The sequence below is a fragment of the Herbaspirillum huttiense genome (assembly GCF_047300815.1).
Lineage (GTDB): Bacteria > Pseudomonadota > Gammaproteobacteria > Burkholderiales > Burkholderiaceae_D > Herbaspirillum > Herbaspirillum huttiense_A.
This window is the reverse complement of the sequence record NZ_CP178608.1, coordinates 2267230-2324900: the sequence shown is the minus strand read 5'-3', so window position 1 is coordinate 2324900 and position 57671 is coordinate 2267230. Positions and strand designations below refer to the sequence as shown.

Annotated in this window: 52 protein-coding genes and 1 tRNA gene (2 of these 53 only partly in view); 13 read left to right on the top strand and 40 right to left on the bottom strand. The window is 60.5% G+C overall.

The window, feature by feature from the left end; genetic code table 11:
• From flgF to flgB, 5 genes are all read right to left on the bottom strand, one after another.
• On the bottom strand, positions 1-666 hold the 5' portion of the coding sequence (gene flgF, locus ACLRDN_RS10780) for a flagellar basal-body rod protein FlgF (RefSeq protein ID WP_413460014.1). It extends 72 nt beyond the left edge of the window; the window shows 666 of its 738 coding nt (coding positions 1-666); its start codon is at positions 664-666; its stop codon lies off the left edge, out of view.
• Between the two features lie 111 nt (positions 667-777).
• Positions 778-2049, bottom strand: coding sequence for a flagellar hook protein FlgE (flgE, locus tag ACLRDN_RS10775; protein ID WP_413460013.1), 1272 nt, complete (start codon positions 2047-2049; stop codon positions 778-780).
• Positions 2050-2088: 39 nt separating this feature from the next.
• Positions 2089-2811: a flagellar hook assembly protein FlgD gene (locus ACLRDN_RS10770; protein ID WP_088753743.1), complete on the bottom strand. Its 723-nt coding sequence runs from the start codon at positions 2809-2811 to the stop codon at positions 2089-2091.
• A 25-nt stretch (positions 2812-2836) separates the two neighbouring features.
• Positions 2837-3241, bottom strand: a complete 405-nt coding sequence (flgC, locus tag ACLRDN_RS10765) for a flagellar basal body rod protein FlgC (RefSeq protein ID WP_088753742.1) — start codon at positions 3239-3241, stop codon at positions 2837-2839.
• A 6-nt stretch (positions 3242-3247) separates the two neighbouring features.
• On the bottom strand, positions 3248-3676 hold the full coding sequence (gene flgB / locus ACLRDN_RS10760; RefSeq protein WP_413460012.1) for a flagellar basal body rod protein FlgB: 429 nt from the start codon (positions 3674-3676) through the stop codon (positions 3248-3250).
• A 231-nt stretch (positions 3677-3907) separates the two neighbouring features.
• Here flgB and flgA point away from each other — a divergent pair, with 231 nt between their 5' ends.
• The 3 genes from flgA (at position 3908) to ACLRDN_RS10745 (ending at position 5679) form a co-directional block, all read left to right on the top strand.
• Entirely contained in the window at positions 3908-4645 is a 738-nt protein-coding gene (gene flgA, locus ACLRDN_RS10755) for a flagellar basal body P-ring formation chaperone FlgA (protein WP_413460011.1), read from the top strand.
• A gap of 223 nt (positions 4646-4868) precedes the next feature.
• Positions 4869-5189: a flagellar biosynthesis anti-sigma factor FlgM gene (gene flgM, locus ACLRDN_RS10750; RefSeq protein WP_413460010.1), complete on the top strand. Its 321-nt coding sequence runs from the start codon at positions 4869-4871 to the stop codon at positions 5187-5189.
• 31 nt (positions 5190-5220) lie between these two features.
• Complete coding sequence (locus ACLRDN_RS10745; RefSeq protein ID WP_413460009.1) at positions 5221-5679, top strand: flagella synthesis protein FlgN; 459 nt, start codon at positions 5221-5223, stop codon at positions 5677-5679.
• A 105-nt stretch (positions 5680-5784) separates the two neighbouring features.
• Here the strand turns inward: ACLRDN_RS10745 and ACLRDN_RS10740 are convergent, their stop codons facing one another.
• From ACLRDN_RS10740 to ACLRDN_RS10690, 11 genes are all read right to left on the bottom strand, one after another.
• On the bottom strand, positions 5785-6522 hold the full coding sequence (locus tag ACLRDN_RS10740) for an RNA polymerase sigma factor FliA (protein ID WP_413460008.1): 738 nt from the start codon (positions 6520-6522) through the stop codon (positions 5785-5787).
• 5 nt (positions 6523-6527) lie between these two features.
• Positions 6528-7331 (bottom strand): MinD/ParA family protein, encoded by an 804-nt coding sequence (locus ACLRDN_RS10735; RefSeq protein WP_413460381.1) that lies wholly within the window; start codon positions 7329-7331, stop codon positions 6528-6530.
• A 34-nt stretch (positions 7332-7365) separates the two neighbouring features.
• Positions 7366-8850 carry a flagellar biosynthesis protein FlhF gene (flhF, locus tag ACLRDN_RS10730; RefSeq protein WP_413460007.1) on the bottom strand — a complete coding sequence of 495 codons (1485 nt, stop codon included), beginning with the start codon at positions 8848-8850 and terminating at the stop codon, positions 7366-7368.
• The gene (gene flhA / locus ACLRDN_RS10725) at positions 8847-10955 is read right to left on the bottom strand and encodes a flagellar biosynthesis protein FlhA (RefSeq protein ID WP_413460006.1); all 2109 of its coding nucleotides are present in this window, start codon (positions 10953-10955) and stop codon (positions 8847-8849) included. The genes flhF and flhA overlap by 4 nt, the downstream gene beginning before the upstream one ends.
• Before the next feature lie 2 nt (positions 10956-10957).
• The gene (flhB, locus tag ACLRDN_RS10720) at positions 10958-12133 is read right to left on the bottom strand and encodes a flagellar biosynthesis protein FlhB (RefSeq protein WP_413460005.1); all 1176 of its coding nucleotides are present in this window, start codon (positions 12131-12133) and stop codon (positions 10958-10960) included.
• Between the two features lie 362 nt (positions 12134-12495).
• On the bottom strand, positions 12496-13155 hold the full coding sequence (gene cheZ / locus ACLRDN_RS10715; protein WP_413460004.1) for a protein phosphatase CheZ: 660 nt from the start codon (positions 13153-13155) through the stop codon (positions 12496-12498).
• Entirely contained in the window at positions 13148-13543 is a 396-nt protein-coding gene (gene cheY, locus ACLRDN_RS10710; RefSeq protein WP_006712751.1) for a chemotaxis response regulator CheY, read from the bottom strand. The genes cheZ and cheY overlap by 8 nt, the downstream gene beginning before the upstream one ends.
• Positions 13544-13718: 175 nt before the next feature.
• On the bottom strand, positions 13719-14795 hold the full coding sequence (locus tag ACLRDN_RS10705; protein WP_145602446.1) for a protein-glutamate methylesterase/protein-glutamine glutaminase: 1077 nt from the start codon (positions 14793-14795) through the stop codon (positions 13719-13721).
• A gap of 77 nt (positions 14796-14872) precedes the next feature.
• A complete protein-coding gene (gene cheD / locus ACLRDN_RS10700) occupies positions 14873-15478 on the bottom strand; it encodes a chemoreceptor glutamine deamidase CheD (protein ID WP_286864250.1) in 606 nt (201 codons plus the stop codon).
• The gene (locus tag ACLRDN_RS10695) at positions 15475-16347 is read right to left on the bottom strand and encodes a CheR family methyltransferase (RefSeq protein ID WP_413460003.1); all 873 of its coding nucleotides are present in this window, start codon (positions 16345-16347) and stop codon (positions 15475-15477) included. Before ACLRDN_RS10695 ends, cheD begins: the two co-directional genes overlap by 4 nt.
• A 208-nt stretch (positions 16348-16555) precedes the next feature.
• Entirely contained in the window at positions 16556-18226 is a 1671-nt protein-coding gene (locus ACLRDN_RS10690) for a methyl-accepting chemotaxis protein (RefSeq protein ID WP_413460002.1), read from the bottom strand.
• 247 nt (positions 18227-18473) lie between these two features.
• Between ACLRDN_RS10690 and ACLRDN_RS10685 the strand changes: the two genes are divergently transcribed.
• Positions 18474-18749: a metal/formaldehyde-sensitive transcriptional repressor gene (locus tag ACLRDN_RS10685; protein WP_413460001.1), complete on the top strand. Its 276-nt coding sequence runs from the start codon at positions 18474-18476 to the stop codon at positions 18747-18749.
• Between the two features lie 16 nt (positions 18750-18765).
• Positions 18766-19755, top strand: coding sequence for a CDF family Co(II)/Ni(II) efflux transporter DmeF (dmeF, locus tag ACLRDN_RS10680; RefSeq protein WP_413460000.1), 990 nt, complete (start codon positions 18766-18768; stop codon positions 19753-19755).
• Positions 19756-19834: 79 nt separating this feature from the next.
• Here the strand turns inward: dmeF and ACLRDN_RS10675 are convergent, their stop codons facing one another.
• The 11 genes from ACLRDN_RS10675 to ACLRDN_RS10625 all read right to left on the bottom strand — a co-directional run bounded on the left by ACLRDN_RS10675 (position 19835) and on the right by ACLRDN_RS10625 (position 31202).
• Positions 19835-20077 (bottom strand): hypothetical protein, encoded by a 243-nt coding sequence (locus ACLRDN_RS10675; protein ID WP_413459999.1) that lies wholly within the window; start codon positions 20075-20077, stop codon positions 19835-19837.
• Between the two features lie 122 nt (positions 20078-20199).
• The gene (locus ACLRDN_RS10670; RefSeq protein ID WP_413459998.1) at positions 20200-21300 is read right to left on the bottom strand and encodes an acyltransferase family protein; all 1101 of its coding nucleotides are present in this window, start codon (positions 21298-21300) and stop codon (positions 20200-20202) included.
• Positions 21301-21482: 182 nt separating this feature from the next.
• The gene (locus ACLRDN_RS10665; protein WP_413459997.1) at positions 21483-22088 is read right to left on the bottom strand and encodes an acyltransferase family protein; all 606 of its coding nucleotides are present in this window, start codon (positions 22086-22088) and stop codon (positions 21483-21485) included.
• Positions 22089-22261: 173 nt separating this feature from the next.
• Complete coding sequence (locus tag ACLRDN_RS10660) at positions 22262-23905, bottom strand: FAD-dependent oxidoreductase (RefSeq protein WP_413459996.1); 1644 nt, start codon at positions 23903-23905, stop codon at positions 22262-22264.
• 16 nt (positions 23906-23921) lie between these two features.
• Positions 23922-25139 carry a glycosyltransferase gene (locus ACLRDN_RS10655; RefSeq protein ID WP_413459995.1) on the bottom strand — a complete coding sequence of 406 codons (1218 nt, stop codon included), beginning with the start codon at positions 25137-25139 and terminating at the stop codon, positions 23922-23924.
• 126 nt (positions 25140-25265) lie between these two features.
• Positions 25266-26264 (bottom strand): NAD-dependent epimerase/dehydratase family protein, encoded by a 999-nt coding sequence (locus ACLRDN_RS10650; protein ID WP_413459994.1) that lies wholly within the window; start codon positions 26262-26264, stop codon positions 25266-25268.
• Between the two features lie 27 nt (positions 26265-26291).
• Positions 26292-27956 (bottom strand): FAD-dependent oxidoreductase, encoded by a 1665-nt coding sequence (locus ACLRDN_RS10645; RefSeq protein ID WP_413459993.1) that lies wholly within the window; start codon positions 27954-27956, stop codon positions 26292-26294.
• A gap of 40 nt (positions 27957-27996) precedes the next feature.
• A complete protein-coding gene (locus tag ACLRDN_RS10640) occupies positions 27997-29202 on the bottom strand; it encodes a glycosyltransferase family 2 protein (protein WP_413459992.1) in 1206 nt (401 codons plus the stop codon).
• Between the two features lie 492 nt (positions 29203-29694).
• Positions 29695-29771, bottom strand: a tRNA-Pro gene (locus ACLRDN_RS10635).
• A gap of 142 nt (positions 29772-29913) precedes the next feature.
• Positions 29914-30774, bottom strand: a complete 861-nt coding sequence (locus tag ACLRDN_RS10630) for a hypothetical protein (RefSeq protein WP_413459991.1) — start codon at positions 30772-30774, stop codon at positions 29914-29916.
• A gap of 176 nt (positions 30775-30950) precedes the next feature.
• Entirely contained in the window at positions 30951-31202 is a 252-nt protein-coding gene (locus ACLRDN_RS10625; protein ID WP_413459990.1) for a hypothetical protein, read from the bottom strand.
• Positions 31203-31495: 293 nt separating this feature from the next.
• Between ACLRDN_RS10625 and ACLRDN_RS10620 the strand changes: the two genes are divergently transcribed.
• Together ACLRDN_RS10620 and ACLRDN_RS10615 are read left to right on the top strand one after the other, a co-directional pair.
• Entirely contained in the window at positions 31496-32656 is a 1161-nt protein-coding gene (locus ACLRDN_RS10620) for a glycerate kinase (RefSeq protein ID WP_413459989.1), read from the top strand.
• 732 nt (positions 32657-33388) lie between these two features.
• Positions 33389-33931 carry an FxDxF family PEP-CTERM protein gene (locus tag ACLRDN_RS10615; RefSeq protein WP_413459988.1) on the top strand — a complete coding sequence of 181 codons (543 nt, stop codon included), beginning with the start codon at positions 33389-33391 and terminating at the stop codon, positions 33929-33931.
• A gap of 134 nt (positions 33932-34065) precedes the next feature.
• Here the strand turns inward: ACLRDN_RS10615 and ACLRDN_RS10610 are convergent, their stop codons facing one another.
• Entirely contained in the window at positions 34066-34593 is a 528-nt protein-coding gene (locus ACLRDN_RS10610; RefSeq protein WP_413459987.1) for a serine O-acetyltransferase, read from the bottom strand.
• A gap of 698 nt (positions 34594-35291) precedes the next feature.
• Between ACLRDN_RS10610 and kdsB the strand changes: the two genes are divergently transcribed.
• The 5 genes from kdsB to ACLRDN_RS10585 all read left to right on the top strand — a co-directional run bounded on the left by kdsB (position 35292) and on the right by ACLRDN_RS10585 (position 40895).
• Entirely contained in the window at positions 35292-36572 is a 1281-nt protein-coding gene (gene kdsB / locus ACLRDN_RS10605; protein WP_413459986.1) for a 3-deoxy-manno-octulosonate cytidylyltransferase, read from the top strand.
• 29 nt (positions 36573-36601) lie between these two features.
• A complete protein-coding gene (locus tag ACLRDN_RS10600; RefSeq protein WP_413459985.1) occupies positions 36602-37549 on the top strand; it encodes a KpsF/GutQ family sugar-phosphate isomerase in 948 nt (315 codons plus the stop codon).
• A 90-nt stretch (positions 37550-37639) separates the two neighbouring features.
• Positions 37640-38479 (top strand): 3-deoxy-8-phosphooctulonate synthase, encoded by an 840-nt coding sequence (gene kdsA, locus ACLRDN_RS10595; protein WP_154132515.1) that lies wholly within the window; start codon positions 37640-37642, stop codon positions 38477-38479.
• Between the two features lie 2 nt (positions 38480-38481).
• Positions 38482-39915, top strand: a complete 1434-nt coding sequence (locus ACLRDN_RS10590) for a lipopolysaccharide biosynthesis protein (protein ID WP_413459984.1) — start codon at positions 38482-38484, stop codon at positions 39913-39915.
• The gene (locus tag ACLRDN_RS10585) at positions 39915-40895 is read left to right on the top strand and encodes a glycosyltransferase family 52 (RefSeq protein ID WP_413459983.1); all 981 of its coding nucleotides are present in this window, start codon (positions 39915-39917) and stop codon (positions 40893-40895) included. Before ACLRDN_RS10590 ends, ACLRDN_RS10585 begins: the two co-directional genes overlap by 1 nt.
• 109 nt (positions 40896-41004) lie before the next feature.
• Here the strand turns inward: ACLRDN_RS10585 and ACLRDN_RS10580 are convergent, their stop codons facing one another.
• The 3 genes from ACLRDN_RS10580 to ACLRDN_RS10570 all read right to left on the bottom strand — a co-directional run bounded on the left by ACLRDN_RS10580 (position 41005) and on the right by ACLRDN_RS10570 (position 44823).
• On the bottom strand, positions 41005-42432 hold the full coding sequence (locus ACLRDN_RS10580) for a mannose-1-phosphate guanylyltransferase/mannose-6-phosphate isomerase (protein WP_413459982.1): 1428 nt from the start codon (positions 42430-42432) through the stop codon (positions 41005-41007).
• Positions 42432-43568 (bottom strand): sugar phosphate nucleotidyltransferase, encoded by a 1137-nt coding sequence (locus ACLRDN_RS10575; protein WP_154132622.1) that lies wholly within the window; start codon positions 43566-43568, stop codon positions 42432-42434. The genes ACLRDN_RS10580 and ACLRDN_RS10575 overlap by 1 nt, the downstream gene beginning before the upstream one ends.
• Before the next feature lie 85 nt (positions 43569-43653).
• Positions 43654-44823, bottom strand: a complete 1170-nt coding sequence (locus tag ACLRDN_RS10570; RefSeq protein ID WP_413459981.1) for a WecB/TagA/CpsF family glycosyltransferase — start codon at positions 44821-44823, stop codon at positions 43654-43656.
• Between ACLRDN_RS10570 and ACLRDN_RS10565 the strand changes: the two genes are divergently transcribed.
• Complete coding sequence (locus ACLRDN_RS10565) at positions 44813-46546, top strand: Atrophin-1 multi-domain protein (protein ID WP_413459980.1); 1734 nt, start codon at positions 44813-44815, stop codon at positions 46544-46546. The genes ACLRDN_RS10570 and ACLRDN_RS10565 overlap by 11 nt on opposite strands.
• 94 nt (positions 46547-46640) lie before the next feature.
• Here ACLRDN_RS10565 and ACLRDN_RS10560 read toward each other — a convergent pair whose 3' ends face one another.
• The 9 genes from ACLRDN_RS10560 to epsL form a co-directional block, all read right to left on the bottom strand.
• Complete coding sequence (locus ACLRDN_RS10560; protein WP_413459979.1) at positions 46641-47699, bottom strand: acyltransferase family protein; 1059 nt, start codon at positions 47697-47699, stop codon at positions 46641-46643.
• Between the two features lie 124 nt (positions 47700-47823).
• Positions 47824-49260 (bottom strand): O-antigen ligase family protein, encoded by a 1437-nt coding sequence (locus ACLRDN_RS10555; RefSeq protein ID WP_413459978.1) that lies wholly within the window; start codon positions 49258-49260, stop codon positions 47824-47826.
• Between the two features lie 116 nt (positions 49261-49376).
• Entirely contained in the window at positions 49377-51020 is a 1644-nt protein-coding gene (gene xrtB, locus ACLRDN_RS10550) for an exosortase B (protein ID WP_413459977.1), read from the bottom strand.
• Between the two features lie 29 nt (positions 51021-51049).
• Positions 51050-51928, bottom strand: a complete 879-nt coding sequence (gene epsG / locus ACLRDN_RS10545; RefSeq protein WP_413459976.1) for a chain length determinant protein tyrosine kinase EpsG — start codon at positions 51926-51928, stop codon at positions 51050-51052.
• A 51-nt stretch (positions 51929-51979) separates the two neighbouring features.
• On the bottom strand, positions 51980-53377 hold the full coding sequence (epsF, locus tag ACLRDN_RS10540) for a chain length determinant protein EpsF (protein WP_413459975.1): 1398 nt from the start codon (positions 53375-53377) through the stop codon (positions 51980-51982).
• A 74-nt stretch (positions 53378-53451) separates the two neighbouring features.
• Positions 53452-54243 carry a polysaccharide export protein EpsE gene (gene epsE / locus ACLRDN_RS10535; RefSeq protein WP_413459974.1) on the bottom strand — a complete coding sequence of 264 codons (792 nt, stop codon included), beginning with the start codon at positions 54241-54243 and terminating at the stop codon, positions 53452-53454.
• Between the two features lie 70 nt (positions 54244-54313).
• Complete coding sequence (locus tag ACLRDN_RS10530) at positions 54314-55264, bottom strand: EpsD family peptidyl-prolyl cis-trans isomerase (protein ID WP_413459973.1); 951 nt, start codon at positions 55262-55264, stop codon at positions 54314-54316.
• A 91-nt stretch (positions 55265-55355) separates the two neighbouring features.
• Complete coding sequence (locus ACLRDN_RS10525; protein WP_413459972.1) at positions 55356-56765, bottom strand: undecaprenyl-phosphate glucose phosphotransferase; 1410 nt, start codon at positions 56763-56765, stop codon at positions 55356-55358.
• A gap of 10 nt (positions 56766-56775) precedes the next feature.
• Positions 56776-57671 carry the 3' portion of an XrtB/PEP-CTERM-associated polysaccharide biosynthesis outer membrane protein EpsL gene (gene epsL, locus ACLRDN_RS10520; RefSeq protein WP_413459971.1) on the bottom strand. 343 nt of this gene lie beyond the right edge of the window, so only the last 896 of its 1239 coding nucleotides appear in the window; its start codon lies beyond the right edge, outside the window — the gene reads right to left on this strand; its stop codon occupies positions 56776-56778.

The following is a 57671-nucleotide window of genomic DNA, read 5'->3' as shown; positions in this document are numbered from 1 at the left end:
TTCGAACTGGCGCGACAGGTTGATCATGTTGACCATCGCCTCCACCACGTTCACATTGCTGCCTTCGAGCGCACCACTGGCCAGGCGCACGTTGGCGTCGGGCTGGGCGGCGCCGGTGATGGTGCGGAACAGGCCATCGTCGCCGCGTTTGAGGTTCTTCTCGTCCGGGTTCACCAGCTTGATGCGGCCCAGCACGTTGACCGCATTGGGAATGCCGTTGGTCGGGATCGAGGACACCGTGCCGTCGGCCGCGATGGCCACCGTGGTATCGGGCGGAATGGTGATCGGGCCGCCGTCACCCTGCACGGACTGGCCGTTCTGGGTCTGCAGGATGCCGTTCTCGTTGATCTTGAAGCTGCCGTTGCGGGTGTAGGCTTCGCCGCCGTCGGCGGTCTGCACCGCGATCCAGCCACGGCCCTGCACCGCCACGTCCAGCGCGCGGCCGGTATCCTGGATCGGACCCTGCGAAAAATCATTGCCTGCCGTGGAATCGACTACAAAGGCGCGCGTGGGTAAGCCCTCGCCCACCACCGGTGCCGAACGGAAGGTATTCAATTGGGCGCGAAAACCCGTGGTCGTGGCATTGGCCAGGTTGTTGCTGGCGCTGGCTTGTTGCTCAAGCGTGTGCTTGGCGCCCGACATCGCTGTATAGACCAGACGATCCATAAAACCCCTTAGTGGCGGCGCCCATCCCTGGCACCCCCGGTTGAAACCGGCCACCGGCGACGCCGGCGGCCTTGCAGCAGGCGCGCCACAGGGCGCGCCGGGCAGACCTTATTAACGCAGGCTGACCAAGGTCTGCAGCACGGTATCTTGCACCTTGATGGTCTGCGAGTTGGCCTGGTAGACACGCTGGGCCACGATCATGTTGACCAGCTCGGCCGTCAGGTCGACGTTGGAGTCTTCCACCGCACGCGCCTGCAGGGTGCCGAAGGTACCCGTGGTCGGCTTGCCTACCAGCGGGCTGCCGGCCGCGCCGGTAGCCTGGTAGAGGTTGTTGCCCAGCGGCTGCAGGCCATTCGGGTTGGCGAAGTTCACCAGCACCACGGTGCCCAGGTTCTTGGTCTGCTGGTTGCTGTAGGAACCGATGATGCTGCCGTCCTTGTCGATGGAGAAGCTCGACAGGGTACCCGGCGGCATGCCGTTCTGGTTCTGTGCCAGGTTGACGAAGGCCGAGCCGGTCTGGGTCGAGCCGGCATAGGAGATGTTGATCGGGTTGGCGAATACGCCGCCGGCCTTGACCACCGTTCCCAGAGTGGCAGTACTCAGGGTCAGGCCGGTGGTGGAGGTCAGCGCACCGGTGGCATCGAAGGTCATTGTGCCCACGGCCAGGGGGGCAGCAGGCGTACCGCTGGTCAGCGTGGTGCTGTCGACCTTGGCATAGACGGTCCAGGTGGTCGTGGGCGGCGTTCCGGTCGGTGCAGCCTTCGAGTAATAAGTCTGCACGCTGTACGGATTGCCCAAGCTGTCATAGATGGTGACGCCGGTCGAGTTGTTGTAAGTGGTCGGATCGTTGGCGTTGAACACGGTCGTTGCAGGAATGGCCGTCACGCGGGAATCCAGGTTGACCTTGGTGGTGATGGTCGTCGTGGGGGTCGCCGGGATGGCCGAGGTATCGATCTGCAATGCAGTCGGGTCCCCACCCGATGCGCCCGCCGCCCAACCCATCAGGTAGGCACCGTTCATGCTGGGGTTGACGATGTAGCCGTTCTTGTCCAGCTGGAACTGGCCATTGCGGCCGTACATTGGCGACTTGTTGTCCAGCGAAGCCGCCACCTGGAAGAAACCGTCCCCATTGATGGCGATATCCAGCGGATTGGCCGACGAGGTGATGTTGCCCTGGGTGAACTGTTGCGACACATTGGCCACGGTCACACCAATACCCACCGGCGAATTGCCGGAGCGGTTCATGGAGTTGGCGTACATGTCGGCAAACTGTGTCTGCGACTGCTTGAAACCCACCGTGCTGGCGTTGGACACGTTATTACCGATGACGTCCAGGCTCTTGGCTGCGCCGTTCAGTCCGCTCAGACCTTGCTGAAAACTCATGAGATATCCCCTTGTTCCGAATGTTGTCGGTAATGACGATTAAAGAATTTGCACGACGTCGGTCGGCTTGATGGTGCCGACATTGGTGACGTTGAGCTTGACGCCGTCCGACGCAGTCGAGACGCTGGAAACAGTGCCGAACGACAAGGTCGAAGCGGACACCGCGGTGCCATTGTTGGAGGCACTGACCGTGAAGGTATAGTTGCCGTCGGCCACCTTGCCGCCGGTATCATTGGAGCCGTCCCAGATCACCGGCACCACGCCGGCCGCCTGGGTGCCCAGGTCGGTGGTGTGGACCACGGCGCCGGTGGAGTCCTTGATGGTCACCACCACCGAGGAGGCGGTACCGGAAAGGTTCACGCCGAACACCGCCTTCTGGCTGGTGGTTTCCTTGCCGTCGGCGTCCTTGGTGGTATCGCTGGTCAGCTGGATGCTGTTGCCCGGAGCCAGCACGCTGTGTCCGATCATGTTGGCCGTGGACAGCGCTTGCGAAGAATTGAGATTGCTCATCAGCGTGGACAGCGAATTGTTCAGCTGGCTGATGCCCGAGACGGTCGAGAGCTGGGCCATCTGCGTGGTCAGCTGCGAGTTGTCCATCGGGTTGCTGGGATCCTGGTTCTTCATCTGCGCGATCAACAGCGTCAGGAAGCGGTTCTGGATCGCGTCCGGGCTGTTGTTGTCGAGGCTGGAAGAATTGCTGGTCGACGAGCTGCTGCTCGTACCGTTCATTGCGCTGAGCAGGTCATTGGAGACGATTGCCATGGTTCAGGTCCTGTTGACTGGCCGCTTATTGGCCGATGGTGAGGGTCTTGACGAGCATGGCCTTGGCCGTGTTCATCGTTTCCACGTTGGTCTGGTAAGAGCGGGAAGCCGAGATCATGTTGACCATTTCCTCGACCGGATTGACGTTGGGCATGGCCACGTAGCCATTGCCGTCGGCCATCGGGTGCTTGGGGTCATAGACCAGCTTGGGCGGGGCCTGGTCCTCGACCACGGCCGCCACTTTCACGCCGCTGTCCTTGACGCTGCCCACGGGAATGGCTTCGAACACCACCTGCTTGGCCCGGTAGGGCGTGCCATTGGGGCTGGTGGCGCTGTCGGCGTTGGCGATGTTGCTGGCCGTGGCATTGAGGCGCTGGGACTGCGCGCTCATGGCCGAGCCCGCCACGTTGAAGATGTTGGAAAGAGACATGGTTTATCAACCCGGTTGGATGGCGTTCAACATGGCCTTGATCTGGCCGTTCACGGCAGTGACGCCGGCTTCGTAGCGGATGCCGTTGTCGACGAATTCATTGCGTTCCACATCCAGATCGACGGTATTGCCGTCCACGCTGCCCTGGGCCGGTGTGCGGTACTGCAAGGCGGTGCCGCCGATGCTGCCCGGACCGGTCTCGGGCGCGGTGCCAGCCACGTGGCTGGCGGCCGTGCGGTCGAGCTGCAGCGGCGGGATGGTGTTGGATTTGTTGTCCAGCGCGTTCTTGAGCGCGTCGGCAAAGTTGACGTCACGCGCCTTGTAATTGGGCGTGTCCGCGTTGGCGATGTTGGACGCCAGCACCTGCTGGCGCTGGGCCCGCAGGTTCAGCGCCATCTCGTTGAAACGGAAATAATCGTCGAGCTTAGAGACCATCAGGTCCTCCGGAAGTACCGTCGCTGCGCCGCTCTCGCTTGCCGTTGCCCTGGCCGCTCGCGGACTGCGCCGATGATGGAATTACGTAGGCTTGATCATACGTTCGCACCACTAACTCTAAGGGGCGATAAAGAGAGAAAAGCCTCCCCTGTTTGCGCTTTTGACCTCGCGCGCGCGACGTAACATGGCTGCCAAGATTCGCCTATGCCCACTCCGGGCAAGTTGCACAAAATGAAACATGCTTTCCGCGCCCTGCGCCACACCTTCGCCGCCCTCGCCTTGCTGGCAGCCGGCCTGGGCGTGGCTGCGCCCGCCCTTTCCCAGAACGACCCCAACACCCCGCAAAAACAGGACTTGCAAGCCTTGCAACAAGTGGCAGAGCAATTCCTCAAAGGCCAGACCTCGGGCTTGCCGGGCAGCGTCACGGTCGCCGTCGATCCGGCCGATTCCCGCCTGACCCTGGCCGCCTGCCTGGAACCGCAAGCCTTCATGCCCAATGGCGGGCGCCTGTTCGGCCGCACCACGGTCGGCATCAAATGCGTGGCGCCCTCCCCCTGGACCATCTACCTGCGCGCCAACGTGCAGGTGATCTCGGATTACCTGGTCGCAGCCGTCCCGCTGGCCCAGGGCCAGACCATCAGTGCCAGCGACATCACCCGCATTCGCGGCGACATGTCTACCCTGCCCAGCGGGGTGATCACCGAGGAATCCCAGGTCATCGGGCGCGTGGCCAACATGTCCCTGCGTGCCGGTACGCCGCTGCGGCTCGATGCCATCCGCAACCAGCGCGTGGTGCAGCAAGGCCAGGCGGTGCGGGTAGTGTCGATCGGCCCGGGCTTCCAGATTTCGACCGAGGCGCGCGCCCTGACCAATGCCAATGAAGGCCAGATGGCCCAGGCCAGGACGGCAGCCGGCCAGGTCGTCAGCGGCATCGCCAAGGCCGGCGGCATCCTGGAAATCAATTATTGAACCGGATACCGGCCGGCTATCGCATTTTATCTATTGATATGAAGCAATTTCCGGAGAGGCGCTACAGAGGCGGAACGCAGCGGCTCGTCCGGAAGGAAATGTGAAGAAAACTCCCGAAATCGGCGCATTTGAGGTGCGGGAATGTTAAAGTTTGCCCAGAACTGGTCGATAATCCATACGACAGGCGGGTGCGAAGCGCCCCCACCCTACAAGGAATACTGCCGTGAACGTTAACGACGCCCTCAAATCCGCTGCCCTCAACACCGAGCAGGCACAAACGCAGACCCGCAACAATGCTGCCACCGGCACTGCTGCGGGCGACAGTGCGGCTGCCAAGGCTGCCACTTCCGACAGCGTGCGCTTGTCCAGCACCTATCAAGCGCTGGAAACCAAGGTCAACGGCGACAGCGGCGCCTTCAACACCAAGAAAGTGGCCGAGATCAAGGCCGCCATTGCCAATGGCACCTTCCAGATCGACCCGGACAAGATCGCCGATGGCCTGATCGATACCGTCAAGAATCTCATCAGCGCCCGCCCGGCCTGATTGCCGTTCGCCTGTACCGAGGATCTCCCGCATGAATCCGGCCAGCCATCTCTCCCTGGAACACGCCGCCCTTTCGCGCCTGGTCGACAAGCTGACCCAGGAGCAAGCCTTGCTGACCGAGGCCACGGCCGAAGGCCTGACCGACATCATTTCCGAAAAAGCCAATATCGTGGCCGAAATGTCGACCTTGGCCGGCAACCGTCACGCACTGTTGCGCAAACTGGGTTACAGCGAAGATGAAACTGGCATGCAGAAGTGGATGAATGAACACGCCAGCGATGCCGACCGTGATGTCTGGGCCGGCCTCTTCGAGCTGGCGCAGGATGCCAAGGAACTGAACCGCGTCAACGGCCTGTTGATCGGCAAGAAGCTCTCCATCAATCAGAGCGCCCTCACCATCCTGCAAGGCAAGACCGGCACCGGCAATTTCTACGGCCCGGATGGACAGAACAGCATCAAATCCTCGGGCCGTCGCCTGGGCGTTGTGTAAGCCTCCTGCTCACGCCTGCTGAGTTGCCTCTCCCCAACAAAAAGCCCGGCATTGCCGGGCTTTGTCGTTGCTGCTTAACGGAATGCGCCTTGCGCGCAAGAATCTTCAGGCTACCCCGCTCCAGGAATGCTCGCGCAGATAAGAGCGCATGCGCGAGATCGCCTGGCTGTGCAGCTGGCACACCCGCGATTCGGAAACGCCCATGACGGCGCCGATTTCCTTCAGGTTCATTTCCTGCTCGTAGTACAGGGCCATGAGCAGTTGCTCGCGCTCGGGCAAGGCCTTGATCGAATCCACCACCGCTTCACGGAAACCGCCGTCGATCAGGCTCTGCAGCGGATCATCGTCGCCTTCGCCGGTCTGGTAGCGGTCCAGGAAATGCTCATGGCCGCCGTCGTCGTCGTGGAAATCCTCGTAATAGATCAGTTGATGGCCACCGCAGTCGGCCAGCAGCGCCTGGTATTCAGCCAGGCTGAGCTTCATGTGCTGGGCCACTTCGGCCTCCTGCGGCTGGCGGCCCAGCTGCTGCAGCAGGCTTTGCAGGGCCTCTTCGACCTTGCGGGCATTCTGGCGGATGCTGCGCGGCAGCCAGTCGCTGCTGCGCAGCTCGTCCAGCATGGCGCCACGGATACGCTGCACGGCATAGGTCTCGAACTGGGCGCCATGGTTTTCCTCGTAGCGGTTGACGGCGTCGAGCAGGCCCATCATGCCAGCCTGGATCAGGTCGTCCACCTCTACACTGGGGGGCAGCTTGGCCTTGAGCTGATGCGCCAGTTTCTTGACCAGCGGCGCATGCTGCTCCAGCACGTCGTTCTTGCCCTTCTTTCCCTTGACGTTATACATGCACGTCACACTCCCAGACTGGCACCGTCGGTGGCCATGCCGTATGCGCTGCGTGCTGCATCCGGACCTTCCGTGAAGCGCTTGGACAAGCGCTGGAATGCCAGCGCGGCACCGGCGAACGGGAACACGTCCATCACCGCCCGGCCCTGCCCGGTGGCGCGGCGAATATGATCGTCGGCCGGAATGGCGCCGATGAAATTCAACTGGGCTGCCAGGTAACGGCTGGCCGCCTGGGCCATGTTGGCGTAGACGGTACGGGCTTCGGCTTCGGTGGCATCGTTGACGATGAGACTGAAGGGACGGCGGCCGATCCGGTCGCTCAGGCTCTTCAGGAGCACATAGGCCGATTTGATCGACGAGGCCGTGGTCGAGACCTGGATCACGATCTCGCCCATCTCCATGGTCGGCACCGGCAGCGACAGGTCGCGCGCCAGCACGCCATTGACCAGCGTGATCTCGGCCTGCTCGATGAGGCTGTCGAAGATCTCGGCCAGGCGCCCCGCATGGGGATCGGTGGCCGACGGCACGCTGCGGCGGGCGATGCGCGCCATCGAAAAACCTTCCGGCAAGCGTCGCGTGGCTTCCACCATGGGACGCTCCATGCGCGCCACTTCCTGCAGGGTCGCCACATCGTGTCGCAAGCCGATGCGGGTCAGGAGACCCGTCGTGGCGACGTCGCCATCCACCACCAGCACGCTGTGCTTGGCTTGAGACAAGGACGCTGCCAGATTGATGAGCATGGCACTCTTTTCTTCCTCACCCAGCACGGAGAAGAACGTGAAGAGCCTGGGCACCGGACGCTCCAGCATCCTGCGCAGGCCGGCTGCCTGGTCGATATCGTAACTAGCCAAAGCTCACCTCACGCAGTCCACGGTCATTCATGGACATGGCAGTAGGCCCGATCACGCCGGGCAGCTCACCCTCCTGGAACTCGAAAGGAGCGGTTTCGCGCTTCTGCTTGAAGGCGCGGTCAGCCAGGTAGAGCTTGTTGGCCACGTGCAGGTCTTCGGGGACGCGCTGGCCATTGGCCACGTAATGCAGGTTGAGCTTGTGGCGGATCACCACATCGAGCACATTGCCGATGGTGGCGGCTTCGTCGAGCTTGGTGATGATGCAGCCGGCCAGACCCGAGCTGGAATAAGCATGCACCACTTCGTTCAAGGTGCCGCCGGTGGCGGTGGCATTGAGGCACAGCAGGCGCTTGATGTCCACGCCGGCACCGGCCAGCATGGCGTCCTGCTCGGCCACCATCTGGTCGCGCTGGCCCACGCCGGCGGTATCGATCAGCACGGTGTGCTTGCCCTTCAACTCTTCCAGGGCGATGCGCAGGTCGGTCTCATCCTTGACCGAATGCACCATCACGCCCAGGATCTTGCCGTAGATGCGTAGTTGTTCGTAGCCGCCGATACGGTAGCCGTCGGTGGTGATGAGCGCCAGCTTGCCGGAGCCGTGGCGCATCACACAGCGCGCTGCCAGCTTGGCGGTCGTGGTGGTCTTGCCCACGCCGGTGGGGCCGACCAGGGCGAAGACGCCGCCGTTTTCCAGCAGTTCGTTCTCGTTGGCCAAGGTATTGAGATTGCGCGCCAGTACCGACTTGACCCAGAACATGATGTCCTGCGACTTGGAGTTGGCGGGCAGGTTTTCGGTGATCAGGCGCGACAGGCTGGCAGAGAAGCCTGCAGCCAGCATTTCTTTCAGGACGACGCCCTTGAGCGGATCACGCTTTTGCGTACCCCCCCAGGAAATTTCGGCCAGCTGGGTTTCCAGCACGCCACGCATGGAGCGGATCTCGCTCATGACTTCCGACAGGATTTCGTCGTAGTCCTTGCCGTCGAATTCCGGCAAGGCCGAACGCTGACGCATGTCCTGCTCGCCCGACTCCTGTGCCTGCTGCGCCGAGGCCGCACGGCTGGCATCCTGCTCCGCACGGCGGCTGCGCCAGACGCGGGCATCGCTGGCCGGAGCAGCTTCGGGTGCACGGACCGGTGCGCGCCCATGAGCGGGCTGATCCAGCAAGGGAGCGTTCTCCGGGCGCACCGTGCGGGCCGGCTGCTGGGCCAGCGGCGAGGACAGCAGCGCCGGACGCTTGGTTTGCGCTGCCGGCGCGCCGGACTGCTGCTGCAAGGAAGCTGCCTGGGCACGCCCGTTCGGGTCGCGCGCGCCAGTCGGCGCCACCAGGGTGGTCATGTCCTCATTGGCCATGGCCAGGATCTCCACCCCGTCAGGAATATTGCGGTTGGAGAGAATGACGGCATCGGGGCCAAGCGCCTCGCGAACCTGGCGCCAGGCCTCGCGAGAAGAATTGGCGATAAATTTCTTGACGTTCATGCTTGCCCTCCAACTAGGCTGGTAACTTTAATCGTTTTCGACTCGGGTACTTCAGCGTGCGACAGCACGCGCAACTGCGGCATGGCGCGACGCAGGAAGCGCGCCAGCAAGGTCCGCAGCGGTGCGCCGACCAGCAGCACGGGCGACAGGCCCATCTGCTCCTGGCGCTGCGCCGCCATTTCGGTCTGCTGCACCAGCGAATCGGCCAGGCCCGGCTCGATGCCGCCGGTGTCGCCGCTGGCTTGCAGTGCCTGCATGAGCAGGCGTTCGAGCTTGGAATCGAGCGCCATGACGGCCAGCTCGTTCTCGCCCGGGAAAATCTGTTGCACGATGGCACGGCCCAACGCAATACGGACAATCGCCGTCAAGTCGGTCGGATCCTGAATGCGGGCAGCGTGTTCGGCCAATGTTTCGATGATAGTGCGCATATCGCGGATATGCACGCCTTCCAGCAAAAGGTTCTGCAAGACCTTCTGGAGCGTGCCCAGCGGCAGCATCTTGGGCACCAGGTCTTCCACCAGCTTGGGGGCTTCCTTGGCCAGGTGATCCAGCAGGCTTTGCACTTCCTGGCGGCCCAGCAGCTCGGCTGCGTGCGTGGTGATGAGGTGGTTCAGGTGAGTCGCCACCACGGTACCGGCATCGACCACCGTGTAACCCATGGTGGAGGCCTGTTCGCGCAGACTGCTGTCGATCCACACGGCCGGCAGGCCGAAGGCAGGATCGGAGGTCATCATGCCCGGCAGCGGACCGGTCACCATGCCCGGATTGATGGCCAGGTACTGGCCTGCATGCGCCTCGCCATTACCCACTTCCACACCCTTCAAGGTGATGCGATAGGCCGAGGGCTTCAGTTCCAGGTTGTCGCGGATGTGAATCGGCGGCGACAGGAAACCGACTTCCTGGGCGAACTTCTTGCGGATGCCCTTGATGCGCTTGAGCAGTTCGCCGCCCTGTCCCTTGTCTACCAGCGGAATGAGACGATAGCCCACTTCCAGGCCCAGCGTATCGACCGGCATGACGTCGTTCCAGGTCGCCTCTTCCGCTTCGGACGGCGCAGCGGCCGAGGCGGCCGCTTGCGGCGCCGTGGCCGCGGCTTCGGACTTGGCCTTCTCAGCACGCTTGCTGATGGCGTAGGCACCACCGCCCATGGCCGCTGCCAGCAAGATGAAGGCGATGTGCGGCATGCCCGGGATCAGGCCCATGCCGCCGATGATGACCGCGGTAATGTAGAGCACTTCCGGCTTGGCGAAGAGCTGGTTGATGAGCTGTCCGCCCACGTCCTGGTCGTTGGCCACGCGCGAGACCACCACACCGGCAGCGGTCGAGATGATCAGCGAAGGAATCTGCGCTACCAGGCCGTCACCGATGGCCAGCAGCGTGTAGTTCTTCAACGCGGCATCGAAGGCCAGGTCGTGCTGCACCATGCCCACCACCAAACCGCCGACGATGTTGACCACTGTGACGATGATGCCGGCCACGGCGTCGCCGCGCACGTACTTGGAGGCACCGTCCATGGCGCCGTAGAACTCGGACTCCTGTGCCACTTCCTTGCGGCGGGCACGGGCTTCGGGCTCACCGATCATGCCGGCGTTGAGGTCGGCGTCAATGGCCATCTGCTTGCCGGGCATGGCGTCCAGGGTGAAGCGTGCGCCCACTTCAGCGATACGGCCGGCACCCTTGGTCACCACCATGAAGTTGATGATGGTCAGGATCACGAACACCACGATACCGACGGTATAGTTGCCGCCGATCAGGAAGTGGCCGAAGGCCTCGATCACCTTGCCGGCCGCATCCGGGCCGGTGTGGCCTTCGGTGAGCACCACGCGGGTGGAGGCCACGTTCAGTGACAGGCGCAGCATGGTCGACACCAGCAGCACCGCCGGAAAGGCGATGAAGTCCAGCGGCTTGACCGTATAGAGCGCGGTCATGAGCACGATTACCGACAGCGAGATGTTGAAGCTGAACAGCAGATCCAGCATGAAGGCCGGCAGCGGCAGCACCATCATCGCCAGCATCATGACGATGAGGATCGGGGCCGCCAGCGCCCGGCCGCTCTTGAGCGGGACCCAGGCCGGGATTTTCATGGTATTGAGTTTGGTTGCCATCGTTACTGCCTGTTTCTATTCTTGGGGCCACGGGGCTTCTTGGGCGAGGTGGCCGGATCGAGGTCCTTGGGCACGTTCAGTTCGGTGGGCTCTACCGGACGATCGCCGCCAAACTGACCGAAGGTGCGCAGCTGGAACACGTAGGCCAGCACTTCGGCCACTGCCGTGTAGAGCGCCTCGGGAATCTCGTCACCGATCTCGGTATGGGCGTGCAGCGCACGCGCCAGGGGCGGCGCCTCCAGCAGCGGCACCTTGTGCTCGCGCGCCAGTTCGCGGATTTTGGCGGCGACGTCGTCGGCACCCTTGGCCACGACCTTGGGCGCGCCCATCTTGCCTTCGGTGTACTTCAGGGCGACTGCAAAGTGGGTCGGGTTGGTCACCACCACGTCGGCGGTCGGCACTTCGGCCATCATGCGGCGGCGGGCCATGGCGCGCTGCATCGCACGGATCTTGCCCTTGATGTGGGGGTCGCCTTCGGATTCCTTATGTTCCTGCTTGACCTCTTCGCGCGTCATGCGCAGCTTGCGGCCGTAGTTCCAGATCTGGTAAGGCACGTCCAGCGCGGCAATCAAAATCAGCGCCGACACCATGGTGATGAAGCTGATCCACAGCAGTTGCGCCGAATGCGCACCGGCGGTCTTGAGCGACTCCACGCCCAGGCCCATGACCGCATCCATCTGGCCGCGAATGGCAAGCCAGGCGACGGTCCCGACCAGCAGCGTCTTGAGCACAGCCTTGCCCAGCTCAACTAAGGAATTGACCGAAAACATGTTGGCAAAACCGCTGATGGGATTGAGCTTGCTGAACTTGGGCGCCAGTGAGCTGGTGTTGAAGAGCCAGCCGCCCAGCATGAGCGGCGCGGCCATGGCGGCCAGGGTCATCAGGAAAGCCAGGGGAATCATCGAAATGGCCACCTCCAGCAGGTGGGCATTGAGCATGTCGAACAGCAGCGCCGGATCAAAAGCGGCTGCCCGTTCGAAGGTGAGAGTGGCCACCAGGATGCGGTCCAGGCTGGTGACCACCGGGCCGCTGAAGAGCCAGACGCAGCTGCCGCCGACCAACAGCATCAAGGTCGTGGCCAATTCGCGCGAACGCGGGACATCCCCCTGCTCACGGGCACGCTCAATGCGTTTGCCCGTGGCGGGTTCGGTCCGCTCCATATCGCTGTCTTCGGCCATCCGCCGTATCCCCCTGCTAAACCGCTTTTCCTCCAGCGCTGGCGCTGGACGGATTTGTAGAACAATAGGCTAGGATTATTGGCGAGCACGCGCCCTGAGCATCAGGGGAATAAGGGCGAAAAGGTCCCCCATTTCGGACTAGGCAAACACCCAAGGGTCTGCCTGCGGCAAAACGCTGCGCATCGAACCTGAAAGAGATGAAGAAAGTCAAGCTGGACGGGCCCTTGCGCCCGCCCGCGCGGCCTGGAGGCCGCCTCCGGCGTAGCGTACCGGCCACATCAACGCAAAACGCCCCGAACTTGCCTGATTGGCAAGTTCCGAGGCGTTTTTTATCCTGACCGGGAAATGCGGATCAACCGGACTCAGAAGCCCAGGCTCTCCAGCAGGTCGTCCACCTGCCCCTGGTTGGCGATGACATCCTTGCCAGCCGGGTCAATCTGCGGACCGTTGAGCAGGCCCGTGTCTTCGCGCTTGGTCTCAGAAGGCGCGTAATCCACCAGCAACTGCACCAGTTGCGACTCCAGGTCATGCGCCAGCTTGGTCACACGCTTGATCACCTGGCCGGTCAGATCCTGGAAGTCCTGGGCCATCATGATGTCCAGCAATTGCTGCTTGGTCACGCTGCTGTCTTCGCTGGCCTGGGCCAGGAAGGCGGAGGTCTTGGCCGCCAGCGCACGGACATCGGCTTCGGCAAAACTGCCGGTGGCAGCCGCGTCCCATTGCGCCTTGAGCTCGCTGGCACCTTCGTTGATGCGCTCCTGGAGCGGGCTGGCCAGCTCGGTGGCATTGAGCACGCGCTGGGCGGCCTGCTCCGTCATGCGCGCCACGTATTCGAGGCGGTCACGCGCGTCCGGCATGTCGCTGGCGGCTTTCTCCAGCAAACGGTCGAAGCCCAGGCCGCGCAAGCTGTCGTGCAGGTTGCGCGTCATGTGGCCGATGCGCACCAGCACCTCGTCGTTGACCCCGGCGCCCTCGGCGGTGGGCGTACGGGCAGGATTGGCGGCGTTATCCACCTCAGCCACCTGCGGCCATCTTTTCGAAGATCTTGCCCAGCTTCTCATCGAGCGTCGCTGCGGTGAAAGGCTTGACCACGTAGCCATTGGCGCCGGCCTGGGCGGCGGCGACGATGTTTTCCTTCTTGGCTTCGGCCGTCACCATCAACACGGGCAGCTTGGACAGTGCCGGATCCTTGCGGATTTCCTGCAGCATGGTCAGGCCATCCATGTTGGGCATGTTCCAGTCGGAGACGACGAAGTCGAACTGGTCGCTGCGCAGTTTCTGCAGCGCCTGCACACCGTCTTCGGCCTCATCCACATTGGTGTAGCCCAATTCCTTGAGCAGGTTGCGCACGATGCGGCGCATGGTCGAAAAGTCATCGACGACTAAGAACTTGGTATTGGGACCGGACATGCTGAGACTCCATCTGAACAATTGAATTCTTGGTTATCGGCAAGTGCCTGCGCTAACTTGAACCGAACCCTCTTATTACCTCGGCACGGGCCTATTGCCCATGCTGACCCTCATCTGCCTCGCATTGTAGTGCAGCAAAACAAAATTGGCGGAACAATAAGCGCTGAAAAACGCTTCATACGCGCAATGCGCGGCTTCCGTGTTCCGCCAGCCACGCCAGCACCCGGCCCGGCATGGCCTGCAACGACAACACTTCGTGGGCAGCCCCGATGGCGATGGCCTCGCGCGGCATGCCGAAGACCACGCAGGATGCTTCATCCTGGGCAAAGTTGTAGGCGCCGGCGTTGCGCATTTCCAGCATGCCCTGGGCGCCATCCTTGCCCATGCCGGTCAGGATCACGCCCACCGCATTCTTGCCGGCACAGGTGGCGGCCGACTGGAACAGCACGTCCACCGAGGGGCGATGGCGGTTCACCGGCGGGCCCTGGTCGAGCTGGGTCATGTAGTTGGCACCGCTGCGCACCAGTTTCAGGTGCGAGTGGCCCGGCGCGATGTAGGCATGGCCCGGCAGCACGCGTTCGTTGCCGGCCGATTCCACCACCGAGATCTTGCACAGGTTGTTGAGGCGCTGGGCGAAGGAGCGCGTAAAGCCTTCCGGCATGTGCTGGGTGATCAGGATGCCCGGGCAGTCCGAGGGCATGCGGATCAGGAATTCCTTGATGGCTTCAGTGCCGCCGGTGGAGGCACCGATGATGATCAGTTTTTCACTACTTGTGAGCGGATTGCGAATCTGCGGCAAGACCTCGCCGGGCGTGGCGGCCTGCTCGGCCGCGCGCGACGGACGGGCGCGCACGCGCGCCTTGGCGGCGGCGCGGATCTTGTCGGCGATCATGTCGGCATACTCCTGCATGCCGCTCTGGATCGAGATCTTGGGCTTGGTCACGAAATCGATCGCGCCCAGCTCCAGTGCCCGCAGGGTGATTTCGGAGCCGCGCTCGGTTAGCGACGACACCATCACCACCGGCATGGGGCGCAGGCGCATCAGCTTTTCCAGGAAATCCAGGCCATCCATGCGCGGCATTTCGACGTCCAGCGTCAGCACGTCCGGATTGGTCTGCTTGATCAGCTCGCGTGCAATGATCGGGTCCGGCGCCACGCCGACCACTTCCATGTCCGGCTGGCTGCCGATGATCTCGCGCATGACACTGCGAATCAGTGCCGAATCGTCGACGATAAGAACTTTAATTTTCATCACTCAATCACTCAATCACTCAAACTCAATGTTGCAGGTTGCCCTGAGATGCTTTGGGTATTGTCCACCCTGCCCCATCAGAACAGATCCACCTCGCCGCCGACCGGCTTGGTAACCAGCTTGCTGGCGTAGGCTTTTTCGCGATTCACCAGCGTGTCGTTGTGCATCTGCTTCAGCTTCTTGACCAGCACCTTGCCGGTACGCGGGAAGAAATACACCTTGCGCGGATAAATGTCGTTGAGGTCTTCGGCGACCACGCGGATGTTTTCCGCCTTGAGGTAGCGCCGCACGAATTCGGCATTGCGCTCGCCCACGTTGATGGCCGAGAAGCCGCGCAGCACGTTGCCGCCACCGAATACCTTGGCCTCCAGGTTCTCGCGCCGCGCGCCGCTTTTGAGCACCTCGTTGATCAGCACTTCCATGGCATAGGTGCCATAGCGCGCCGAGGCCGACACCGGGCTGCCGTCGTCGCCGCCGCCATCGGGCAGCATGAAGTGATTCATCCCGCCGATGCCGGAGACGCGATCACGAATGCAGGCCGACACACAGGAGCCCAGCACGGTGACGATCATCATGTCCTTGCTGGTGAAGTAATACTCACCCGGCAGGATCTTGGCCGCATCGCAATCGAAGGTGCGGTCGTAGTAGAGATTGGTGGCAATCTGCTCCGATGCGTGGCTCATGGCTTGGTCCTTGCGACACGCTGGTTGGCGTTGAGCTCATAGACCGTCTTGCCCTTGAGCTTGAGGGCGTCGGAGACGTACAGGAAATTCTCCGAGTGACCGGCGAACAGCAAGGCGTGAGGCTTCATCAAAGGTACGAATCGGGACAGGATCTTGCTCTGGGTCGGTTTGTCGAAATAGATCATCACGTTGCGGCAGAAGATCACGTCGAACTGGCCGCTGAGGGGCCAGCCATCGCCCAGCAGGTTCAATTGCTTGAAGGTGATCAGCTTGCGCAATTCGGGACGCACGCGCACGTAGCCTTCGTGGCTACCCTTGCCGCGCAGGAAGAATTTCTTGACCCGCTCGGGCGACATCTTCTCGATACGCTCCATGGGATAGACGCCGTTGGCACCAGTGGCCAGCACGTTGGTATCGATGTCGGTGGCCACGATCTGCACCGGTGGCGTCATCGAGCCATAGGCTTCACAGGCGGTCATGGCGATGGTGTAGGGCTCTTCTCCGGTGGAGGCGGCCGAACACCAGATGGTCGCGGGTTCCTTCAGGGTCTTGAGGAAGTCCGCCAGGATCGGGAAATGGTGCGCCTCGCGGAAGAAGGAGGTCAGGTTGGTGGTCAGCGCATTGGTGAAGGCTTCCCACTCTTCGGTGTCGTGGGTGCGTTCCAGCATGTCGAGATATTGCTGGAAGGAGGTGATGCCGGTGGCCCGCAGGCGCCGCGCCAGACGGCTGTAAACCATTTCCTGCTTGCTGTCGGCCAGCGCGATGCCGGCCCGCTGGTAGATCAGGCCACGCACTCGCTCGAAATCGCGGCTGTTGAAATCGAACTCCTTGCCGGATGATTCGCCCTTGCCTGGTACCGTCGGCTTCACTATCGTTCCTTCCCTGGCGCGGCGCATCGCGGCGCCGCTTGCTGTCTGTCGCCCGCCCCATCCGGGCGGACATCCCCTTGGCGCATAATCTATCAGGCGCCAAGCGGGGTCAAGCGAATCAGCCTTGGAAATGAAACGGTTTTACCCCCCTATTGCGGCAAGTCAATCAGAGCCTGGCGTGCATAGCCTTCTCAATCCTTGGAAATCCTCACCGGCCGCGTGGGACCGGCCGCCCCGGCAAGCGCGCTGCGCCCGGTGAAGTCGCCGCAATGGCCGTGGGCGTGGCGGGCGCCGCCTGTGCCGGCGCATGGCTGGACCGGTAACCTACGCGGAAACCGCCCCAGTGCTTGCCGTTGACGTAGATCGGCACCGACAGGTCATGCATCACTTCGCCGGTATCGCGCTTGTAAGTCTGCAGCAGGAAGGGCTTGGTATTGGCACCGCAGCGTTTGCCGGTGCGATCGCTGAAGATGCGTTTGGTGCGGTTGTTGACCAAGTCAGTGTCGTAGTCGCCGGTCAGGGGCTGCGAGAACTTCTTGTTGTGCGTCGGGAAATAGCCGTTGTTGTCTACCGCACCCGCATAGGCCAGTTGCGGCATGCTGGCCAGCAGTCCTTCCTGGATCGCCGGCAGCACCCGGTCGGTGAAGCCGTCGAACTGGCTGGAATGCTTCTGCGGCGAGGTATTCGGGATAGGCTTGTAGCTGCGGTCGAACAAGGCCGCCTCGCTGATCTGGCCAGACCGGATCGACGCCTCGAACAGCTTGCCCACGGCCTGGGCCGCCTCGGTGGCGGCCACCCGGATATCATCGTGCCCGCTGCGCGCGCCACCATCGATGATGGCTTCGAAAACAGCCTCGGCACGTTCGGAGAGCCCCATGGCAGAGGCCGCCACGCGCGGCAGTTCGCCATCGGTCTGCAGCATGCCGTTGCGGATGTCGGTGATCGCCTCGGCAATCTCCTGGGTGGTCTGCACGTGTTCGCGCGAGGCCACCGCGATTTCCTCGATCTGCTCCTGTGACTGACTGGCGGAGCGCTCGATGTTGTTGAGCAGGCCGTGCACCTTCTCCACGTTCTGCGCCGCCTCCAGCACCCGGCTGCTCAGTGAATTCATGCCGCTGGCAGCGCGCTCGGCTTCTTCGGTAATGGCGCGCACCATCACGCCGATGTCATCGGTTGCCTCCTTGGTGCGCTGGGCAAGCTGACGCACCTCACCGGCGACTACCGCAAACCCTCGTCCCTGCTCGCCCGCGCGCGCAGCCTCGATGGCCGCATTCAGGGCCAGCAGGTTGGTGCGGGCAGCGATCTCGCTGATGACTTCGGTGATGCCGTGGATGCGGCGCGATTTTTCCTGCAGTTGCGCCATCATCGAGGAGGCCGACAGCGCATCCGTGCGGGCCTGGCCGATCTGCTGCAGGCCGCGGTCCACTTCTGAGCGTCCGCTGACACTTTCGGTGCGTACTTCGGCGGCGATCGATGAGGCGCGCTCGGCGTTGGCCGCGATCTGTTCGGTCGTAGCCGCGTTCTGCTCGGCACTGGCGGCAATGCGGTCGGCGGCCACCACGTCCTTGCTGATCTTGGTTTTGATGGTATCGACAAAGAAAGAAGTCTCCGCCGCACCGATCATGATGTGATCGATCTCGCCACTGATCTTGTCGACCAGTTGACCATCCCTGGGTTGCCCGCGCCGCTGCGCCAAGGCAAACCCGGCCAGGCCCAGCAGGACTGCAAACCCACTGCTGCCGGGCGCAGTGAGCCACTGCTCTGCACCGGCGGCATGCAAGGCCAGCGCTGTGCCCCCACCGAGCACCAGACCCGCCACCCAAGGCAATGCAACCGTCCACGCCTGTGCGAATGCACCGGTCCCCGTGTTCTTCCCCATCCTTGTCTCCTCGCGGATTTTCCGCTTTTCTTCACCTGCTCCACCACAGGCGTGATTGCGGACGAAACACGCCGCATTGTCCTGAGGCTATAGCGGCCAGCTTACGCGTAACTGAATGAACAAAGCTTCATATAGCCATATTGCCACAGCACAAGAGCCCCGGTGCCCTCGCGGCATCGGCCGCTTGCCAATTTGCGACACAGGGCGGTTATAATTCCCACTTCTATAGGATAGGGGGGTATGGTATATGGCACACCTGACACAGGACACAGACGCCCTGCTCAAGCGCGTACGCCGCATCGGTGGCCAGGTGCAGGCGCTGGAGCGCGCGCTGGAGGGTGAAGCCGACTGCGCCAAGAGCTTGCACCTGGCGGCGGCCATCCGGGGCGCCGTGCATGGGCTGATGGACGAGCTGATCGAAGCGCACGCACGCGAACATGTAGCCCGCCCCGGACTGACCGATGAACAGCGCCAACAAGGGCTGGACGATGTCCTGGAAGCGATCCGCCGTTATGCCAAATGAAGCCCAAGGAGTCCCCATGAACAATCCCGTCACCTACCGCCACGAGCACATCTATCTGGGCGCCAATCACGACCGCAACACTCGCCGCACGCTGTGGGTGGTGGCGTTGACGGCCGTCATGATGGTGGCCGAGATTGCCGCCGGCTACCTCACCGGTTCCATGGCCCTGCTGGCCGATGGTTTCCACATGGCCACCCATACCGGCGCGCTGGCTATTGCGGCCGGCGCCTACGTATTTGCGCGCCGGCATGCGCATGATGGCCGCTTCAGCTTCGGCACCGGCAAGGTGGGTGACCTGGCCGGCTTTGCCTCGGCCCTGGTGCTGGCGGTGATTGCGGTCGGCATCGGCGGCGAATCGCTGTGGCGCCTGGCCAGCCCCACTGTGGTGGACTTTGGCGAGGCGATCCCGATTGCCGTTGTGGGACTGATCGTCAACATCGCCAGTGCCCTGCTGCTGATGGAAGGACACCACGGGCATGGGCACGGTCATGATCACGGCCATGCCCACGCGGCAGCACACACCCACCATGGGCATGCGCAACATCACGGCCATGGGCACGACGACCATCACGGCCATCATCATGACGGCCATGACAACAACCTGCGTTCAGCCTACCTGCACGTGGTAGCCGACGCCCTTACCTCTGTGCTGGCCATCGCTGCCCTGCTGGCGGGCCTCTATCTGGGCTGGACCTGGCTGGACCCGGTCATGGGTGTGGTGGGTGCGGTGGTGATTGCGAACTGGTCCTACAGCCTCTTGCGCGCGAGTGCGGCGGTGCTGCTGGACGTAACCGACGCCCAGGTGGCGGCGCGCATCGAGCAGGCGCTGGAGGACGAGCCGGTGCAGATCGAGGACCTGCACGTGTGGCGCATCGGCCCGGCTGCGCGGGCGGCCATCGTCAGCGTGTCGACCAGCGCTGCCGTTACGGAAGCGCAGCTGCGCGGGAAACTGGCCTCAGTCAATGAATTGCGCCACCTGACGCTGGAGTTGCGCCAGGCCGGATGATTGCGCAGTGGATCGCATTTGGAAAAGTGAAGAAAAAGACAGCGGCCGAGGCCGCTGTCTTTACGTCTGCCGACTTGATTCAGCGCCAGCCGCGATGCCAGCCGTAGTGAGGATGATGCCAGCCCCAGCCGTAATAGGAGTGATATTCCCAGACCCAGCCCGGGCCGGGCGAGGCATAAGTGGGCTGTACGTAGACCACGCCCGGTGGAGCAACATAGGTCGGCTGGGCCACGTAGGCCGGCCGGACCGTGGGCGGGGTGACCACGCAGCCGCTCAGGCCAAAGGCGGCAGCCAGCGCCGGTATCAACAATAGGGATTTCATGGACTTGCTCCTGATCTTGTTTGGCGGAATAGGCCGGCCCACAGGGGGGGGCCGGCAGCCACTCGGAGGTGGTGATCAGGTAACGAGCTGGGCTGTGGGTGGGCGGACGTGAAATTGTTTGTTTATGTAACCTCGGCTACAGATGGAGCCTTCTCCTTCACGGGGACAGGCGGAATGTGGCGCCCCAGGAACGCCGCCAGCGGGCGTTCAACGTAGCGGTTGATCAGGTAGGCGCCAGCGATCATGACAGAAATGATAAGCGCCAGCAGTACCCATTTGTTGAGCCGGTGACCGATCAGGTTGAACAAGACCATGCCCACATTCATATGAATCAGATAGATGGGATAGGAAAGACTGCCCAGCAATCGCGAAAAACGCGCATAGCTGGCTGATGTCGTGCGTGGCAGGATCAACAGCACGAACAGCACGTAGAAAGACAGGCAAATCAATGCAACCATCTCCCCGTGGAAGACCAGGCCGGTGAAGTGGGCGGCGCGTTCCGACAGGGCAAGCCATTCATAATGAATGCCCACAGGGATAGTCAGGACCAACAGGATCAGCCTTGACCACGAGAAGCCTCGCTTGGAGATCCGATAGAAAAGACAGCCCGCTATGAAGAAACTGGCGAAATTGGTGATCAGGTATTTTTCCACCACATTCACATCGAGAACGATCTGCACGATGGAAAGCAGCAGCCATGCGGCCAGAACCCATTCGATGTTGCGCATCTTGCCAAGCAGCAAGACGAGCAAAATGAGCAGATAGAATTTCAATTCGACCAGCAATGTCCAGTACACGCCATCGACGAACCCCACGCCAAAGAACCCGTTGAGCATGCTCATGTTCAGTACGTAGCGTGCAACGGTGAGATGGAAGATGTGATTGACGAAGACGTAGGTCAGGATGAAGGTGACGGTGCAGCAGAACCAGTAAGCCGGATACAGGCGTAAAAAACGGGAACGCAAGAAACCGGAAGGCTTGGCATCCTCCGAGCTCATCAGGATAACGAATCCGGAAATCATGAAGAACAGATTCACCGCCAGGTAGTTGTACTTGACGAAATTGGCTACCTGACCGTAGAAAACAGGGGAATAATCATCTTCGGGAGAGAACCCTCTCGCAAGATAGTGCAGCAGCATGACGCCAACCGCAGCGAGAAAACGCAGGGTATCGACATCGTGGTAGCGCCGATGAGCTTGGGCTGCTTGACCGGGATTTATCATGGCGAGGCGACATTTCCGAAAGACAATGTGACCTCGCATTACCCAACTGGTTGCACCTCGACACGATCAAACCGCCAAAAAAATAAAGGCCTGAAATCAAAAAATTCTGATTTCAGGCCATCGCTGCACTCTTTCACCGGGACGCCCGCAAGTTCTCTGCCGTGAACAAGCCTCATGCAGAATTATCGCAATCGCTCTTGCACAAACCGCCGCGATCTTGCTCGCATTGGCGTTTCGACAAAACGATAAACCAGTGCAGAGACGCCCAGCACGATCGCCACCAGGACGATCCAGGCCAACACGACTTCGGATGAGGATAATTGGGGCGTGCTACGTCCGCCCACGATCACTTCCGGTTTCTTCAGGATCACGCGCATCACCTGGCTCAGAATCCAGATGACCGCCACGTGCGACATGTACACCGCGTAGGAGACCGATCCCAGCCAGGTCAGCGCCTTGACATTGAGCAATCGGTTCAGATAGCCGTCCTTGACCGACACCAGACTGGTGATGAGGAGCGCACTGAGCAGATAGATCACCAGGTCGTATTGCTCCCACGGTTTGACCTGCAGGAACACGATAATGACGGCGAACACCGCCAGGGACAGCGACTTGGGCAAGGTCGGCATCCTTCGCTCCACAGCCCAGGCGGTGAGGCAACCGATGAAGAAACCGGCAAAACATTTCAGCAGGTCACTGAAGCCGTGGGTCTCTCCCGCCCATAACAACACCAGAGCGACCAGTGCCATGATGAAGAAGTTGAAGCCTGCTTGACCCGTGTTGCCCATCTCTTCCCCTTTTCGAACTGCCCATAACAACGCAGTGAATCCCTGTTCCCGTCTTGCTCATCCCAAGCCATGTCGGCAACGACACCCAACCAGCAGCGTGCCGACCTGCCCGTGTCGCCCCGACACCGTCGTCAAATACACCCCCTGAAACTACCGGCCACCAGTCAATGTGGTCAGGCTGGCTCCGACCGCACATGCTCAGCCATCCTCAAGGCCATGGCAACAATGCTCAAGGTCGGATTGGCATGCCCGTTCGTCGGAAACACCGAGGAACTGAGCACCAGCAGGTTGCGCACGCCGTGCACCCGGCAATTTACATCGACTACGCTGTCCTGTGGCGACAAGCCCATGCGGGTGCTGCCGATATGATGCCCTCCTACCGGCAAGGCCCTGGTAACCTGCTCGCGCAGCTCGCCAAGATCGAAATCAAGACGGCAATTGCGCGTCTGCTCCAAGAGCGACTGCATCGTCAAGAACGACGCGATGCCGGACTCGACATCTTGCGCCGTCATGCGCCAGCGGACATCGACCCGCTTCATCCCGTAGCGGTCTCGCGTATCCAGCAAGCTGATCCGGTTACCCGCGTCGGGCACCTGTTCGCCGTTGAATTCCAGTGGATAGGTGCCGTTGCGATTGGGGATCAGGGTATAGGGCAGTTTGCGCTTGGCCAGCTTGCGCTTGACCACCAGGTCATAGGCGAAACCGAACACCGAACCCGGGTTCATGACGACGTTGCGCAGATGGGCCAGACGCCGGGGATTGGCCGCCTGGCTCTGGCTGCCGTGGTTGAGGATATCCTGGTGCTCGGTAGGCAGGATGGATTTGGCAAGATAAATGGCCGAGAGCACGCCGCTGCCATGTCCGGGATCCCCGTACGAAGGAAAATGCAGGCGCAGCGTCGAGTTGAGCAAACCGCGCTGGCGTTGCAGCTCGGGCGTGAACTGCAGCTTGCGCCGTGCGTAGACCCCATCGACGGTCTTCTGGAAACTGAAGCGGGGACGTTCGCCGTTCAACCGCATTTCACCAAAAATCAGATCGACGTGGCAGGCGTAATAACGGCCCAGGCTATGGTCCAATCGCTGCCAAGCAGGCACAGTCTCCCGCGTGCACAGCAACAGGCGCGTGGCTTCCAGACCGCCGCCGGCAAGGACGAACTGTTGGGCACGCAGTTCGACTTCGGTGTTGCCATCATGTAGGACCGCAGCCTCGACGCGCGAACCATCGGAGCTCACCACCAGTCTGGTGCAACGCGCACGCAACACCACCCTCACCTGGGACGACTGCTTCAACTCCTCGGCAAACTTCGTGGCGAAATCGGTGGGCAAACTGTATCGCTCAATGTATTCCGTGAGCGATCCGCTCAGCTTCGGCAGCTCTGCAAACATCGGCCCGCTGCCACCCGTCAGGCAACCTGGCGTGAAATTAGCGTCACCGGCATCGCAGTACTGCATGGCCTCTGGCAAATAACGGGCATATTCTTCAAAGGAAATCGGCCATCCGCTTTGCGGCACGTAATCTCGGCGCTCGAAGTCGACCCGATCCAGCGGGACGCATCGCCCTCCCCACAGGTGGCTCGTCCCGCCGAAGCGCTGCCGCCGATATTCCGGTGTGGCCGGGTGTGGAGCATGTGCCTGGCCCTGGTAAGCGTCGTCATCCAGCGGCTTTTCATTCCAGTCACCCCCATCCACAAGCAGCACCCGCTGTCCCTTGCGAGCCAGCGCAATGGCCAGGCTGATCCCGGCTGGCCCGCTACCGATGACACAGAGCGGATAATCCTGAAGAGCGGCGATATCGCAGTCGGAGAGATAGTCGATCACGGTGGTTTCTCCTTGCTTATGCGTCGGCACGCCCGTGCGCTTCGAAAAGCCGCTCGAGCTTACCTACTTCGGTCCCCAGGTGATGCTTCTGGCGCACAGCCTGGGCGCCATGGCGCCCCATTTCTTCCAGCCGGGCCACCGAGGCTGAGGTCACGCTATCAATGGCGGCCACCAGTTCTTCCACCGAGCCGGGAGAGACGACCCAGCCATTGACCCCGTCTTCCACCAGTTCGGGAATGCCCGCGATACGCGTGCTGATCACCGGACGGGACAGCGCCAGGGCCTCCATCACCACCACCGGAAGACCCTCGGCAAAACTGGGCAAGACCAAGGCACGACTGCGCTCGATCTCTTCACGTACTTCAGTGCTGCTCTTCCAGCCCAGGATACGAATCACATTGGCCAGCGGACCGCCAGCGATGGTCTTCTCGATGAAGGGGCGCAGCGGCCCGTCGCCCACCAGCACCAGCTCGCAAGGCTTGCCCGCATTGACATGGCGAGTGACCGCCTCGATCAGCAGCGGAACACCCTTTTCGGCGCAGAGACGGCCGACGAACACCAGTCTGGGCAGCTCGGGAACGGGCAACGCCGGCGCATCCTCGAAGGCCGGGCCAACGCCGCAACGTACCACGTTCAGCCGCGGCCACGCGGCCACATCCGAGAACAGCATGCACTGGCTCTTGCAGAAGTGCGTAATGGAGGCCGTAAACGCGGATCGCTGCACTTTCTCCCCCAGCGCCCATGCCACCGGGTGAAAGAAGATGCCCGGACCGTGGACGGTCATGCTGTAGGGAATGGCACAAATCATGGAGGCATACATCGCCACAGTCGCCGAATTTTCTGCAATGTGGTTGTGCAAAATCTGCACCTTGAGCTGTTGCAGGCGGCGGGCCAGATAGCACGCTTCGATCACGTAGACCACGTGCAGCAGTGCAGAACGTATTCCCGGAACGCGCGATCGCCTGGCGAGCTTGAAAACGGCCAGCAGTTCAGCCGGAAAGCGCCGAAGCGCCCAGAAAAATGCACCCAGCAGGGCCAGCGGGCCGTTCTCCAGGATGTAGTCGGTAGTCTCCTGCTCCTGCCGGACCTCCGGACTTACCCGGGCATCTGCCGCTTCTCTGCGGATCGAGAAGGTATCGACGCGATGTCCTCGTCTTCTCAGCTCCAGCACTTCATTTCGGATAAACGTATCGCTTGCACGTGCATACACGCTGGTGAGATAGGCAATTCTCATGGGGTCATGGGTCCGGCAACGGAGTGGATCTCGTATCAGGTAACCCGGACGTATTTGCAACGGCGACCACGCCCGGAACGGAAAGACGACAAAGGATCAGGCCGCCAGGAGGCAGGCCATGCGGGCTCAGTGTCTGGGGCGGACGATACCGTTCTCGCGCGCCCATGCCGCCGATTCGGCCAGTCCCTGCTCATAGGAGCGCGGGGCAAAGTGCAATTGGTCGCGTGCACGGTCGTGTTTCAACTTGATCTGCTGGCGCCACAGCTTGAGAAGCGAGGGGGGCACCGCCACCGGCAGGAACTTGGTCGGCAAGCGCAGCTTGCGCAGCAGGATCTCCGAGATCTTGATGATGGGTGCACCGATCTTCGCATCCAGTTTGATGAACTTGGGATTGACGCTCTTGACCGGGACCGCATCGAGTGCAATGGCCAGGTCACTGAAATACTGGTTCCAGCGCGGACTGTCTGGGGCAGAAAGATTGAAGATCGCCGGCTCCTGCGGCGCTGGTTCGTGACGCAAGGACAGCAAAACCGCCTCTGCCACGTCATCCACATGGATCAGGTTGGACCATCCGTCCCCTTCCGCGCCAATATTGCCCAAGCGGCCCGCCACCAGCAGACGCGCAATACGCCCGACCCACATGTCGCTGCCAGGACCGTGCACACATCCCGGCCGCAACATGACCACCTGGTTGCCCGCCTTGGCATAGGCCCACATCGACGCCTCGGCCTCGCATTTGGCCTTTGCGTACCAGCCCAGCTCCGGGTCCAGCGGGGCGTCCTCGGACAGTTCACCTTCCTGGCGCCCGTAGGCGGCCATCGAGCTCATGTGGATGATGCGTGGCTTGCGGGTCGCCAGTGCAGCCTCCACCAGCAGCTTGGCACCGGTAGCAATCACGGGGCCATTGCCTGCCACGCAGTTGACGACCGCATCGACATCGGCCAGGGCAGCTTTCAAGCTATCCAGATCGAGCGTGTCCACTTGGCGGCGTTCAATGCCGGATGAAGCCGAGGCTTGTGCCGCGCGACGGCCAGCGATGACGGGGGTGGCCCAATCGCTCTGGCCAAGCATCGACACGATGCGCTGACCGATAAAACCTGACGCACCGAGAACCAGTACCTTCATCGTCACTCCCTAGTAAGATTTTCTTGATCAGGCGCGCACGCCGTCTCTGGATGCAATATGGCTGGCCAACCTGAGCGACATCGCCACGATGGTCAAGGTCGGATTGGCCTGGCTGGAGGTAGGAAATACTGCACTGCCGGCAACGAACAGATTGGCTACACCATGGACCTGGCCATCCGGATCTACCACGCTGGAGCGCGGATCCGTCCCCATGCGTGCCGTACCGATGTGATGGCCGCCATAGGCGCCGAAACGCATCAACTCGTCTTCGAGCTTTTCGCCATCGTAGACCAGACGGACGCGGCCATCCTTGTTGAACTCTTCGGCAAAGACATCCAGGGTGCGGCGGATGCTCTCGATGTCGGCGCGATGATAGCGCCAGTCGATGCGCATTTTGGGCATGCCCAGCGCATCCTTCTCGGAGGTCAGCGTGATTCTGCTCTGCGCTTGGGGGATCTGTTCGCCGTGCAGGTCGAGACTGAATTTGTTGGTCTTGTTCCTCAGCACGACGGAGGGGAACTTGCGCGCGGCGAGGGTCCGTTTGCTGACCCAATGCGTCAGGAAGCGAGCCGTATCCAGAGGATCGAGTGCCACGTTGGCGAGATGCCGCACATACGTGCCGACGCCCCGCTCTTCTCCATCCTTGAGGCGCTTGCCGTACTCGTAACTGATCAGGTTCTTGGCCAGATACAGCCCGGAGAGGATGCCGCTGCGATGGGCCGGATCCGTGATACGCGGAAAATGCAGACGCGCCACCACATTGTTGACGCCCAGTGCTCTCTGCTCGGGCTCGGTCAAGGCCAGACGGCGACGGCAATAGATCCCGTCCGGACTGACCAGATACCCGTGGCGTACCGAAGAGGTCGGCATGTCGACCGTAACTTCGCCAGCATTGCCGGCGATGTGGCACATGTAATAGCGGCCGACGACGTCATGCAGGTTACCGATCCCGGCACTGTGAACGTCACGCGAAGCCAGCAGCAGGCGCGGCGTTTCGAGGCCACCGGTGGCCAGGACGGTGCGCTTGGCCTTCACCGTAAAGTGCACGCCCGCCAGGGTGGCGAAGCGGGCGCCGCGCGCCTGAGCGCCATCCTGCTCCAGCAGGATCCCGGTACAATTCGCGCCGAGCACAACCTGGGCAAAGGGCGACACCTCCAGGCGCCGAAAATAACGGTGAGCGAAATTGGTAGGACGGGAGAAACGCTCCAGTCCATCCGTCCTCACCCGTTCGCTCTGAAAACCGTCGAAGAGCGCGGAATCGGCCTGCGGGAAAACATCCTTGGCACTATAGGCGTAGCGGCCAGCCTCCACGAGGGCATTGGCCTGCTCGTAGTAGGGTTCCAGCTCCTGGTAGGCGAATGGCCAACCTGAATTCTCGACATAGGAACGCGCTTCGAAATCGATAGGATCGAAGGGCATGCAGCGCCCGCCCCAAATATTGGTCGATCCACCGAAACGGCGTTGCCGGTATTTATCGGGCGGACTGTGCATCTGCTCGTCTGCCACTTCACCCTCATAAAGGGCCTGCGTCGCCGGATCCTCCTTGAACTGGCCAGCGTCGAGCAGCATCACCTGCTGCCCGCGGCCGGACAATTCCAGCGCCAAGGTAATGCCGGCCGCGCCACCGCCGATGATGCAGACATCGGTCTCCAGTGTTTGTCCCGGCGTGAGACTGCTCGCGTCAAGAATCATGATTGTTTGTTGAACGGAAGTGAACTGCGAGGGCAAGCGATCATCCGGCGTCCCGTTTGGTTCGGATCCACTCGACCTGGCGATTGAAGATGAAGCGGACGTACATGGGCAATTTGGCCAGGATGTAGACGGGAACGCGGCAAAGATCCAGACCAGAGACGATGTCTGCGGCAAATCGGGCACGCGCCAGCAGCACAGCCGCTACCAGCATGACCACACCAGCCACGCCGAAGCACAGGGGCCACTTCCAGCCCAACAGCAGGAAGGCCGCCAGGCTGGCCACAGTGCCGACAAGCTGCAGCAGCGCCAACAGCGCCAGCGGCGGCACCAGCAGGTCCAGGACCTGCGCGGCAAAACGCCATTTACCGCGCAGAAGCGCCGACAACAGCAGTTTGGGACCATTGCCGACCAGCAGCGCCAGGTGGCCATGCTCCCATCGGGTTCGCTGGGTCAATTGCGCATCCTTGCTGGCGGCGAAGACGGTTTCCAGGCCTGCATCCTCGCAATAGATGGGGGGAAATCCTTGCCGACCCAGTTCGAGGCCCAGCTGCATGTCCTCAGCCAGGTGTCCGCTGGCCAGGTCAGCCGTTGAAATCAGGGGCCATGGATAAGCAATCCCTGAGCCGGTGAGGCCGCAAGGCAAGCCGAGCTTGGCCATGCCCTTGGGCCGCACGTGGGCCTTGACCCGCATGGCAAACTCCGCAAGGCGCATCTTCATGCTGCTGTCAGGCGCAACGGTCATGAATTTGCCCTGCACCGGGCAGCCGTGCCGGTGGCTATCCCTGGCCAGATACTCTAGGCAACCCGGCTCAAGCGCACAATCGGCGTCGATGATGATGACAATCTCGGGAGGATTCGCTTCCAGGAAGCGCACCCCGTGGTCGAGGGCGTAACCTTTGCCGCGCAGTACCGGATTGCTTCGCTCGGCCACTTCTGCTCCGGCAGCACGCGCCACCTCGGCCGTATCGTCGCTGCAATTATCGGCAATCACCACCACGCGATCACCCGGGTTGAGTTGCGCGCGTATCTGCGCCAGTGTCGGAAGCACGCCGGTCGATTCGTTGTGGGCTGGTACCAGCACGGCGATTCGTGGCCGAGGTGTGTCCTCAGCCTTCCTGGCACGCGCAGGAAGAAAAGCCAACAGCACTTGCGCCAGCAGGACGAACGCTGGCAACGCGAGTACCGCGACCACCACCAACAAGACCACCTGGGCTCCCGTCGCTATCCAATTCATCGCATCACCCATCGACTTTCCTCATCAACAAAACACAGTGACCTACGGCGACATCCGGTTTTCTTTTTTATGCTGCAGTGCAAACTAGTTAATAATACACCAACAAGGCGAGCAACTGACTGGCGAAAAAGGGCGCAAGATCAAAATTGCTCGCCGAAAATCGCAGCACTTCGATTTACAAAATGAAAAGTTGTTCAATCGAATTGCCGAGCAATACGGATCACATGAGCAACATTCCCTTGGCCCAGCCGAAAAATGCGCGCGCAAATCCAGGCAGCGAGGGATCTACTCAAGGAAGCCTCTGCCATTCTGCTTCAGAATGCGAAGGGTATTGCATATGAAATTTGAATCACGTGAGGAGGGGGAGGCGCTGCGACGCTCGCAGGCCCGTGAAGAACTGGCACTGGCGCCAAAAACCATGCCGACAATAAAAAAACCGCATCCGGAATAATCCGATATGCGGTTTTTAAACTGCTGCGATGGATATCGCAAGCAAACATCTATTGGTCGGGACGGTGTGATTCGAACACACGACCCCTTGCACCCCATGCAAGTACGCTACCAGGCTGCGCTACGCCCCGACTGAAGACAAAGATTATAGGCTGCCTATGTTATTAAATCAACTGTTTCTGCAAAACATTTTTAATCATTTGTGGAAGACGGTCATGAGTTTCGGAGTCATCACCTCAGCCTTAGGGACACGGTGTCAGGCTGAAGCTCCCATCAGCGCCCGCCAAAGAATTCATTCATCAGGAAATTCTGCAGCCCCTTGGTATCTTCCAACCGTGCCGACAAGGTGACCACCCTGCCCAGCTTCTGCGAATCGAAATTGAAATCGCCCTGATAGTAGCGGCGAATCAGCGCAATCATGCTGTTGACTACCGCCAGCTGCACATTGCCGCCAAACCCGGCATCCACCTCGATCACCTGGTTTAGGCTGCGGCGCTGGTCGGTGGTCCAGCCGCGGAAGCTGTATTGCGCCACGCGAGGACCCATGCTGACGATCTGGAAGACACCGTTGGTACCTCGCCCCCGCCGCTCCTGGAAGGCGATATTGGCACGGGCGATATCGTTGGCCGAAGGATTTTCCGCAGCGCGCGCAGCGGCATTTTCTTGCGCGGCGGCCTGCTCGGCCTCCTCCCGCTTCTGGCGATTGCGATTGAGCGATGCCATGAAATCTTCAGCAGGCGCGGCAGGCGCCGAGGCCGCCGCATTGCTGCTCGGCGCCTCGCTGACGGGCAAGGGCGTGCGTTGTGGCACGGACTGCCGCGCAGTGGGCGCACTATGCCTGGGCGCAGGCTTGGCCACAGGCTTTTTCTCGACCGGCTCGGGCTTTTTCGGCTCAGGCGGGGGCTTGGGCGGCTCCGGCAGAACCACCGGCGCAGCAGGACGGATGAAACTGACCTGAAGAGGTGCATCCGGGCGGCCGGGGGACTGCAGCGTGGGCGGCGCTTCATTCAGTTTCGCGCGCACGAACATGAACAACAGCGCATGCACCAGTACGGACGAGGCAATTCCCAGCGCCGTGCGGCGCCGAGAGCGGGAAACGACATCTGTTCTGGTCGACGAAACGATAAAACTCATACGGTGTGAAGACAGCGGCGAATGGACGGCCTGCGATTCATGCCGCCACGCCCCGGTACGGGCACCTCATGCGCCCTTCCCGCTCCTGCCCTGCTTGCCCATCAACAAAGGCGCCATTTTAGCCGGTTTTGGCTTGCGCACGGGCTCCCTCCCTGCGCAGTGCTGATACCGCCCCTTCAACGCCAGCGGCGGTGGCCGCCCCATCCACTGCTGTACCCGAAATAGAAAGACGAAGAGGGATAGCTGTAGGCCGGATAAGCAGGATAGGCCGGGTAGGCAGGATAGGCGTAATAAGGTGAATACACCGGTTGGGCCGGATAGACCGCCGCGCCATTGTAAGGGCTGGCAGGTACGGCCACGCATCCGCCCAACAGCAACGTGGCGGGCAGAACGGTCAACAGCAGAACAGAACGCAGCTCAGGTTTCATGAGAACTCCTTCGGCGCAACAACGCCAATGTGCCACTATCCCCTGCTCGCGGCTCGCCATCCAATCCCCTTACTATTTGTTACGTGGTTCATTTAAGTTGCAACCCAACTGACTCAATCTTCACCTACCGTTGCTACTGTGTATACCGGCGCAGCCATAATGAGGATGGGCCATGCTTATATAATGGCACGGCAACAAACCCAGCCGGACCACCCTCCGGCCCACAACCAAAACGAGACCTCCCGGCCCGCCCTGCCCTGCTCGGCGTCAGGCTTCATCATCAACATCACATCATGACCACCCCTGCCTCTACCCGCCGCGCTCCCGTCGTCGTCATCGCCCCCGATTCATTCAAAGGTTCGCTCTCTGCCGAGGAAGTTGCCGCTGCCATTGGCGCCGGCATCCACGCTGCGCTGCCCGATGCGCAGGTCCGGCTCTGCCCGATTGCAGATGGCGGCGAAGGGACCCTCGACGCGCTCATGCATGCAGGCGGAGAACGCCTCACCGTTCCATGCCGCAATGCCGCCGCACAGGCAGCATCAGCCCCGGTGGGTATCCTCAAGGATGGCACTGCAGTGGTGGAGTCAGCGGCCATCGTCGGCATCACCGATGACGCCGGCATGGCCGTCGCAGTTCAACAGCGCACCACGCTGGGCGTAGGCGATGCGATCAGGCAGTTGCTGGATCACGGGGCACGCCGTTTCCTGGTCGCGCTGGGCGGCAGCAGCACCAACGATGGTGGCGCCGGACTGCTGGCGGCGCTGGGCGTGGAGTTTTTCGACGCTGCCGGCGAAATCGTGCCGCCGGTACCGGCACAGCTGCAACGCGTGGCGCGGGTGGATGCCTCAGGACTGGATCCGCGCATCAAGGAGGCGCATTTCGTGGCCATGTCGGACGTCGACAACCCGCTGTGCGGCCCCGAGGGGGCGACTGCCGTCTTTGGTCCGCAGAAAGGCGTCACCCCCGACCAGGTGGCAGCGTTGGACGCCGCCCTGGGCCACTTCGCGCAAGTGCTGGAGCAGGCCCTCGGCCATCAGGCAGCCGGCCAGCCTGGCGCCGGTGCAGCCGGCGGGCTCGGCTATGCGCTGCTGATGCTGGGTGCGCAGTTCCGCTCGGGGGCGGAAACGGTGGCCGACCATATCGGGCTGGACCAAGCGCTGGCGGGAGCCGATTGGCTCATTACCGGCGAGGGCCGCAGTGACGCGCAGACCCTGCACGGCAAGGCACCTTTCATCGCCAGCCAGCGCGCGCGCCGCGCCGGTGTGCCGACCACCCTGCTGTCGGGCGGGATTGACCGCACATCGCTGGAAAAGCTGCAGGGCAGCTTCTCCGGATGTTTTTCCATCACCTTCGGCCCCATGAACCTGAAGGAAGCCATCGCGCAGGCACCCGGGCTGCTCAAGGATAGTGGCGAGCAGCTGGCGCGCTTGTGGCAGGCCGCTGGCGGCCGCTGAACCAACTTTCCCCTCACAACGTAGTGCCCCCCCGATTCAAAGGGGGCGCTTCGCTTGCACCTCCCAATCCCCTCCTTAATTGCTGCGGCAGTTCCCCCCCTCCCCCTAGCCCTCAGCATTGCTCCTGTTTCATCGCGATCACCCCACCCGATTGCAGCCAAAAAATGACTCGGAATCCCCGCAATGCGTAAATTAACTAAAAAACAACATTCTTGAGGGCTGCGACAATTTCAAGGCCGGTTTGTTGAGAACAAGCAATGTAAAGAGAGCAAAAATTATATTTTCATTTTTGCAATATCAATTTTGCAACTTAAAGTATTATTTTGATAACTTTATGGCCTTAATGTGTTGTTTTTTAGGCAAAATAATTGCCCCATGGATTTGTTGATTTCCGCACTGCACAATTGCCCCCTAATGCCCTACAGAAACTCTGCAAATCCTTTACTGGCGCGGCTTTCCGCCCGACTAAAAAAATCACGAAAAGTAGATTTTCACGTCAAATTTTATTGCTCAGCTCCAGACCAAATGTTATAGTTCCGACATCAACGCATTTTTTGTAACAACCGTCAGAATTTGTCAGGAATTGTTTGATTTCTGGCAATACAGATTGACTGTGACGCAGTTGTCCCAGGGCAATCCAGCAAGTATCAAAGTGAGTTGATTTGGTTTGGAATGGAAAGCGCCACGCGCAATCCTCTTCATAAATAGTCGTAAACTTAAAGGATTGATCCCATGAAAAAGCTTCTCGTCACTTCCGCGATTACTCTCGCCCTGGCAATGGCTGGCACTGCAGCCCATGCAACTACCTTCACGTTGAACCCCACCAACGGCAGCGCCAGCATTTCCTCGCCCGACTACGCTGCAGGTACCAGCTTCGACAACACCTACAAGTTCACCATCCCCAGCCTGAGCGACCTGTCGGCCTCGATCACGGCGACCTTTGTCAAAACGACCAATGGCGGCGTGCAGACCCTGGTGCTGAAGAATCTGGACACCAACGCCGTCTATGGCAGCACCAAGTTCACCAACACCATTGGCAACAAGAACTACACCACCTTCGCCATCGACGCGACCCACCTGACCACCGGCAACTATGCACTGCTGATCACCGGCAAGGGCAGCTACGGTGGCTCCTTGATCCTGACGGCCGTTCCCGAAGCCTCGACCACCGCCATGATGCTGGGCGGCCTGGCCTTCATCGGCATGATGGCACTGCGCCGTCGCCGCAACGAAAAGAACGAGTCGGCCCTGCCGACCGGCATGGCTGCTGCTTGAGCAGTCTCCGCGCCAAAGAAAAACGCCCGACTCGTCGGGCGTTTTTTTTCGCAGCAGCAAATGAGCGATGAGAAGAGCGTCAGGGCGTCTCCAGCGGCATGTGCCGTGCTTCTCAAGCAAGACCCCCGCGCCGCTTACAACCCAGACTTCTCTCCGGACGACACCACTTTCGCAGGCGCACCAACCACAGTCGCCCCCGCCGGCACATCATGCAACACCACCGACATGGCGCCAATCTTGCAACCATCTCCCAGGCGCACCCCACCCAGCACCTGCGCATAGGCACCAAATTCGACGTCATCACCGATGACCGGTGAAGGGCCGTCCGGATGTCGATTGCCAATGGTCACGCCCTGGCGCAGCGTGCAGCGGGCACCGATGACTGCCTGGTCATTGATGAAGATATTGCCGAAGTGCCAGATCCTGAGCCCGGGACCGATACGCGCACCGCGCGGCAAACTGATCCCGAACGCTGTCTCGGTGAAGCGAAAGACAGGCCAATACACCGCATTCTGAAGCTTGCGAACCAAACCCGCCGGACGCGCATCGATACGCCGGCCCCAGCGATAGACCCAAATGGCCCAGATCGATTGCTCCTTCAAGAATGGGCGGGGCACATCGTAGCGCTCCAGGTCAGCCAGCCAGTCAGGGTCCCGCGACATCAATATTCCTTTCAAAATCGGTCATTCTTGAAGCTTCTTTCAGCATTCGTTGCGATCTTGCTGCCTTGGCATGATTCCCGAAGAAAAATTCACAAGGTGACAACAAAATACCGCGATTATTTCACCATTTTTTTAGACGAAAAAGGCGACTGTGCAGCGCAACAATATGATAAATTTGCCAAACAATCCAGCAACTGCGATTAATTGACGCGAAAAATTTCCGATTGGCAAAAAGTGCTCAGGAACTTTATTTCGCTGTCCGGTTCAGTTCAGCTGGCTTCATGAAGCATCACACTTCCTCACGGCACGACCGGTTTGACGGCGCCAGCTCGGAAGTGGATGGGACTTCGATTCGTGACAAGAGCAAATGCCCTCGTGCTGCTCCGGAAAAAGGAAACGGGTTTTGCCTGGAGATTCTTTCCGTAGCGCCGCAATGATGGCAGGGACCTGAACAATGGAATCGTCGTCACCCGGCCGTCGCCAAGCGGATGACATCGTGGCGCAGACGTCCGGTACTTCTGAATGGATCCACCCCTCTCATCTGAAAGCGCTTCCATGATCACGGTATCGAGCAGGCCCGAGACTTCCACCCTACTGAACTTCTCTTGCCTCTCCTGCAGGAAACGAGCCCGCCCCACCATGGCCGCAATGCAGTGCGCTATGCCTGCTCCCGCCGTCCCGCAAGCGTGAGGCCTGCCATGCGCTGCATCGCCGTCATCCCCGCCCGTTACGGTTCCAGCCGCCTGCCTGGCAAGCCGCTGGCCGACATCCTGGGCAAGCCCATGATCCAGCATGTGTATGAACGCGTAAAAGGCCTGCAAGAACTGGCCGAGGTGGTGGTGGCCACGGACGACGAGCGCATCGTCGCCGCCGTCACCGCCTTTGGCGGCAAGGCCTTGCTGACATCAAAGGACCATCCTTCGGGCACTGACCGTCTGCGCGAAGTGATGCAACACCATCCGGCTGATCTCTATCTCAATGTGCAGGGCGACGAGCCCCTGGTGAATCCGGAACACCTGCGCCAGCTGCTGCAGGCCATGCTGACCGCACCCCAGGTCCAGGCTGGCACCTTGTGCCATCCGATCAGCGCTGCCGAGGCAGACAATCCCAATACCGTGAAGGTGGTGCGCAACCGCGCCGGCGACGCCCTGTACTTCAGCCGCGCACGCATCCCCTTTGACCGCGAGGCCAGCGGCAAGACCCGCTACTTCAAGCATATCGGCGTCTATGCCTATCGCGCCGAACTGCTGGAAGCCTTCCCCCGCTTGCCGCCCAGCGACCTGGAGAGCTCGGAAATGCTGGAGCAGCTGCGCATCATGGATGCAGGCTGGCAGATCCGCGTCATCGAAGTTGACCATGCCGCGCCGGGCGTGGATACGCCCGCCTGCCTGGAACGCGTGCGCGCCCTCATGGCCGGCCAGCCCGACCCGGCACTCAAGGCCGGCAGCCTGGCCGACATCAAGCTGGTCATCACCGACATCGATGGTGTGCTCACCGATGGCGGCATCTGGTACGACGACAGCGGCGAATGCCTCAAGCGCTTCCACGTGCGCGATGGCATGGGCATCAAGATGCTGCAGGAGGCCGGGATCAATGTGGCCGTCATCTCGGGACGCGACTCGGCTACGCTGCGCCGCCGCCTGGCGGACCTGGGCATTACCGTCTTCCACCTCGGCGCCAAGGACAAGGCCGCTGCCTGTGGTGCCATCATGGCGCAGTATGGCGTGCAGGCCGAGGCGACCGCCATGATCGGTGACGACAGCATCGACCTGCCCGGCTTTGCCGTATGCGCATGGCCGGTTGCGGTGGGCGACGCGCCGGATTACGTCAAGCGCCACGCGCGCGTGGTATTGGCCAAGGCGGGTGGCCAGGGGGCCTTCCGCGAGTTTTCCGACAGCATATTGAACGCGCTGAACCGTTCAGCCATCTATGACAGCGTTGCTGGTTATGCCCAGGCGATGAGCCGCATGACGCAGTGACCTGCCTCAACAAACCAAGTGAGAACAGCATGAGAACAACCGGAATCCGGGTCTTCCAGGAACAGGCGCAAGCCTTGAACATGATCGCCGATCGCCTGGCCGAGGAATTCGAGCAGGCAGTCGAACTGATGTACAGCACCCGCGGCCGCGTGATCGTCTCCGGCATGGGCAAGTCCGGCATCATCGGCAGCAAGATCGCCGCCACATTGGCCTCCACTGGCACCTCTTCCTTCTTCGTGCATCCGGGCGAGGCCTATCACGGCGACCTCGGCATGTTCACCGAAGCCGATACGGCCATCCTCATCTCCTATAGCGGCGAAACCGAAGAGGTAATCCGCCTGATTCCCTCGCTGCGCCACTTCGGCCTGCGCATCATCGCCATCGTCGGCAAACGCAATTCGACCCTGGGCAAGAATGCTGATGTGGTGCTGGACGTATCGGTGCCGCGTGAAGCCTGTCCCAACAACCTGGCGCCGACCACCTCCACCACCGCCACCCTGGTGATGGGCGATGCGCTGGCAGTGGCCCTGATCGAAAAACGCGACTTCAAGCCCAACGACTTCGCCCGCTTCCACCCGGGCGGCAGCCTGGGCAAGCGCCTGCTGACCCGGGTCAAGGACGTGATGCATACCCAGGTACCCTGGGTCATGCGCGATACCCCGCTCATCGACGTCATTGGCCAGATGACCGAAGGCGGCCTGGGCATGGCCCTGGTCAGCGCCGACGGCAATCGCCAGACCCTGTGCGGCGTGATCACCGACGGTGACCTGCGCCGCGCCCTGGCCGCGCGCAAGGATATCTATCACATCACCGCAGCCGACCTGATGAACACCTCCCCCAAGACCGTGGAGGAAGACGAAATGTTCGTCGATGCCGAAGCCAAGATGCTGGAACTGAACATCACCGCCCTGGTGGCACTGAACGCGCAGCACCATGTGGTGGGCGTGCTCAAGCTGCTGGATGCGAAGCGGCTTTGATCGCGGCGCAAATATACGTATTCTCCCCTTCAGGCGCACGCGCAATGCGCCGGTATTTCAACATCACCCTCCTGCATGAGGAAACGGAACATGATCAAGATCAATGAGATTCAGGTTGGAAACGAACTGCCCTTCGTGCTGTTCGGCGGCATCAACGTGCTGGAATCGGAACAATTCGCAGTCGACGTCTGCGGTGAATATGTGCGAATCACCAAGGAACTGGGCATTCCCTACGTCTTCAAGGCGTCCTTCGACAAGGCCAACCGCTCCTCCATCAAGAGCTACCGCGGTCCGGGCCTGGAAGCCGGCCTGAAGATCTTTGAAGCAGTCAAGAAAGCCCACGGCGTACCAGTCCTGACCGACGTGCACGAACCCTACCAGGCCGAGGAAGTGGCCAGTGTCTGCGACGTCCTGCAACTGCCCGCCTTCCTGGCACGCCAGACCGATCTGGTCATCGCCCTGGCCAAGACCGGCAAGGTCATCAACATCAAGAAGCCGCAATTCGTCAGCCCGCCGCAGATGAAGAACATCGTCGAGAAGTTTGAAGAAGGCGGCAACACCAATGTGATGCTGTGCGACCGTGGCGCGCAATTCGGCTACGACAACCTGGTGGTGGACATGCTGGGCTTTGGCGTGATGAAGCAGGTCAGCGGCAACAAGCCTGTGATCTTCGACGTGACCCACGCCCTGCAACAGCGCGAATCTGGCGCCGCCGCATCGGGTGGCCGTCGCGGCCAGGTTACCGAACTGGCCCGCGCGGGCATGGCACTGGGCATCGCCGGCCTGTTCCTGGAAGCCCACCCGGATCCGAGCAAGGCCCTGTGCGACGGCCCGAGCGCATTGCGCCTGTCGCAGCTCAAGGCGTTCCTGGAGCAGGTCAAGGCGGTCGATGATCTGGTCAAGAGCCTGCCTGAACTGGATACGCATTGAGCATGGCGGCTCCCATCGAGGCTGGCAAGCCGCCGGTGCAAGGCGCGGCAAGGCCGGCGCGCGCTGCGTTGTGGTTTGGCCTGGGCCTGTATTTCAACAGCGCGCTGTTGTTGCTGGCCACGCCGATTTTTACGCGCCTGCTCAGCAGCGAGGCCTACGGCCAGGTAGTGCTCTACACCTCGTGGGCCCAGGTGCTGACCATCTTCGGCACCCTGTCGCTCTCGTCGGGCGTATTCAACAATGCGATGCTGGACTTCCCTGGCGAGACCGATGGCTACATGACCTCGATGCTGGGGCTCACCCTGGTCTCCACGCTGGTCACGATGGCAGTGATGGCGGTATTGATGCTGGTCTGGCGCGATGTGACGACCCTGGGCCCCACCCTCCTGGGCTTCATGGGGCTGCAGATGTTCTTCAACGCGGCCTTTCTGCTCTGGCAGGCCAAGGAGCGCTTCCAGTACCGCTACAAGGCCGTGGTCGGTGCCGGCATTGCCGGCTCGGTGCTGGGCGTAGGCGGCGCGATGTGGCTGGTACCCTATCTGCCGCAATGGCAGGTGCAAGTACGAATCATGCTTCCGCTGCTTCCGCCGATGATCGTCGGCGCAATCGTGCTGGCCCTTCTGCTCATGCGCAGTCACCGCTTGTACAACCCGGTCTATTGGCGCTACGCCCTCGGCATCAGCCTGACGCTGATTCCACACTATGGTGCTCAGGCGCTGCTGCAACAGGTCGACCGTTTTGCAGTGGACGCCTATGTCGGCCGCGCTGCCGTCGGCGCCTACGGTCTGGCGGCGGCGGTGGCCTCGGGCATCACCTTGTTCTGGACCGCGATCAATACCGTCTGGGCGCCCTGGATGCTGCGCCGTCTGAAAGCTGAGGACAGCGCAGCCGTGGTGCCGATCGCTACCCGCATCGTGGCCGCCGTCACCTTGCTGAGCCTGGCCGTGATGTTCGCTGCCCCGGAGATCGTCCGTTTCCTGGCGCCTCCCAGCTATGGGCAAGCGGTCCTGGTGCTGCCGTGGATGTTGCTGACGAGCGTGGCACAATTCGCGCAGAGCATCTGTCTCACGGTTCAACTGTTCCATAAGCGTGCCCGCTGGATCACTGCGGTGTCGCTCCTGGCTGCGGTGTGGGCCGTCGGCCTCAATGTCTGGCTGGTTCCCAGCTTGGGCATCGTCTCGGCCTCCGTCATTGCGACCTCCAGCCAGCTCCTGCTGCTGGTGCTGCATGCCGCACTGCTGCGCACGGCGGGGTACACCTTGCCGCTGAAAATGATGCCGGTACTGGCACTGCTGGCGCTGGGTGCGGCCTGTGCAGAACTGTGCCGCTTCCTCGGCGACCAGCTTGTCTTGCGTGCCGCGCTGCTGGCAGCGAGCATGCTGGCCTTGGGTGCGCTGGCCTGGCAGATGCGACGTCTTCAACGCCGGAGGGCCTGATGCTGCAAGTGGATTCATTGTGCGTCTGCATGACGCCGCTGCATGTCCTCATTGCCGAACGCATTGTGCATGCGCGTGGCCGCAAGTTCGCGCGCGGCCTCTATCTCTGCCACGACGATACGGCCAAGCATCGCTTCTATGCCGAGCGCCTGTCCGCCATTTGCGAGACGACCGACTTCAAGGCAGAGGTTCAGCCGGTGCCGTCCGGTCCCCTGCGCCATTGGCATTGGGTGCGGCTATTGAGACGAATGCGTCTGCGGCTGGCGCAGCAATTTGCGGGAATCAAGGTCAGGGAAGTCGTGACCTCATGCTCTGCAGACCGGGCGCTGATGGCCCTGCTGGCCGTCTTGCAGCCGTCGGAACTAAGTACTTTCGATGACGGATTCGCCAATATCGATCCGTCGCCCCCGCCCATCTTCGTGCACACCCGCTGGCCGCAACGGCTGATTCTCCAGCTGGCCGGCATCGGCTGGTGGCCGGAACGCGTACATCAACGCTCGGCACGCCATTTCACGATCTACGATCAAGCCAACGTCGTGCAACGCCTGCAGCGCTTGACCTTGGGGGCAGAGGATCTTGCCGTACCCGCTGCAGGGGATCAGGCAGCCTCCAACGAAGAGGATATCGTCGTCTTTCTGGGGCCTTATCCCGAAGTCGGGCCGGAAATACTGGAGGCGTTCGAGCGTGCCGCCCGCCAACTCAAACCCATCGGCTATTTGCCTCATCCGCGGGATGCACACGGATTGCTCAAGTCGGTACCACGGCTGGAGAGCCTGCTGGTCGCCGAGGATTTTGTCGTACAGCAGCTACGCAAGGCCGGCAGCGCAGGGGTGCGCGTCTATGGCTACAACTCCTCCGGCCTGGTTAACCTGGCGGCCATCCAGGGTGCGCGGGCCTACAATTTTGTCCTCAGCGGTACCGCGCCCAGCCCGGGCGGAAGAATGATGGAGCAGATGGGCGTCTCTTTGCTGGATTTCTAAGCGGTATCTCCGCGCCAGAAAAATGGGCTGGTCCCCGCAAGGGGCCAGCCCATTTTTCATACCCGCCAGGAAAGCAGGACACCCTCCTGGCGTGATGGTGGCGTGATGGTCAGGCGCGCTTGTAGACGTCGTCAAAGCGCACGATATCATCCTCTCCCAGATAGCTTCCCGACTGCACCTCGATCAGATGCAGCGGCAGCTTGCCAGGATTCTCCAGGCGATGGGTCACGCCGATGGGCAGGTAGATCGATTCATTCTCGCTGAGCAGCGTCACTTCCTCGCCCCGAGTGACCAATGCGGAACCGCTGACCACGACCCAATGCTCGGCGCGATGGTAGTGCATCTGCAAGGACAGCTTCTCGCCCGGCTTGACGATGATGCGCTTGACCTGGAAGCGTTCGCCCGAATCAACACTCTCATAGCTGCCCCAAGGACGGAAGACGCGCTTGTGGTGGACGTGTTCAGTCCGCTTGGCATCCTTGAGCTTGTCAACGAAGGCCTTTACGTCCTGCACCTTGTCACGATGGGCCACCAGGACGGCATCATCGGTTTCCACGACCACAAGATCCTCCACGCCCAGCACCGCGACCATGCGGCTTTCGGCACGGACCATGGTGTTCTTGACCTGCTTGAGGTGCACGTCGCCACGCACCACGTTGCCATCGGCATCGGCCGGCAACACTTCGTGCAAGGCGCTCCAGGAACCGACATCGCTCCAGCCGATGCTGGCCGGCACCACCACGGCGCGGGCGGTATTTTCCATCACCGCGTAGTCGATCGACTCGGAGGGCGAGGCTGCGAATGCAGTCTCATCGAGGCGGCAGAAATCGAGATCAGTGTAAGCCTTGGCCACGGCTTCCTTGACGGCCGCACCGATCAAGGGACGATGTGCCTCCAGCTCGGCCAGATAATCGCGCGCCTTGAAAAGGAACATGCCACTGTTCCAGTAGTAACCACCCTGTTGCAGGAAGCCGGTAGCCGTGGCCAGATCCGGCTTTTCGACGAAACGGTCGACCAGGAAATTGCCGCTCCCGGCGCTATCGGCCGCACCCCGGAGGATGTAGCCATAACCGGTCTCGGGATGCGCAGGCTCGATGCCGAAGGTCGCCAGTGCGCCATTCTGCACAGAAGCCAACGCGCGGCGAACTGCCTCGTGGAAGGACAGCGCATCGGTAATCACATGGTCAGCGGGCAGCACCAGCATGATCGCTTCCGGATCCAGGCGCTGCAGGTGCAAGGCGGCGGCGGCCACGGCGGGCGCCGTATTGCGGCCTTGCGGTTCGAGCACGATCCCCAGCGGGCGCACGCCGATCTCGCGCAGTTGCTCGGCGATCATGAAGCGGTGGTCATTGCCGCAGACCACCAACGGTGCCTGCACCTCGGGCCAGGAGCTGACCCGCGCCACGGTTTCCTGCAGCATGGTCTGCTCGCTCACCAGAGGCAGAAGCTGCTTCGGATAGGCTGCACGCGACAGCGGCCACAAGCGGGTTCCCGAACCGCCGGACAAGATGACGGGATAAATTTTGGTATTAGACATTAAGCACTCCTGGTTTCCTGATTTGCACTGCGCGATTTGAGGCGGCGATCCCGCGCATCGTTCCATTGTTCGTCCGGCTGATCGGAGGTATGTTTCATCTCGCCTTCGTGGGTGACACTGTAGGCGCCATACACGACGCTGTTCTCGAACGTGGTACCGCTGGCCACGCGAGTATATTCGAAGAGCACGCTGCGAATCACCTTTGCGCCACTGCAAATATGGCTTCCATGGCCGATCCAGGCCGGACCGACGATGGTGGAGCCGGCGGCGACATGGGAGCCGGCACCGATATAGACCGGCCCTTCGATGGTGGTGCCCTCCCATTCGATGCGGGTGTTGAGGCCCACCCACACACCTTCCTGAATCTGGGTGCCGGGAACATACATCTGCGCCACTTCGCCCTTGAGCACGCTTTGCAGCACCGACCAGAAATCGGTGACGTTACCGATGTCGATCCAGTTGAAGAAGCGATTCTGCGCATAGAACGGCAATTGTTTTTCTACCAGCAACGGGAACAGGTCTGCGCCGATGTCGAAGAACTTGTCCTTGGGAATCAGGTCCAGCGCAGCCGGCTCCATGATGTAGATACCGGTGCTGGCCAGATTGGACAAGGCTTCTTCCTGTTTGGGTTTTTCCTGGAAGGACTTGACCTTGCCATCTTTTTCGGCCACCACGATGCCGTAGCTGGAGACCTGCTCCATCGGCACTTGTTTGGTGATGACGCTGACCAGCGCGCCCTTGCGGCGATGTTCGAACAGGGCGGAATGAATATCCAGGTCGATCAGGGCATCGCCACAGATGACCAGCGTGGTTTCATCGAAGAAACCGCCGAATTCCTGGATCTTCTTCATGCCACCGGCCGAGCCGATCGGGTCGGGAAAGACCTGGCCATCATCATCCACATAGCCCTCGAAGGAATAGCCGATACGCGCGCCGAAACGCTGGCCTTCCCCAAAGTAATTCTCGATGCGATCGTGCAGGTAGCTGACGTTGACCATGATGTCCTGGATGCCGAACTTCACCAGATGCTCGATCAGATACTCCATCACAGGCTTGCCCAGAATCGGGATCATCGGCTTGGGCAGCGCGTAGGTCAGGGGTCGGACACGGGTTCCCTTGCCCGCTGCCAGAATCATTGCTTTCATGTTGGGCCTCTTTTCTTTCTGACTTTCTGAATGTGGATCGGACAACCGTGCCTGCAGGGCAAACCCTGAAGCTGTTTCAAGCGACAGGCTCAAGCAAATACTGTGCGCAATGCAGTTCAAACTGCCGGCGCAGTGCGGGTGATACATTGATGACCGACCAGGCGCGTTCATTGGCCAGGCAGGCGCCATACAGCAAAATCAGCGAGCCAAGGGCAGCACTATCCACATTGGCCAATGCACTGCAATCCAGCACGAAGGCAGCATCGGAGCGTGCGGCCCGATCCAGCAACAGCCTCAGCCTGTCGATATTGGGTTGGCCCACTGCGCCTGAGAGGCGCAGCCTGCATGCCCCACCCTCGATGTGCAGTGTCATCTCGGCACTGGCAAAGTCGGCGCTGGGGACGGACGATCGGCGTGCCGCCACGGCTGCGGGAATGATGGTACTGAACAGCAGGCGCAAGAGATTGACGCCGTCATTCCAGTAGCGGCGCCAAAGGCCTGGCTCTTCCTTGATGCGCCAGATCCACTCCAGCCCCGATTTCTGTATCCAGATGGGCGCGCGTGAAACAGTACCGGCCACAAAATTGACGACTGCGCCAAGGTGACTTACCAGCGGGACACGCAGCGAAGACAGATTGTGCTGAATCCATGCCTGCCCCTTTTTTGCTCCCAACGCTACCACCAGGAAATCGGCGCCGCTGTCGTTGATCTTCTGGATCGTAGCCGCATCGCTCATCTGCTCGACGCTTCCAAAGCCCGGGCTGTCAAATCCCACCGCACGCATGGACGAAGCATCGGCGTTGAGCTTTTGGCTGGCGCGCTCGGCAACGCCAGGCGGACCGCCAAAGAAATAGACGCTCATCGCAGCCACACCATTCTTGCCTGATTCCTGGCGCAAGGTGTCGAAGAGGGTCGAGCCGGCGACACGCTCCTTGAACGGCAAGCCCAATGCCTTGGCAATCCAGACCAGCGGCATGCCATCGATCACGGAGAGATCACTCTGAATCACCGAGAGGCGGAACTTGGGGTCGTCCAGACATGCGATGGAAAAATTGAGGTTGGGGGTAGACAAGAAGCACCTGCGCCCCTGTGCGCTGGCCTGCTGCATATGACGGGTCGCCTCGGCGACGCCCACCAGATCGAAGGGCAGGCCCAGGATGCAATAGACGTCGCGCGCGAAAACAGATGCATCCTGCACCGCGATAGGGAACTCGTCTGTAGGGGCCACCAGCGTCGTGTTCATCATTTTGCTTTCCATCAAGTCGAAACCTCATCCTTTGTATATTTTCGCCGGCTGGCCGGGAGTGGTCCTTTCAAAGAGACCTGTTCCGCTTGAACTATCTGCACGCAATTCGTTCCATGAGACATCAGTGACATGCGTCAACTATGTGCAACACCATCAATTTCGCTCCAACAACATCGGCGTGCATCGCCCGCCCTACACCAAACGCGTCGTTAAAGTTATGCTTGATGGCACAAGAATAAAACCGGAATCTGCCATCCTCGACCAGCCAATCTCTTCAAGACCTTCAGCATTTTTGCCACTTCACCGGAGTACCACCATGCCTCAACAGTCCTATTGCACTTCACCATCCAAACGGACCCTGATTGCCGCCCTGCTTTCTCTGACCAGCATGTCGGCGATGGCCCAGGAATGGGGCACCTATCTCAAGCCATTCGCTGCGGACTCGCTGTGGAACAGCCGGCCTGTGAATCCGACTTTCGGCGATGAAGTCATCCCTCCCACCACCGTGCTTCCGAAGGTCACCAACAAGGACTATTCAACCGGCATTTTCCTCGCCTCGCCGAATGACCCGCCCGTCACGATCACCGGTCCGGCCGGCAGCAAGGGCCTTTACAACGCTGATCCGGAAAACTACCAGGACGTCACCCTTCCGCATTGGCCCGCCTCCGTTCAGCCTGCGCCTGGCACTGACGGCCACGCTGATGTACTCGATCCCACCACAGGCATCCTGCACTCATTCTGGAAGCTCAAGCAGGAAAATGGCAAATGGGTCGCCAATCTGTATTCCTGGACCAGAATCAATGGCAGAGGCTGGGCCGATCCCGGGCAATACTATCAAGGCGCACGCGCGGTCGGCATACCCGCCTCAGCTGGGCTGATCCGTATCCACGAAGCCGCCGCAAAGCCTCAGTTCTATCCGCATGCGCTGGGCATGTCCCTGGCCTACACGGGGCTGAGCGCAAACCCGAGCTATGTCTTTCCGGCAACCTCGGGAGATGCACAAGCCGCCAAGGTGAACAGCGGCACGATTCCCGAAGGCTCCTTGCTGATGCTGCCGCCCGACTTCGATACCAGCAAAATCACCAACGAGGAAGTGCGACGCATCGCCGAGACCTTGAAGCGCTTCGGCGCCTACGTAGTCGACTCAAACGGTATTACTCCCTTCATCATCTATGCGGAAGTCAATTCCATCGCCAACCCTCTGAGCTTCGGAACCTACGCCGATGCCACGCGCGAACTGCAATTGATTCGTGCAGGTCTGCGACGTGTCACCGGCGCCAGCAGCTGGGTCGACGGCAACGGAAAAACCTTCGTGCCCAACAAAAATCTCAATCTGCTTTCGATGCGCGGCGTTTGGGCCCAGCAATCAGGCAACGTGCTTGCCAAGTACAGCTCATGGGATCAGGCAGTCGTGTTTCCTGCGACCCAGTCCGTCTCCGAGGTCGTGAACTACTCCAACCGAGGCATGAACCAGGTCAACTGGGCCAAGCCTCAAATGGGATCCCAATACAAGCTGACAGCCCGTACCACGGGTGGCGGCAAATTGCGTGTCACCATCTATGATCAGCTCACGGGCAAGGTGGTAACGGACACCGGATACCTGGGCAACAACGAAAGCAAAACCTTCACCTGGAACGCAAACTCGCCTCGCTTGACCGTCTATGCCCAGAGCGGCGTTGGCAACGGCTCACATATCGGCGGCGAACTCCTGCGGGCTGACTGATAGGGAACAAGGCCAGTCCAGCGAAGGCGCGCAGCCCATGGATCACACTGCGCGCCTTCCATGACCCGCTGCAACCGCAGCGACGGCGCCACTATCAGCGGAAGCGCGCACGCACGGCGCGCAGCGGCCCATCAATGAACCTATCCACCAGCATCGCGAACACCCAAGCGCCCGCCAACGTCAGCAGGCCACGCAAAAACGCATTGTCGATCACCAGTTCCAGGTTAGTCCACAAGATGTGGTGAGACAGATAAATGGAATAAGAGTACACACCCGTTTTCTTCACCCATGCCAAGTTCAAAAAGCGGAAGGGGAAACTGCGCGGCGCATGGACCGAATAATAGAAGAGCGGAATCAGCGCCAGACCTTGCAACGAATAGCGCAGCGTCTCGCGGAACACATCATTGCGCACTCCCAGCGTCAACAGGAGCAAGACCGCACCCGCTGCGACAGCGATCAGGCGACACCGTGCCTGCGCCAACTTCTCGCGCCAGGCAGCCGAAAGAGGCAGGGTCGCGAGAATGCAGCCGTACAGTATGGAATCGATCCGCGTGTCGGAGGCAAAATAGGTGCGATCGGCCGAAACGTGCATGACCATGACCAGGTAACACCGCCAAGCAAGAACCAGGAGGCAAAGCCCGGCCAAATATAGCGGGATGTGTCTGCGTTCGGCCTTGTGCAGCATCAGCACGAACAGCGCGGGAAATACGAAATAGAAGTGCTCTTCCACCGCCAGTGACCAGAACACGCCCGTGCCGTAGGGAACATACTCATTTCCCGCAAAGAAGAGGCTGAAATAATTGGCGAAATACAGCAATTGGGCAAAAAATCCCGTCCACGTCGCATGTCCCGCCAAGATCCCGGCATACGTCAGCGTATAAGCAAGCACCAGTGTCAGCAGCAAGGGCGGAGTCAACCTGAACAGTCGCCGCAAGTAAAAATGCGGGATATTGATGGTTGAGTTAGCGGCAAACTCCTTGGCCAGCAAGGTCGTAATAAGGTAACCGCTCAGGAAGAAAAAGATCGTCACGCCCAGCCCGCCCGGGATGATATGGCCCAAGCCGGCATGACTGAAGGCAACAATACCAATGGCCACCGCGCGCCATCCGTCAAGGGACGCAATCTCTTTCCGATCGGCGTGCGCATTGGTCATGCCAGAGCCCCAATCATGCACACGTGCGGCGTGCGTTGCCCACCATCGAGCAAATCAGAAGAAACGTAATTTTCCATAAAATAAACTTCGGTCGATATGGACAGCCGGTGGCGAAGGCAGCCCATTATTTGCAGAGTGCTTTGGCTGAGTGTTGAATCCCGGAGAGTTTGCCTGGCGTGACCTCGCGGCCCGACGTCTGGGAAAGGTTGAAGTAATACAGGGCCCAGCCCATGCCGATGAAGAGCCAGAAATACCAATTGAAGGCGAGGTAGCCAAGCATGTTGTCCGAAACGCAGACCACCAGGTATTCCACCAAGGCGCAGATCATGATCCCGGCAGCCAGCCGGTCATATGCATACAGCCGGAGCAGCACGCGCAGAGACTGATAGAAAATCGCAAGATAGGCCAGCAAACCGATGAGGCCACTGTCGAAGAACAGCTGGACGAACACGTTATGCGCGCCCCACTGGACATCTCCGGCCAGCGGGAAGAAGACGCTGGCGTAATGTCCAAACGATTCGATTCCATACCCGGTCAGGTAGCGCGACGGGGAAATCCAGCTCAACGCCGACTCCCAGAGGTAGACGCGCCAGGCAAACGAATTGAGCCGTGCATAGGTAGTGACGGTGTTGCCGTTGTGAAGATCGGCAAGTCGATCCTGGACACTGGGCACCATCAGCGCCAGAACCCCCAACACAACGATATAGATCAGGTAGCGGCGCTCAAAAATGAGGCCATACAGGAGAAACAGCACCAAACAGGACAGCCAGGCGCTCCGGGTCTGCGTGAACAGGAGCATGACAAACAAGAGCCCGGTGTACCCGATCAGCAGCCCCTTTTTCAACTGGCTCAGTTCAAATGTGGGACTCTTGACCATATACAGGCTCAAGGAAATGACGAGGGTCAGATAAAAAGCAAAAATATTGGCATGCCCAAACGTGCTCTGCAGCCGGAATCCTGTCAGCCCCCCGGACGCATGCATTGCCGTGCTGATCAAGCCGTAGATCACCGGAATGACCGATGACGCCATGAACAACCTGATGATGAAGCGGAAATCCTCAGGGGTCCGAACGATATAGAACGCGCAGACGAATACCGAGAAGTAAGACAACATCGACAATAGCGACTTGAAGGCTGGCACTGTCGCCGGCGAAACGAATGCGCTGACAAACTCGATGGCAAGAAAAACCAGCCAGGCCATCGCGGCCTTGCGGGGCAGGAGCTTCGGCTTCTCAATGAAGAACAACAAGGCAATCAAAATGATGAGCGCGTTGATCGCGCCGCCCAGGCCTGCCGAGGCCCCACCGGCGGCGCCCACGCGGGTCGACTCCAGCACGATGTCGCCGGAGGCTCTGAGCAACAGCACAGCCAGCAGCAACAGCCTTCTGTTGAAGACGAAGAGTCCCCCAAGCAGAAGCAGGACCGGAATGGCCGCCAGCCGCATATAGCTGTCGCTCAACAGGTCGGCCAGCACGGGCAGGGCCAGGCCTGCGAGCACAGCGACAAATGAGGCTGCACCGAGCAGCACCATCTGCGACGTATCCAGACTAATTTTTTTCATGCTCCTACGCATCCTCAACTTGGGCTCTCATGTTCTTTCGGTGTCTGCTCTGACGCTACAGCTGCTACCCAATGCACTGGCTGGCGCTTTCGCAGGAAGAGACAAGCCATTACTTTCTATCGCGGTACCAACAATCCAGGGGCAGTCTTGTCAGTGGCCATCACCAGGTCCTGCAGGAACCGTCTTTGCAACTCATAAGCTTCGGCCTGGCCAGCGGTGTCCTGAAGCAGGCTGGAAGCACGGACCAGGATCCCGTCTGATACGCGGCCATCCAATCCATCCTTGAAGATTTTCCAGCGTGCCGCGAATCCTCCGTTGGGGAAACCATCACCAATGCGGACCCAATAGCTGACCGCTTCAATACGATCTTTATTGAAGGCCACGAACCGTGCGCCCTCTGCCGGCCCGGAAAGTGCGTTGACCGGAATGGATGCCGCACCCCGATACTGAAGATTGAACCCCTGTGCCACGTAGCACACCTCCGGCAGGTGAATCTTGACATCCTGCGTCTGTTCGCTGGCGTAGGCCAACGCCAGCATCACCATCTGGCCTTCGGCATTGACATAGGTGCGCGTGAGCACATCATCATAGGGTTGGTCCGCATTGCGTTCGGTTCCGTCGTCAAGACCGACGTTGACCTGCAAAAACGGCGACGGTACCTCGCGCCAGTCGCCAAACCGCACTGGAATGAGGTCGGCGAATTTTCCCGTCTTGACCACGTTGACCTCGTGCGGGACGAGCAAATGCACAATGCCCACGGAGACCAGCATCACGATCACAAGAGGCAAAGCCACCCGGAGGTTCATTGAAAACTTGCCGCTATCCTGCAATATGCTGCCAGCCCGCTTTCTCTGCAGCGCTTCCGGCACAGCCTTTCCTCGCCAGCGCGCATGACGTACCGCTATCCAGCGCAACACCCCATCCAACCCGATGATCAATGCCAGCGCGACGAGGAACAGCAGCATCCCCGCAAAGCCATGCAGGAAGCCCTGCCCGGCGGCATCGCCGAGATAGTAGGTGATGAGGGCCAGCACCATCACCCGAACAGTATTGGCCGTAAAGGAAATGGGAACGATCAGTACCGCCAGCAGGAAATTGCGGAACAGGGATTGGTGGCGGACCAGGTTCATGTAGAGCAAACCCAGCGCTTCCAATGTAAAGAGAGAGTTCAAGCCGGCGCAGGCATCGGCCACCAGCAATTGATAAGGGCCGATATAAAGTATGACGCCGCTGCGGGCAATCGGATAACCGAAGCCACGCAATACCAGCTCAGAGGCATAGGAAACGCCAATCTTCAAAGGCTGCGTCAGGAAGTCCACCACCGAGGCCGGCAGGGGCACCATGAACAGCATGAAGAAGAAAGCGAACCACAAGCGGCCGCAGGTACGCACACCGAATTGCAACAGGACGATCCCGACCAGAATCGGGATCAATGATCCTGCCTCCATGAACAATACCGTCTGCGAGCGGCCAAGGACAAAGCACACCAACCCCAGCAACACGGCCAGCGCACCGGCAAGCGGTGCAGGGTTGCGCTCGATGAGGCCATCCTGATGCAATTGCCGGATGCGTACGAACATGTAGCAACATGCGACGACCAAGACGATCGGGCCATGGGCGTTACGCTCAGTGCCCCACACCCCATGGAAGAGATCGATGAAGCTCGGTACGTACATGGCCGCCAAACCCGCTGCCAGCACCAGCCAGGGAAGGCCGGAAACACGTGGCTCGGGTATCTGGCGGATGGTCTCTACAGTCATCGTGGTGCTCTCAGTGAATCGGGCCGACGTCAGAATTCATTGACCACACTGCCCACTACGGCGACCTGCGAGCTGGTGAGATTTTCGGCCAGGGTGCGTACCGCTGAGATATGCGATACGTTGGTGCGAACCACCACCAGGCTTGCCCCGGTACGTACCGAGATCATGTTGCCGTCCGCATACTGTCGACCGGCCGGTGTATCGACCAGGATGACATCGAAGTCCTGCACCAGATCTCCCAGCAACTGCGTGAAGTTCGTGCGGCCCAGCAATTCCTGCGGGTTGGGCGGGGTCGGACCAGCCGTCAATACGGACAGGTCCAGCAAATCAGGCACGCGCTGCAGCGCGTCGGCCGCGCTGCAGCGGCCTGCGATCACGCCAGACAGACCGTTGCGATTGTCCAGGCCGAACAGTTCGTGCTGGCACGGATTGCGCATGTCGGCGTCGATGAGCAAGGTACGTTCGCCCAGCTGCGAAAACACGACAGCCAGATTGGATGCAATGAAACTGCGCCCTTCCCCGCTCTCCGGACTGACGATCGACAGCGCCTTGTGCTGCCGGTCGATATCGAACCAGCGCACCATCAACTGGCTGCGCAGTGCACGCAATGCCTCGACCTGCTTGCTGAACGGATTGTAGGCGGCCACCACCTTCTCGCTGACCTTGCTCTCCCCCTTGAGCAGATAGGGGTAGTCGAACTGGCGCGAAAGCGCCTGATCGATATCGGATTGCGTCAGCAATCCCAGTTGAATCGCCGCATCGCCAAAACGCAGGCCGCGTTCACGCTGCAAGCGCAGGATCCGTTCCGCATTCTCGGTGGAGAGCTTGCCGCTATCCACCAGGATCGCACCAATTGAGCGATTCGGCAGGGCTGTGCCCTCATTGAGTGTCAACGTTGCTGTAGTCATGTTATTCCCGGGGAAAACTGTTTTTTCTTGACATTGAAAACGGGCTGATCATCAAGCCGGCTTCCCTCTTCCGAAGCCGAAACGTCGACCACGCTGCACGGCCAGGGGGCGCGTGATGGAGCCCAGTACAGGCAGCCCCAACTCATCGGTCAGATCCTGCTCCGAGCGAACACGGCGATTGGTCAATTCCAGAGCCAGCGCGGCCAGCACGCCGAGAATGCCACCCACGAAAATCGCCAGAATCAGGTTCAACAGGATCTTCGGACTGGCAGCATTGGGCGGGGGCACAGCGGCCGACAGCAGCGAAATATCGGACTGGTTGGATTGACCCTCCAGGCTGGTTTGCGCGAAACGCTGGGAATTGAGCTCATAGGCGCGCTGGGCGCTCTCCAGTTCACGGCTGAGCACTGCCAGCTCATCACGCGTGCGATTCATCTCCAGCACCTTGCGCTTCTGGGCTTCGAAATCGGCGCGGATTTCAGCTTCACGCTTGGCGAGAATCGTCGCGGTACTACCGACGGACTTGGAGACCGAAGAAGTCGCCGCAGCAAGCTGGGCACGCAGGCCATCCCGCTCTGCCTTGGCCGAGAGGTAATCAGGATGGTTCACGCCCAGTCGCTTGGAAATCTGCTCAAAGCGGGCCTCGGACGTTGCCAGGTTGGACTTGAGCGTCTGGATCAGCGAGTTCGAATTGACATCGGGAGATTCGACAGCCCCCCCGGCTGCAGCCTGGCGGCTGCGCGACTGCGCTTCCGACAGGGCGCCCTGCGCCGCCACCAATTGCGACGAAAGGTCATTGAGGCGATTGGTCTCGACATCAGTACGATTGTCGATATTGGTGATGCCGTGTTCCTCTTGGTATTTGGACAGTTTGGTCTGCGCCTGCTCGTAAGCGTCACGCAACACCTTGGTCTGCTCATTGAAGTAAGACGAGGCCTTGCGGCTCGGATCGAGCTTGAGCTGCATGCTCACGCGCTGGTACGACGCAGCAAATGCGTTGGCCACCAATGCTGCAAACTGAGGATCCTGGGCCTTGAAGGTAATGTCGATGACACTGCTTTCCTTGGAGGCAATCGCATCCAGTTTCTTCAGCAAGACGACCGCCAACCAGTTGCGAATGTCCATGTCACCGTGATTATCGGCCTGGTAGGCATCCTTGACTTCTTGCTGGTCAACCAGCTTCAGGCTGTCAATGACGCCCAGCGCTACCGATGGGCTGTTGATGATGGCCACTTGTGTCGGCATGAATCCGGGCAACGCCTGCGGCGCCACCACCAGGCCGGTGACCGGGTCGGACGCCTTGTAATTCAGTACGACCGACGCGGTCGCCTTGTATTGCTTGGGCAACACAAGGCTCACCACCAGTGCAACCACCACGGTAATGGAGAGAATGTACAGAATCACCTTTCGATGAGCCTGAAGAATCAGAATGAATTGAGATAAGTTCATGGGATCACGCCTCCTGGTTGGCGTCTTGGATAGCTAAACGGAAAAATGCTTCGGGCAGTGCAGAGCGCATCGGCTCAGAACCAGCTTTCCTTGACATAGACGACATCATCGGCCTGCAGCAAGTCGTCCTTCTTGAGCGTAATTTCCTGCAGATTGCCGTCAGGATCGCGACGCTTGACCAGCAAGCCACGTTCCGTCCCGCGCTGGGTCAACCCGCCACCGACGGACAAGGCTTGCAGAAGCGTCGTGCCGCGCTCCAGCTTGTACATGCCCGGACGCTGTACTTCACCGTAGATATAAAAGCGCAGCGAGCGCTCAACATAAACCACATCGTTGCCCATCACTTCCGGCAATGCGGTGGTATCACCGCTGTGGGTAATCGCGTAGATATCGACCAGTTGCTTGGTCACGGTCTTGCCATCATTGCGCACGATGGTCAGTGCATCGCCACCATCCGGAGAGACGCCCCCTGCCAAGGCGACGACATCGGCCACGTTGCGCTTGCCATCGAGTGGATACCGCCCCGGTTTATTCACCTGGCCAAGAACCGACACCATCTGGCTCTGCGGCACAGTCACCAGGATGTTGACCTGGGGATTGACGAGGAAGCCGCCCTTCTTGAGCAGGCCGGCAATTTTGGTCTCTGCCTGGGCGGTCGAGAGACCACCCACCTTGACCTCGCCGATCAGAGGATAGCTGACAATCCCCGCCTCGCTGATCCGCGTCTCGAGGGACAAGTCATCACTGCCGTAGACCTTGATCCGGACCACGTCGCCTGCGCCGAGCAGGATATCGTCAGCCTGAGCAAACAGACTCCAGCTCGCAAGCATCAGGCCGATTAACACGAACACCACTTTTCTCATCATTGTCATTACTCCGCAGTACATCAGGTTCTTGATTCAGGCGCAGAGCGCCCGGATGTTGATCAACTCTTGCTTACTTGAAACCCGCCACTCCGCGCGAGATCGCCTCATTCTTGGCGGCCTCTGCATCATTGGGTGCTTCACCGGATGCCTCGCCCGCGACTGGTGCGGTGAGGTCCTTGAAGGATTTGGCCTGTACCGAATACTCGATCTTGGCCTCTTTCCTGAGGCGTTCCACCAGTTGTTCCGACGCTTGATTCTGCCTTTGCGTCATCAGGTATTGAACGATCTGCGGCGAAGCCAGCGCCAGCGAAAGCGGGGAGCTCTTGACGTCCTGCACCGAGGTCAGGATCGCTGTCGGCCCCTCGATCACCACGAACATCGCGCCACGATCCAGAGTCTTGAGCGTGGCATTCATCTGGGGCGGCAAGTCTGCCGAGGTCTTGACCACCTGCTGGCGCGCATATTGGATACGATGCGAGTCCAGCCATGCCATGACATCTTCCAGACGCTTGCCCGTCTGCTCCATCAGGGCATTGAGTTCGGGCGTCAAGTTGCTGCGTGCAATGATCAGCTGCGCAAATTCGTACTGCTTGCGCTGCGCAAACCAATCCGGATTCTTGCGATAAAGATCTTCCACTTCCTGATCGAGCGGCCGTGTGGGCGCCTTGACCTTGCTGGCCACATAGCTCTGTGCCAGTACCAGATTGCGGGCACGCTCCATGTCAGCCAGTACCGCGGGCTCATTGTCGAGCTTGTCCTTCTTTGCGGCATTGATCAGCAATTGTCGTGCCACCAGACCGTCGAGCAATTGCTTGGTGACCTCGGCGCCACCCGACTTGGCCAGTTCATTATTGATCTGGTGAATGGTAATTTCCTGCCCATCCACGTTGGCGACCACCTGACTGGAGGAGGACGCCTTCTTTTCGCCGCAGGCGGCCAGGGCCGCCATGAGCAATGCCGAGACCACGGCCTTGGCCATGATCGAGTGATGTTGTCGAACTGCTGCCGTCCCGGTTTTCATTTGAGCAAGCTCTCTTCTTTTCTGTATCACTTGTTGCCGGCCACGAGGGCCGGTGTTTTGCGCCTCCGTCCCTGCCAGGAAGCCTTGAGCGTCAGTAGGCGTTATCTCGTTTGACCACCATGCGCACGGTCTGGAAGATGATCCAGAGATCAAATACCAGGGACCAGCGGCGCAGATACTCCAGGTCGAATTCAATGCGTGCCTTCATCTTGTCCAGTGTCTCGGTTTCGCCGCGCAGGCCATTGACCTGAGCCCAGCCGGTAATGCCCGGCTTGACCTTGTGACGCAGCATGTAACCCTTGATCTGCTTGCGATACAGCTCATTGTGGGCCACCGCGTGCGGACGCGGACCGACGATGCTCATGCGCCCTTGCAAGACATTGAAGAACTGCGGCAGCTCGTCCAGCGAACTGGAGCGCAGGAAACCACCAATCTTGGTCAGGCGCATGTCTCCCTTGGTCGCCTGGGTGACCTTGCCGCCATCTTCCATCACCGTCATGGAGCGGAATTTGTAGACCACGATTTCTTCGCCATCCAGCCCATAGCGGCGCTGCTTGAAGATGACGGGACCGGGCGAGGTCAACTTCACGCAGATGGCAATGACCATCATGACCGGCAACAGCATGAGAAGGATGCCCGACGCCAGGACCAGGTCACTCAAGCGCTTGACCAGATTGTTGGTCCCCGTAAAGGGGGTCTCGCAGATCGCCATCACCGCCATGCCGCCTACGTAATCGAAGCGCGCCTGGATCAGGTTGAAAATATAGATGTCGGGAATGAAGTAAATCGACGCAGTCGTGTCCTGCAGCTCGTCGATCATCTGCAATACGCGCGGTTGCGCCGAAATCGGCATGCTGATGTAGACCATGTTGATGTTGTTCTCCCGCACGTAGGCGGCAACATCAGTCATTTTCCCGTGCAGCGGCGTGTAGGTACCGGGGGGCTGGCGATTGAGCTCCCGGTCGTCAAAGAATCCCATCAGCTTGATCATCAGCGAGGGGTATTTCTCCATGCGATCGGCCAGCTTCAGTGCCGCCGGGTTGACCCCGATGATGATGGCCCTGCGCACTTCGCCCTTGGAATGCAAGTCGCGCATCACGCGCGACTGCAGGTGCTGGGAAATGATCAGGCCGATGGGCGTGCTGGCCACCCAGAAGAAAATCGCGCGCAGCGAGAGATTCTGATAGAACTCGCAGATGTAGGCAACGAGCACCAGAACAGCCGCCACGGCGATCCAGTCCATGACCGGTGCCATGACAGAGGGCCCCTTGGGGTTACGCCGAATGCGCCGCTGGTGCAATTCCGTGAAGAAATAAGACGAGAGAAAAAAGGCCATGATGGCCAGGACCCAGTAGTCGCCATTGAATGGATGGCCGTGGAGCCGCACCAACACCCACAAATAAGCCACGATCAGCGCCGGTTCGACGAAGCGTTTGAATACCATCGTGAGGGTATTGGGCTTGACGTTGACCAGTGGCAGACCATCATGCAGGTCACTCATTTTGGGGGCCTCAGAATTCATAGCGAGAAGTCAGGGAAACGCCGTTGGACAAATAGCTGAAATTGCTGATGTTGGACTGCAGGTTTTCGCGATATACCGCCAGCACCAAGGACAACGAATTCGTCGGGGAGTAGGTCAGGCTCAAGCTGGCCTTCTCATAATTATCACGACGGTTGGACGGCGTGATACCGGTGACGATGGCAGCCCCGTTGTAGTTGCGGCGCTCGTAATCGAAGAGCCCGTCAAAGCGCAGCTTTGCCGTCGGCGTATAGATGGCAGCCAGGCTGACGCCCGTGGTCAGCGAGAAATTGGCATCCACATCATTGACACCACCGATCTCACGCCACAAGTTGGCCTTGAAACCGGTCTTGTCCGTGGGCGCCCAGTCGCCAGTCAAACGTGCGTTGAAACCCCGATACGCATTGCCGTTGATATCGGAATTGCGGTCACGCTGCGTAATGCCACCCAGGAACTGCAGCTTGGTCTTGGCGCTGTAAAGCCAGACAATCTTGGCCTTGTAATCCTCTTGCGTGAACGAATTGTTCAGCGTGGTATTGCCAACCTGTGTATCAAAGGGGTAGTGACCCGTCGTCCTGCGAACTTGAATACCGGCAATACTGCCGCTGCGGGCGGTATAGTCCAATCCCAGCTCGGCCACGTCCTGGGTGAAGTTGTTCTGCTGCTGGGCCACGTTGTCATACGCCAAGCCAAATTGCGAAGCCACGGCGCGCACCGTCCAGTCCGGATGCAGCTGCCACGCAAGGTTGGCGTATTTGACGTCCAACGTACGAATATTGGTTTGCAGCACGCGCAAGTTCTGAAACGGCGTCAGCGACCGGGAATAGACATAGCCCACATTGCCGGACAGCCGCTCACCCACCACCCATGCCCAATCTGCCTTCAAGT

What these genes read in the sequence shown, in the direction of transcription:
- flgE (WP_413460013.1), bottom strand. Translation starts at nt 2,049, where the DNA reads ATGAGTTTTCAGCAAGGTCTGAGCGGACTGAACGGCGCAGCCAAGAGC.
- ACLRDN_RS10770 (WP_088753743.1), bottom strand. Translation starts at nt 2,811, where the DNA reads ATGGCAATCGTCTCCAATGACCTGCTCAGCGCAATGAACGGTACGAGC.
- flgC (WP_088753742.1), bottom strand. Translation starts at nt 3,241, where the DNA reads ATGTCTCTTTCCAACATCTTCAACGTGGCGGGCTCGGCCATGAGCGCG.
- flgB (WP_413460012.1), bottom strand. Translation starts at nt 3,676, where the DNA reads ATGGTCTCTAAGCTCGACGATTATTTCCGTTTCAACGAGATGGCGCTG.
- flgA (WP_413460011.1), top strand. Translation starts at nt 3,908, where the DNA reads ATGAAACATGCTTTCCGCGCCCTGCGCCACACCTTCGCCGCCCTCGCC.
- ACLRDN_RS10745 (WP_413460009.1), top strand. Translation starts at nt 5,221, where the DNA reads ATGAATCCGGCCAGCCATCTCTCCCTGGAACACGCCGCCCTTTCGCGC.
- ACLRDN_RS10740 (WP_413460008.1), bottom strand. Translation starts at nt 6,522, where the DNA reads ATGTATAACGTCAAGGGAAAGAAGGGCAAGAACGACGTGCTGGAGCAG.
- ACLRDN_RS10735 (WP_413460381.1), bottom strand. Translation starts at nt 7,331, where the DNA reads ATGCTGGAGCGTCCGGTGCCCAGGCTCTTCACGTTCTTCTCCGTGCTG.
- flhF (WP_413460007.1), bottom strand. Translation starts at nt 8,850, where the DNA reads ATGAACGTCAAGAAATTTATCGCCAATTCTTCTCGCGAGGCCTGGCGC.
- flhA (WP_413460006.1), bottom strand. Translation starts at nt 10,955, where the DNA reads ATGGCAACCAAACTCAATACCATGAAAATCCCGGCCTGGGTCCCGCTC.
- flhB (WP_413460005.1), bottom strand. Translation starts at nt 12,133, where the DNA reads ATGGCCGAAGACAGCGATATGGAGCGGACCGAACCCGCCACGGGCAAA.
- cheY (WP_006712751.1), bottom strand. Translation starts at nt 13,543, where the DNA reads ATGTCCGGTCCCAATACCAAGTTCTTAGTCGTCGATGACTTTTCGACC.
- ACLRDN_RS10705 (WP_145602446.1), bottom strand. Translation starts at nt 14,795, where the DNA reads ATGAAAATTAAAGTTCTTATCGTCGACGATTCGGCACTGATTCGCAGT.
- cheD (WP_286864250.1), bottom strand. Translation starts at nt 15,478, where the DNA reads ATGAGCCACGCATCGGAGCAGATTGCCACCAATCTCTACTACGACCGC.
- ACLRDN_RS10690 (WP_413460002.1), bottom strand. Translation starts at nt 18,226, where the DNA reads ATGGGGAAGAACACGGGGACCGGTGCATTCGCACAGGCGTGGACGGTT.
- ACLRDN_RS10685 (WP_413460001.1), top strand. Translation starts at nt 18,474, where the DNA reads ATGGCACACCTGACACAGGACACAGACGCCCTGCTCAAGCGCGTACGC.
- dmeF (WP_413460000.1), top strand. Translation starts at nt 18,766, where the DNA reads ATGAACAATCCCGTCACCTACCGCCACGAGCACATCTATCTGGGCGCC.
- ACLRDN_RS10675 (WP_413459999.1), bottom strand. Translation starts at nt 20,077, where the DNA reads ATGAAATCCCTATTGTTGATACCGGCGCTGGCTGCCGCCTTTGGCCTG.
- ACLRDN_RS10670 (WP_413459998.1), bottom strand. Translation starts at nt 21,300, where the DNA reads ATGATAAATCCCGGTCAAGCAGCCCAAGCTCATCGGCGCTACCACGAT.
- ACLRDN_RS10665 (WP_413459997.1), bottom strand. Translation starts at nt 22,088, where the DNA reads ATGGGCAACACGGGTCAAGCAGGCTTCAACTTCTTCATCATGGCACTG.
- ACLRDN_RS10655 (WP_413459995.1), bottom strand. Translation starts at nt 25,139, where the DNA reads ATGAGAATTGCCTATCTCACCAGCGTGTATGCACGTGCAAGCGATACG.
- ACLRDN_RS10650 (WP_413459994.1), bottom strand. Translation starts at nt 26,264, where the DNA reads ATGAAGGTACTGGTTCTCGGTGCGTCAGGTTTTATCGGTCAGCGCATC.
- ACLRDN_RS10645 (WP_413459993.1), bottom strand. Translation starts at nt 27,956, where the DNA reads ATGATTCTTGACGCGAGCAGTCTCACGCCGGGACAAACACTGGAGACC.
- ACLRDN_RS10640 (WP_413459992.1), bottom strand. Translation starts at nt 29,202, where the DNA reads ATGGGTGATGCGATGAATTGGATAGCGACGGGAGCCCAGGTGGTCTTG.
- ACLRDN_RS10630 (WP_413459991.1), bottom strand. Translation starts at nt 30,774, where the DNA reads ATGAGTTTTATCGTTTCGTCGACCAGAACAGATGTCGTTTCCCGCTCT.
- ACLRDN_RS10625 (WP_413459990.1), bottom strand. Translation starts at nt 31,202, where the DNA reads ATGAAACCTGAGCTGCGTTCTGTTCTGCTGTTGACCGTTCTGCCCGCC.
- ACLRDN_RS10620 (WP_413459989.1), top strand. Translation starts at nt 31,496, where the DNA reads ATGACCACCCCTGCCTCTACCCGCCGCGCTCCCGTCGTCGTCATCGCC.
- ACLRDN_RS10615 (WP_413459988.1), top strand. Translation starts at nt 33,389, where the DNA reads ATGAAAAAGCTTCTCGTCACTTCCGCGATTACTCTCGCCCTGGCAATG.
- ACLRDN_RS10610 (WP_413459987.1), bottom strand. Translation starts at nt 34,593, where the DNA reads ATGTCGCGGGACCCTGACTGGCTGGCTGACCTGGAGCGCTACGATGTG.
- kdsB (WP_413459986.1), top strand. Translation starts at nt 35,292, where the DNA reads ATGCGCTGCATCGCCGTCATCCCCGCCCGTTACGGTTCCAGCCGCCTG.
- ACLRDN_RS10600 (WP_413459985.1), top strand. Translation starts at nt 36,602, where the DNA reads ATGAGAACAACCGGAATCCGGGTCTTCCAGGAACAGGCGCAAGCCTTG.
- kdsA (WP_154132515.1), top strand. Translation starts at nt 37,640, where the DNA reads ATGATCAAGATCAATGAGATTCAGGTTGGAAACGAACTGCCCTTCGTG.
- ACLRDN_RS10590 (WP_413459984.1), top strand. Translation starts at nt 38,482, where the DNA reads ATGGCGGCTCCCATCGAGGCTGGCAAGCCGCCGGTGCAAGGCGCGGCA.
- ACLRDN_RS10585 (WP_413459983.1), top strand. Translation starts at nt 39,915, where the DNA reads ATGCTGCAAGTGGATTCATTGTGCGTCTGCATGACGCCGCTGCATGTC.
- ACLRDN_RS10580 (WP_413459982.1), bottom strand. Translation starts at nt 42,432, where the DNA reads ATGTCTAATACCAAAATTTATCCCGTCATCTTGTCCGGCGGTTCGGGA.
- ACLRDN_RS10575 (WP_154132622.1), bottom strand. Translation starts at nt 43,568, where the DNA reads ATGATTCTGGCAGCGGGCAAGGGAACCCGTGTCCGACCCCTGACCTAC.
- ACLRDN_RS10570 (WP_413459981.1), bottom strand. Translation starts at nt 44,823, where the DNA reads ATGATGAACACGACGCTGGTGGCCCCTACAGACGAGTTCCCTATCGCG.
- ACLRDN_RS10560 (WP_413459979.1), bottom strand. Translation starts at nt 47,699, where the DNA reads ATGACCAATGCGCACGCCGATCGGAAAGAGATTGCGTCCCTTGACGGA.
- ACLRDN_RS10555 (WP_413459978.1), bottom strand. Translation starts at nt 49,260, where the DNA reads ATGAAAAAAATTAGTCTGGATACGTCGCAGATGGTGCTGCTCGGTGCA.
- xrtB (WP_413459977.1), bottom strand. Translation starts at nt 51,020, where the DNA reads ATGACTGTAGAGACCATCCGCCAGATACCCGAGCCACGTGTTTCCGGC.
- epsG (WP_413459976.1), bottom strand. Translation starts at nt 51,928, where the DNA reads ATGACTACAGCAACGTTGACACTCAATGAGGGCACAGCCCTGCCGAAT.
- epsF (WP_413459975.1), bottom strand. Translation starts at nt 53,377, where the DNA reads ATGAACTTATCTCAATTCATTCTGATTCTTCAGGCTCATCGAAAGGTG.
- epsE (WP_413459974.1), bottom strand. Translation starts at nt 54,243, where the DNA reads ATGATGAGAAAAGTGGTGTTCGTGTTAATCGGCCTGATGCTTGCGAGC.
- ACLRDN_RS10530 (WP_413459973.1), bottom strand. Translation starts at nt 55,264, where the DNA reads ATGAAAACCGGGACGGCAGCAGTTCGACAACATCACTCGATCATGGCC.
- ACLRDN_RS10525 (WP_413459972.1), bottom strand. Translation starts at nt 56,765, where the DNA reads ATGAGTGACCTGCATGATGGTCTGCCACTGGTCAACGTCAAGCCCAAT.